Source organism: Peribacillus sp. P4_B1 (assembly GCF_056402395.1).
The window spans coordinates 56,922-114,592 of sequence record NZ_JBFUHM010000010.1 but is presented as its reverse complement, the minus strand read 5'-3'; the positions used below and the strand labels follow the sequence as shown (position 1 = coordinate 114,592).

Here is a 57,671-nt window from a genome sequence, read left to right as displayed (position 1 = left end):
TCTAAAGTCACTTCATTCATACCCTCATCTGATATTTGAAGGATTTTAGCATCTGGATAGGCCATGATGATCGGGGAATGGGTGGAAATGATGAATTGGGAACCTTGTTTAACAAGCTCGTTTATCCTGGCTAACATCGATATTTGTCTTAATGGCGACAAAGCAGCTTCAGGCTCATCGAGGATGTACAATCCATTGCCTTGAAATCGTTCTACAAAAGCAGAAAAAAACGATTCCCCATGAGATTGCTGGTGAAGCGATTTTCCACCGAAGGAATCGATGATTTTCGGTCCCGATGCCTCCCTGTCCAATTCCTCTATATTCGTAGCTAAATTATAAAAGGTTTCCGCCCTAAAGAAAAAATGATCCTTCGGTTTGTACACACCCTTTTTCAAACGGAGGTATTCGTCCAAATTGGAGTGTGAATCATAATTGGAAAAATTGAAATTCAACGTTCCGCCTTCCGGATTGAAGCCATACGCAATCGCAATGCCTTCAAGCAAGGTGGACTTCCCCATTCCATTTTCCCCGATAACATAGGTAACACTGGGATGAAAAGCCACTTCTTGAAGGTGCCTGATAACCGGCAGATCAAGAGGGAAATGGTCATACGAAGATATTCGGTCCCTATTCAGGTAGATGCCCCTTATGTACTGTGAATCATAATCTAGTTTCATTAGTAATCACCTTCTGTAAAATAGATTTTTAGCATTGAAGTTAGCCATCATTTAAATGACCGCCCACTTTGGATGCAATTCAATTAAGCTTCCTGTAATACGTTGGGTTGAATCTTTCACTCCCGATTCCTTTATCAAGGCAGGGTATTCCTTATCCACGTACCGTTGATATGAATATTCATTGTCCATAATGAGGCGACCATATATCTCCCGTTTTGCTTTTTACCGAATGTACCTGACAAAATGCCCGGTGAGTGCATCATCCCTTTGTTCCATACTTCTTTTTGCATCTGCTCAAAGTGGGCTTGTTTATTTTTTTCAACATAACAGTCAGTCACTCGAAGTAGTACCCCCTTGCCAAAAAAAGCGGTAATATCTGTAGTTCCTATATTGAATATTTTCTCGAATATATCGACAGAAATTTTTGTATAAGTACTTCTTTGGTCACTCTTCAAGAATAAATCATCATGTTGATGCCGCATGAAACGTTGATAGGTATGGAGGTCTTTCCATACGGAGAGAATCCCTGCTTCAAGTGGCTCATTTTTATTCCACCCTCCGATTTGGCCCATGAAACCAGCACAATGGAGCAACTCTCCCCATCCCTTTTGTGCTGTAGAAAATGCATGCTTGTTTTCCACATTCACTTGGCATTTAATCCACTTCATCAACATGATGATCCCCACGCTTCGCCCATTGTTTCGCTCTTTCATCCACCACTTTTATAAAATCATTTTTCCCGTTTACATACCCGTTGATATCATCTGGAAATTCCGCTGCCAAATGCTGTTTCAGCTGACTATACTTTTGTGCTTCATAAGGGTGTGCCAGCATATAATCCCGAAAGGCGAGGTGTCTGGAAATTTCCGCATGCCCTTTTTGAAACATGTGAATATGGTGTGTCCTCTCATCCCCGCCTTTAAGAAAAAACCTTCGTCCAGCGATGCCATTCTCACCCCTAGCATCATAACCTATCCGTTCCATCTCTTTATTAAAATCAGCGACACATTCCACATCTTTAACTACTGCCAAAATATCTATTACTGGCTTGGCATGGATCGCAGGTATGGCCGTGCTGCCAATATGGTATAAATTCATCATTTCATGCCCGAAAATATCCTGTAATCTTTTGCATTCATTTTGAAATAGCTTGGACCATACTTTCTTATGTGAAACGACTTCGACCTTTCTCATGAAAGCCTCCTTTTTTCATACACGTTCCCTTTAGTTAATGTTTCTTCCATTTGATGCTGCTTGTAAATTAGGCTTTCATCTGTGAATGGAGCCTGTTCGAAGGCATATGCCAGTTTTATCAATAACCCTTCACTAAAAGCGGTGCTGGCGATTGTCACACGAAAAGGGCCGCCTCTTTTCATGAAACCAGCAGGTACCGCAATGGACGGATACCCCGCTTTGGCGCAAATGGTGGAACCTATGTAGGAAGGAAAAAGAATCGCATCAAGGTCATCCTTCTTCAAGGCAAAATCAGTGCCCTGTTCCAATATAAATCTTTCAGTTTAGCATTCAAGTATTCTGGGTTTCTTAACGTATTAGGGAGACCTTCCCTATTCTCCCATTTATTTTGCCCATATTTTAATGCTCGTTCCCTTATGCCTTACATTCGTAGCCGAGCATAGCTTTCGTTGGTATTCTAGCTATTAGTGATTCCAATTTCCAACGCTTTCTGGACGGCTTCTTCTTTGTTACGGACTCCTAGCTTTAAATAGGCCGAGGAGGCGTAGTTTCTGACCGTTCCGTCCGACAAATACAGCTTGGAAGCTATCGTCTTGTATCGGAGCCCTTTGGCAACAAGCTGCAATATTTCTATTTCCCTGGTCGTCAGGTCATAGTCGTCTGCGGCATTCGGTTGCGGTGATTTGATGCTATCATCGAATTTCTCGAATATTTTATGGGACATCCCCTGATCGATTAGGGTGCCTCCCCGGTGAATGAGCCGAATCGTATTGGCCAGCTCGAGCGTTTCGGTCGATTTCAGCAGGAAGCCGTCCGCACCGTTGCGCAGCAAGTCCAACGCTTGCCTCGAGTCCTGGAACGTCGTAAGAGCCAATACGCGGATATTCGGCCATTGCTGCTTGATCATTTTGGTTGCCTCGGCTCCGCCCATGCCCGGCATATCCAAATCCATAAGCACTACATGGGGCTGAAGGCGCCCGCACAGGTCGACGGCTTGTTCGCCATCCTCGGCCAAGCCGTCGACGTTCAGATCCTAGTACCTGTCGAGCAACGTCCGCAGACTTTCCCGAATAAACGGCTGGTCGTCGACGATCAACAGGCGAATAAGCCCGTCTGCCATTTCCGCTTGTCGCGGCAAAGTACAGGCGACAAGCGTCCCGTCCCCGGAATTCGTATAGACGGACACTTGACCTTGCAAATTCATCGCCCGCTCCTTCATCGCGTTCATGCCGAAGCCCTCCCGCCACTCTTTTGTCCCTCTTCCGTTGTCGTGCACCTCCAGCCTCGTATATTGCTGCTCGAATTGCAGAGAAACGGTGATTTCCGTCGCCTGCCCGTGACGAACAGCATTCGTAAGCGACTCCTGCAAGCAGCGAATGAACGCCATCTTCGCTTGAAGGGACAATTGGTACTCCTCTCCGAACAACCGAAAGCTTACATCGACCTGGGCATGCTTCTGAAATTCATCTCCAAGCTTTTGCAGGGACTGGACCAAGGAAAGCGACTGCTGAGGAGACTCCATTTGATGCAAGTATCCCCTCACTTCCTCGATGCTTTTGCGGCCCATCTCAAGCAAGGAATCAAGCCTCTGTATACCCGTTTCGTTAGCAAGCTCGGGGCGCAACGTTTCCATTCCCATGATGATGGAAGTATAAGCATGGCCGACTGTATCGTGGAGCTCCCTAGACAGCCTGCTTCGTTCTTCTGCCAGCGTAATGCGCTCGATTTGGGACATATATTGTTCAAGCACCGCATTTTGTTTACGGATCGTTTCATTTTGCCGATGATTGACGATCAATAAGTGAAAAGCGAATCCCAACACATAAGCAAGTCCGTAGTAGGTGATCATGACCCAATAGCTGTTGCTTGGCGAAACCGCATGGAAAATTCCGGGCATCACCAAGACCGTTGCCGGAGCCGTCCAATGATAGGAAGGATGATTGCTGTTTGCAGCGATAAGAAACGCCGATACAATAAATGTAGAATAAGCATCCGGAAACAATGAGGTTAAAAATATGCATAGTCCGCCATATAGCAGTATTTCCGTGAACAAATAATATTTGTAGTTGAGCAGCAAGCAGACCCAAGGAATGGAGAAGACGGCAATCTCCCAAAAAATAACGATCCAAAGCGGCAGCGTTAGACCTTCCTGAAAACTTATCGTCGTCAGGATGAATGAAACGCTAGTAATAAGGCGGAGCGCCAACATAATCCAATCAAACCAAAACCACTGTTTAACCATATCCAACAAGTCGTCCACCCCCTAAGTAGCCTTCTGTTTTGTAACCTATATTATAGACCTAACCTTCGATAAATGACATATTTTTCTAGTTAACACTGCAGCCCTTACACAAAGTCCGGAAACAGGATCCTTTATTGGTTTAGCTTTCTAATCATCATTCGTGTATAACCTCCCAATTTCTTCGCCAAAACATCTGCAAGCTTGAAGCTTATTGCAGTAAGCACCACTCCGACAGCCATTATAAGGAGTGATTTCGCAAAAGTATCTACCTCCATAAAAATGACATGCATATTGACGTATCGATACAATAGTGGTGCAACCAGGAATGCAAGAGGTGCTAAATAGAGAACGGCTGCGCTGACGAGACTGAAAAGCCCGATCACGAACTTCTGCATTAACCAAATGACGGCAGACCAGTTGCGGCGATCCGTAAGCTCTAATTTGGCTTGAGCCCAGACCGTTGCATCCGTTGTTACTATTCTGTCGTAAGGGGCCGTCGTAATATCGGTATAGATTTTCGTCTGTGTGCGCTCGAATTGGATGAACGTTGTAGTAGTTCGCAATACGCGTAAAACTAGTGGAATGCCGACCACCGTAAATGAAAGACTTAAACTGAACGACAGTGCTACCATGTAAAAACAAAAGTAAAACAAGCCTGTAACGAAAGTTAACAATAAAAAATAACCATTTTGGATGAAACCTGATTTCATAAGGTCCATCACTCCTCTCTGTGTAATATCCGCATCGTATAGCTTCTTCTGTCAACCGCACAAGTGCAAAAATGTCATATGACATTTCCGAAGGGTTCCTATGCGTTCGTGAAGTTTATTATGACGCCGATAATCGAAGTTGGAGTATTGGCTGTTCTCTGCTTATTGGCATGTATTTGGCGAAAAATATTTAGAGTACCAAGCCCGCGAACGCCACAGCTGCTCAATTGTTTCAGGTGTCCAAGCTATACTCCCAAACCGGCAGCAGTCTAAACACCTGACGATTATTCCTGTTCCGAAAAACGAAATAAGCTTACGAAATAATCCAATATAGGATGATCTCCAAATATGACAAAAAAAACAAGCTAACATTTTTTTAAAAATGACGTTAGCTTGCGATGCAGCATATGAAATCACTCTGAGATTTGGAAGGGAGAGTCCGGTCTGATTAGCGCTATTATTATCTTTATTGCTGACTCATTGTGTCCCGAACAACCAAGCTCGTAAAGCATGGAGTTGGCTTGAAACGACATATGGCTTTACTTTATGCGCTGTAACCAGTGTGCGCGGTCGTATTTCTCAATGGAAGAGCGGTGAGTTAAGTGGAGTATCTTTCAGAAGGATTTTAAAGTTTGAAATAAAGTTAAATTAAACATTGATTCAATCATAAAAGAATCCCACGCATTCTGAAAAAAGATTAATCAGAATGCGTGGGATTAACTATATTCGTATTTCTTGGTTTCACATTAAACTCAGGACATTCCAATGTGTAGCGATCTTGGTTACCTTTGCGGGCTAATCCATCATCTTCATGAGACTTTGCTTTTCTTTTTTTTCATGAATCCACGAATGATCATTCCGGCAATAATGAGAACCGCCACCACTGCGATTGGCTGGATATATGGCTTGGCCATCTCGTTAATCTGTCCCCAATTGCTTCCTAGCTTCATCCCGAGGAATACAAAAAGTATAGACCACGGAAGTACAGCTAGTAGCGTATAATTCGTGAATTTCATTAAGGACATCTTGGAAATCCCTGCTGGAATCGAAATAGCATGTCTGACAACCGGTATGAACCTAGCCGTAAAAATCACGCTTGGCCCATAGTTAGTAAACCAAGATTCCGCTAGTTCGATATGTTTTTTGTGAATGAATATATACTTTCCATATCGTTCTAAAAATGGTCTTCCGCCATAATATCCGATTAAATAAACAAATATTTGGGCGATAGTTCCTCCAATCGTTCCAGCAATAACCGCCCCAACAAAACTTATGCTGCCTTGGGAAACTAAAAAGCCACCATAGGATAATACAATCTCACTTGGAATAATTTCAATCATAAGACCAAGGGTAATTCCTAGGTACCCATAATCCATGAGTGTAAGTAAAATAGTTTGGATAAAGTCGTTCATAATTCAACTTCTCTCTTTCATTTTCGCTTTTCTCAAAACGGATCACAAATGTTGTTATTAACTCCACTTGTTAATGGGCCACTGGCGACACGGATAATAGAATGACCCTTAGCTATAAATAACTTTTGACTGATTTGTGAGATAGGATGGCTTATTGACTTGTTTAAGGTTAAGAATCGATTTCATAATGCCCACCATTTCCTCAGGGTTTTCCCATTCCATTTCCTTTTGATAGGTTTCGATGGATTTATCCCATTGATCCATTTTTTTATGGTCCTTTAATATATTAAGCATTTGTTTTTCAAATGATAATTTGCGATTGATTTCAAATACAAGATTATTGTCTTTTAAATACTGTAGATTAATTTCCTCCTGTCCCGGAAGCATCGAATGGACAAAAATCGGAAGCCTTTTTCGAAGTGCTTCACTAATGGTGACACCACCTGGTTTCGAAACGATTACATCCACTTCTTCATAAAGTTCGTTCATTTCCGATCTTGATGAAATATACGGTATTGGTTTAATATGAGCTAAATCCCATGTTTTGATCTCATCAAATAGCTTTTTGTTGTTGCCACAAAGTACAAAATAATCAAAGTTGGTTGATTTCTTTAACTCACCAGCTAAATTCAATATCCCGCCCAGGCCACTATTTCCTCCCGAGATTAAAACTTTGGGCCGATCGGTGTTTTTTAAACCACTGGCCTTCTTAGTGATTTCCTCATGCACAGGAATACCAGTCACCATTATACTATGTTTCGGTATTTGATTCTTGCTTAATAGCTTTTCTTTCATTTCTTGACTTGGAATAAAGTGAAAATCAATCCCTTTGCTTCCCCAGACATTATTAATAAAGAAATCCGTATACACGTTGATAATTGGGACACTGCATTTCCCTTTTAATTTTAACTGGCTTAAGAGTTGGGAAGGAAATCCGTGTGTACACACAATTAAGTCAGGATTTTCCTCATCTATCAATTGTTCCATTTTCTTCAAGAATATATGTTGACACCATTTAAATGGACGTTCCTTTTTCGAGTTAGCGTAAAAAAGGTTTTTGTAGGCGAGATTATAGGTTTCAGGTGCATAACGAATCCATTTCAAATATCCCGTCGTTATCATTTTTTCTAAAGAATTATTCGTATAACTTAGCAGATCCACTTTTTTCAAAATGACTCCGTTTGTATGTTTTTTTAACAAATCCATTAAGGCCTCTGCAACTTGATGATGTCCCGACTGCATGCGGAAGAGAGGTAAAAACAAAACCTTCTTCATATATGTCATCCCCTATAAAAATCATTCTTTTAATCGATGGATACGTACTGAGAAAAAAGTATATTTGTATGTTCAAGATCTTTTTTCCCCTTACAATATATCACTGTTTTTGTTAAAACCTTTCTTTTTAATCAATTTTTAATGATATGTTCATGGTATCATAAGCCCTAATCCCTAAACTTAATAGCCCGATTAGGAACCAATTATAGTACATTGGTTAATCCAATCGGGACGGTAATTTATTCTTTTTTTTCCTCTTCATATAATTGATAAAAGTATATATCAGTAAAAAGACTAAGAAAACGACACCTAAAAGTGGAACATATTCCGGATTTATATGAAAGGCATTACCTATATAATACCCTGCGACTATAAGAGGGACAGTCCAGAGAAACGTGCCTAGCATGGAAAAGAGAATAAATTTGAACAGGGGAATGTTATTGATTCCTGCGAAATACGGACTGATTTGTCTTATTCCAGGTAAATAAAATCCAAACACAATCGTTTTTTTAGTATTATTCATATACTTTTTCTGTACTTTCTCCCAGCGATCATTGGTAATGCCCACGTATTTCCCATATTTTTTTATAAATGGATACCCCACGTATTTCCCACATACATACGCGATAAGCATCCCTATAAAGGCTCCGAGAAATGCACTGAGCACGGCTAAACCAAATGAGAGCTTATTTTGCCCAATCAGGACTCCGATTAGAAATAGAAGAGATTCTTCTGGAGCGGGAATCCCCACAATGCCCATTAATAAAAAAAGAAATATGATAAGATATCCATATAAGTCAATAAAATGCAGGATACTATCTATGTTCATAAAGTCCCCTCGAATCAGTTATAAGTCTTTTAATGTAATAAATTGTGTTCCCTTTTTTATGGTTTCCTCTAGGTAAATTTCCAATACTTCAATCATATATCTTGGTGCTTCTTTATCCGCCCCTAAGGTTTCCCCACAGTCATGGAGCAGGAGAATCGAATTTTCTGTTGAGGTTGTCCGCAATTGATTAAGCAGGTCATTCCTGCATGTTTCCACTTTCCAATCTCCGAAAATGTCTGACCACATGATCACTTTATATTTCTTGCTGGCTATTTTCGTAAAAATATTAAAATGGCCCCATGGAGGCCTATAAAAAGTGACTTTTTCATGCGTACATTCCATTATCGCCTTTTCCGTCATACTCAACTGTTTCGATAACTGAAAGGGCGAGAGGATCCAGCTTGAAATATGATCAAAATGATGGATTCCAATTGTATGTCCCTCTTCATGCATTCGTTTAATGATATCAGGGTTATTTTTCACTTTACTGCCCACAACAAAAAACGAACCCTTTATCTCGTACTTTTTTAAAAGATCAAGTAATTGTATAGTATATTCAGGGTTAGGGCCATCATCAAAAGTAAGGGCAATCCCATTATTCCTCTTGTTTTTTTTGGTAATTCCCAGTCTGCATACACGAATAATTACAGTAGGGAAAATCGAATAAATAAGAAATAACAATACTATGATACTCAGACTAATTATCCCTATATGTGTCACTCACAGAACACCTCATTCTTGTATTTAGCAGCAAATTACCTTTTCGGTAAGGATAATACCACCTCTGTTCCTATTCCGTCGATACTGGCCACTTTAATTTCCCCATTATGTTGATTCATTATATTTTTGGCTATCGATAAACCTAGCCCTGTTCCGCCTGTCTCCCGGCTTCTAGCCTTATCCACCCGGTAAAAGCGTTCGAAGATATTTTCCATTTCATGCTCAGGAATGCCAATCCCATAATCTGTTACCCGAATGACCGTAGAGTATAACTGATCCTCTACATACACATCAATTTTGTCTGTACTATATTTGATTGCGTTATCTAAAAGGATAATAATCACCTGTTTTATCTTCAATTCATCTGCTGTAATCGTAATGGTATCTTCTTGATAATGAAAATTTATTTCTCGCCCATAGACCTCTTTGAATTGTTTAAAAACGTTCTCGCATAAAGTTATTATATTCACTGATTTAATATCTAAAGAATTTTCCATTTCCGTATCGGCTAATTCCAGCAGCCTTTCCGTCATTTTCTGTATTCGGGTTGCCTCTGAATGAATTACATTTATAACATCCAATGCCTTTTCTTCGCTTTTTATCCGGCGGCGGCGCAAGAGATCGGCATAACTCTTTATTATCGTTAGCGGAGTCTTTATTTCATGTGAAGCATCTGAAATGAATTGCCTCTGTTTATCCAAATTCACATCCAACCTGTTCATCATCCGATTGAAAGTAACAGCCATTTTTTGCAGTTCATCTTTTGTATCCTGTTGGATGATGATTTTTTTCGGAATACCGCTTTGTTCAATATCCTCCATCGTATTAATCATATTGGAAATTGGTCTCATAATTACACTCGATAACCACCTGCCGCCTAGCAGCGATAGCCCCGCCCCTAATAGGGTACAAAATGTGAGTATGGAAAGTAATACATCCTTCCCTAATTCCAGACCTAGTAATCTATCTCCAATTTCTAAAGTTCCAACAACTTTACCTTTGGATTGGATAGGAACCCTAACGATTAATATTTGTTCTTCTTTATGCTCTTGTATAATTGTACTTCTATGCGCTTCTTGGTTAGTAGAAAATTCCCCTTTAAATTTCGTAAGCAAATAATGGTCGCTGGACACTTCGCTTCTGATTTTAGAATCAGGTTGAATGATCCTTATAAATGAATGATTCGTCAAATATGTGGTTAATTTTTTGTTTAATTCATGGGGCGTATCATCCATATGTATTTCAGCAATGACATTTTGCGCTTTATGAAGTAATATATCCTCTTCCATATTTACAGTAATCTTCATAAACGAAAAAAATACAACAGCATTGACCGCAACCAACACACAGAGTATCCAAGCCGTAGTAATCAGGTTAATTTTTGTTGTAATTTTCATTACTTATTTCTCCCTTACAGTATAACCAATTCCTCTTACCGTCTGAATGATTGTCGGGTCAGAAAAACCTTCTTCCGTTTTCTTTCTTAAATGGCGGATATACACATCGATTACATTGGTCTCCCCTTCATACTCATAACCCCATACATTCATCAGGATATTTTCCCGCGTCACGATTTTGTTTTTATTGGATAGTAAATAAATGAGTAAATCAAATTCCTTTGGGGTTAACGCTATGGAAGAATCCCCCCTCTTAACCTCTCTAGTATCGAGATTAATGAATAAATCTTTTATTGATAAGATCGTTTCCTCTTCTCTCAAAGCATTGGCAGTTATTGAATTATGACGTATAGCTGAACGTATTCTTGCCAATAACTCATCGATTTCAAAGGGCTTCGTTATATAGTCATTGGCCCCTTGATCCAGTCCTGCTACCTTATCCATTGTAATATTGCGAGCTGTTAAGAGGATGATTGGCAGTAATGAGTTCTCATTTCGGATCCTTCTTAAAACTTCAATGCCATTCAGCTCAGGTAACATAACATCTAAAAGTACTAAATCTAATTTTTCTTGTAATGCAGCTTCCAACCCCGCCTTGCCGGTATGGGCAAGAAGCACTTCATACCCCTCATATTCGAGTTCTATCTTTAATATCGTCGCTATCTGGATTTCATCTTCTACAACCAGAATACGCTGTTTCATTTAAAACCCTCCTACTTGAGTAGTATATGGCAAGGAGTTCACACCCTCATGTATTGTTTATCGATTTTAGCCAGGAATATTACTTGCATCTTAAACACGAAAAAATTGTCCTCCGCTAAATAATTCAATCCCCTTTATATTTGCTCCAAAGTCCTGTATTTTAATCGTTTCCAATTATTCTTGAAACGCTCTTCCTTCAATTTAGCATTATTTTGCTTTTTATTTCGCTTTTTAATTAATTTTTAATTCTTTTTTCAAGTTGCATTAAGGTTGAATTGATATATAGTCTCTAAGGAACAGCAGAACTTGCTAAGGAGGTTCAAACAAGAAAAAATCAGGAGGATTCAATAATGAATGTTGCAAAAGGTCCATCCATCGGGTGTCAGATGTTGAACAAATTTCCTGAGGTCATCATTGGAGACGGCTGCAGACTTCCTGATCGAAAATCTGAACTTGGGCTTGACCAACTCTGCTTTAATAATGAGTGTCCTTTTGATCATAACTCTTTTCTTCCAATTCAAAGCGTGTAAGTATATGCCAAGGGTTTACTTGATTAGCGTTTTAGGCACGCTAATTACCGACAATCTGTGGACAATCTGTGGACAATCTCGGGGTCGGTCTGGTGACGGCAACTATCATCTTCACAATCGCAATGCTTGCGACGTTTGCGGCTTGGTATGCAAGTGAGAAGACGCTGTCCATTCACACTATCTACACATCTGAACGAGAAGCGTTCTACTGGTTGGCCATCTTGTTCACTTTCGCCTTGGGTACAGCAGCTGGTGACCTCATTGCAGAAGGTCTCGATATCGGCTAATGGAGGTCTGCACTGTGTTTTTCACCAAAGCACATTTGTGTGACATGTCCATTTTTGTCAAAGTGTACCGAAAGTAAAGACCATCAAAAAGTAGTGACACGTCATATTTGGCAAGATTATATGGAAGAAGCGGACGTACCTCAACAAAACCAGGTTCAAGATGCTAAACAACAGAACAAAGAGCTTTCTTTCAGTGCACCAAAGTATCATATGACGGGCGGTTGGACAAATGATGAATTTTAATAATGATCAATGGCAGCAGCGACATTAAAGGTGCTGACAAGTATATACTGCAAAAAATCCCGAAAAAGGGAAAAGAGAAAGTCATAAAGCATTTACAGTTAACCGAATCCACCGGAAATAAGGTAACTGCTATAATCTATAGTGAAGATTCAAATAAGACTTCATTTCTAACGTTAGAAATGAACAAAGAAAAAACTATAACTATGCAGAATGAAAAACCCGTAACTTACAAAAAAACAGATCTTATTCCAAGCGAATTTAATCCTGAATATGTATGGGGCACTTAAAACCAAAGATAAATACACCCCCGAGAACATAGTGAGGATGCCAAAAAATATAATAAAAATTAAACTCTAAGGCACCTATATTAGGGCTTTTTCTAACCTCTGAAATCAGTTAAAAAATGGCTGTTTTCACATACTATGTTGCTATTTACCAGGTAGTGAGTTGTGGTTGATTTCTCGCTTTCCGCGGGGCGGGCGGTGAGCCTCCTCGGCGTAAACGCCTGTGGGGTCTCACCTGTCCCGCTGCTCCCGCAGGAGTCTCGCACTTCCGCTCCAATCAACCTTAAATAGTTTCGTTTTAAAAACAACAATCTTTACGAAAAGAGCCTAAAAAATAAACAAAGGGGATAGATCGCCTATCACCCTATTACACCATTGTTGTATCATTATTTAAACGCTGATCGATTAACAAAACTGCGGAATTAGTCCAAATCTTCAAATCCATATTTTTTAAAAACCTTGTCAGAATCTACACTTTGAAGATAGTCGTAAAATAGCTGCGCTTCCTTTCGGTGTGAACTATTATTGATTATCCCTACCGGATAAATGATCGGATCGTGTAAATCTTCCTTGGCTGTTGCAACGATATCAACTTTTGATGAGTTCATGGCATCCGTTTTATAAACGAGTCCCGCGTCCACGTTTCCTGTTTCCACGTATGTAAGCACTTGCCGGACATCCTTGGCATATATCAATCTATCTTCAACCTCTTTCCAGAGATTCATGTTTTCCAATGTTTGTTTCGCATACTGCCCTGCCGGTACAGACTCTGGCGTACCGATCGAAATTTTAGTAGCCTTTTTGAGGTCTTTCAATGATTCCATTTCCTTATCGGAATCCTTTGGCACCACCAGCACCAGTTTATTGCCGACTAAATCGATCCCGTTTTTCTCTTCAATAAGATCTTCATCTACCAATTTATCAAATTTATCTTCAGCAGCTGAGAAAAACAGGTCCACAGGTGCGCCTTGGGAAATTTGCTGTTGAAGAGCCCCCGAGGCTCCAAAGTTATAATTAACTTTCACATTTACATTCTCTTTTTCAAATGAATCTTTTATATCATTTAAAGCATCTTGCAAACTTACAGCTGCGGAAACCGTCAATTCCACTTGCCCCGCCTTCATTTCTGTGTTTTCCGCTTCATCATTTGAACACCCTGTCCCCACTGTCACAAGCAGCATAATCGAAAAAATCATAAAGTATATTTTTTTCAAAATCGCTCATCCTTCCTAATCAGTTATAACTATTTATATCTAATTATAACTAGTTAATCTAATATTTCCTATTTACCTATGAATACACTTTTCAAAGGGCACTAAGATACAATTAGGACGGAGGGATGCACATGTCGCAGGAGCTATCCTATACAATCGAAGAAGTGGCACAGCTTTTAAAAGTATCTAAATTGACAATATATGATCTTGTTAAAAAAAGGGGAACTGCCTGTATTCCGAGTGGGCAGGCAAATGAGAATGGATGCAAAGGACTTAGAGAAATATATCACTGACAGTAAGTCCCTAACATCCCCGGGTCCTGTCGCCGAACCCCATCGGAACGAAGAGAAGGGCACACCACCCCTTGTCATCAGCGGCCAGGACATGGTTTTGGATATACTGGGACAGTACATCGAGAAGGATTCCGGCCATAAAACATTACGATCGAACACAGGGAGTTTAAGCGGGCTTATATCCATGTACAATGGCGATTCCGACATCGTGAGTATGCACATGTTTGATGGAGATACGGGTGAGTATAATCTTCCATATATAAAAAAGATCTTGGTTGGCTATCCTTATATTTTATTTAATCTCGTTTCAAGGAATGCAGGTTTATATGTTAAAAAAGGGAATCCTTTCAATCTCACCACCTGGAATGATTTAAACAAGGATCACTTGACCATCATCAATAGGGAAAGAGGATCTGGTGCAAGAATCCTTCTTGATGAGCAGCTAAAGATCCATAAGATTCCGCCTAAAAGCCTTAAGGGGTATGAAAATGAGGAAACCAACCATTTAAGTGTCGCATCAGCTGTTTCATCAGGTATTGCGGATGTCGGCGTTGGAATTGAAAAAGCGGCAAAAATAGTCGGAGTCGACTTCATTCCATTGATAACGGAACGTTATGACCTTGTTCTATTAAAAACTCCGAAAAACGAGCAGATCATAAAAATCGTCAAAAGAATTTTATCCTCGAATCCGTTTCAAGCGGAAATCGATGCTTTAGGTGATTATGATATTTCCAGGACAGGCTCGATCATTCACGAGACATTTTAAAAAGGAAGGCTACTTTAACAGCAGCCTTCCCTTTTTACTTTTCTTTTTTTCATATTTCCTAAAGAGCACATTCTTCGATTTCAAACCCCAGGTCTTCGATGATTCCCCAATCCGCCGTTGGTTCTTGACCAGCTGTCGTTAAATAATCTCCGACGAAGATGGAATTGGCTGCATAAAGTGCCATGGGCTGCATGGAACGGAGATTGACCTCACGACCGCCGGCCAGACGGATTTCTTTGCTCGGGTTGACGAATCTCATCATCGAAATCAGTTTCAGGCATTTAGTGGGGGTCAACTCGGAAGTTCCCTCAAGAGGCGTTCCGTCAATTGCATTGAGAAAATTACAAGGAATGGAATCCGCATCAAGGCTGCGTAAGGATAGAGCAATTTCCACTGCTTCCGCAGCAGATTCCCCCATACCGAAAATGGCACCTGAACATGGGGACATTCCCGCATCTTTCACAGTTTCGACTGTATCCACCCGGTCCTCATATGTATGTGTTGATGTAATATTGCTGTAGTTTTCCTGTGATGTATTCAAGTTGTGGTTATAGCGATGAACGCCCGCTTCTGCTAGTTTGCCGGCATGTTCCTCATTCAGGAAACCTAAACAGCAGCAGATTTTAAGATCCGTCGTTTCACGGATTTCTTTTACCGCTTCAATGACATGATCAATTTCCCTGTTGGTCGGACGACGGCCAGAAGCAACGATGCAATATGTACCCGCTTTACGACGGATTGATTCTTGCGCTCCCTCGACAATCTTTTCTTTAGTCAGCCATGCATATTTATCAATCGGGGCTTCCGACACGATCGACTGCGAGCAATAGCCACAATCTTCGGGACATAATCCTGATTTCGTATTGATGATCATATTCAATTTGACCTTTTTTCCATAATGATGCTTGCGTATGAGATATGCTGCATTCAAAATTTCCAAAACTTCGCCATCTGGGGCTTGTACGATTGCTAATGCCTCTTCAGCCGTAACTTTATATCCTTTAATCACGCTCTCCGCTAACATCTTCCAATCCCTTACTAATGTTTCCAAATCCAATCCCTCTTTTCTTTTAATGTTGTCTATTTCTTTCCATGAATCTGCCGCGATTAATTACGAAGAACTCGTGAAGTTCCAATCGATACGAATGCTGGTGCCTAGATCCCGTGCTTATGTACTTCCTTGGAAAGGAGCTTGGCCCGGGCAAGAATCGATGCTTCCCTCCCGACACCTGCAGATAAAGTGAAAGCTAACGCTCCGACTCTAAAGAGATCGTCTACAAAGACCTGCTTCCTGCGATTTATCCCACCTTCTGCTGCTACCGCTTTTTTAGGGTATCCCCATTTCGATATCCATCTTTCCCTTCAAACCAAAATATTCGGAAGTTCCCCGCCAGTCACATTTGCATCACAGACCATAATGCTTTGCATTTGGAATGGCAGAAAAATGACTGGTAACGGATCATTAAGTGAAATAAATAGGCATTAACCAACCTCCAATTCACTTAATATGTTAACTAAAATAGTTTATAGTTAACATATGGATGAATAATACCATACAAACAAAATATTATTCAATGGCTATTTTTCAATATTTTCCTAGTTTGTCCTTGAAAAACTGAGAAGGCATGCACTTTATATGTTAACCTAAATATTAATTAGTTGACATATAAAATAGAAATCAGGCAAACTAATAGTGGGCAATTTGCCTGCCATTTCTAAAAAAGGTGGTGAAAACCTTGAAAGCAAGAACGATTTCTTATGTAGCCCTTTTTACTGCGTTAACCGCAATTGGCGCCTTTATTAAAATACCTATCCCTTATATACCATTCACACTGCAAATTCTGGCAGTCTATTTGGCAGGCGCATTGCTGGGGCCCCGGCTTGGGATGCTCAGTCAGTTATGCTACGTCTTGATCGGACTTATCGGGTTGCCAGTGTTTGCTGAAGGCGGGGGATTCGGCTATATATTCAAACCCACTTTCGGCTATTTGCTCGGATATATTCTGGGAGCCTATGTAAACGGGTGGCTGATCAACCGGTTTTCCCTCTCCACGATTCGTTCCATATTCCTTGCTAACGCTGCCTCTTTGCTGACCGTTTACTTCTTCGGCTGCATATGGCTGTATGGTGCAATGAAGTGGATTGTGGAAACGCCGCTTTCAATCAACCAAACGATTCTTTACGGCTTCTTATTACCAGTACCCGGTGATTTACTGCTGTGCATTCTATGTGCTGTCATCATTCAACAAGTACGTCCGCGAATTGCAAGATACATAAACGTAAAGGAGCTGAATCATCCATGGGCCAAGCCTACTTCATAACCGGAACTGGCACGGATATTGGAAAGACCATCGTCACGAGTGCACTTTATCTTTCTCTTCAAACGTTTGGAAAAACCGTCACGATCTTCAAGCCATTTCAAACAGGAATCAATGAGGAAACGAATACATACCCGGATATTTCTTGGTTTGAGCAGGAACTCGGTGTAAAGGAATCAGGGTTTTACACACTGGAGCCCGAAACCTCTCCACATTTGGCGATTAAATTAACCGGGAGTCAAATCGATGTGAAGAAAGTCGTGGAAAGGGTTCATGAACTTGAGGAAATGTATGACATCGTATTAGTTGAAGGAGCAGGCGGATTGGCTGTACCGCTCATTGAACGGGCGGAAGGTTTCTATATGACGACGGATTTCATAAGAGATTGCGGCATGCCTGTCGTATTCGTATCCACAAGCGGCTTAGGGGCGATTCATAATGTCGTGACGACCCATTCTTATGCCCAAATCCATGATATATGCGTTAAAACCATTTTGTATAATCATTACCGGCCAGAGGATCGGATTCATCAAGACAATATCGAAACCATTGAAAAGCTGACAGGGCTGAAGGGGCTCGCCTGCATTCCAACACTGGCCGATGTTAGAAAAGATTTGAGGATCTGCATCCTTGATTTACTTGGTGACCAAAATTATACCCAACAATTGAAAGAGGTGTTCAAAGCATGAACAGTCAGGATTTAGAACAATGGGATAAGGAATATGTATGGCACCCGTTCACGCAAATGAAAACGTATCGGGAAAGTAAACCGCTGATCATCGAGCGCGGCGAAGGCAGCTATCTGATTGATGTGGATGGCAAACGCTATTTGGACGGCTATGCTTCATTATGGGTGAATGTGCACGGACATAACGAGCCGGAATTAAACGGAGCCCTTATTGAACAAGTGAATAAAGTCGCGCACTCCACTCTGCTGGGATCTGCAAATGTACCATCGATCTTACTGGCAAAGAAACTGGCAGAGATCACTCCTGGTCATTTATCGAAAGTCTTCTACTCTGACACGGGATCTGCCGCTGTGGAAATCGCCCTTAAAGTCGCTTATCAATATTGGCAGAATATCGATCCCGTCAAGCATCAGAATAAAAACAAATTCATCTCCCTTGACGAAGCATACCATGGCGATACTGTCGGTGCCGTGAGTGTGGGCGGAATGGATCTATTCCATAGAATCTTTAAGCCCCTCTTATTTCAACGGATTTCCGCCCCTACACCATATGCCTATCACATGACTGAATATGGAGATCAAGAAGCAGTGAAAAACCATTGCTTGAAGGAACTGGAGAAGTTGCTGCAGGAACAATCAGAGGAAATTGCCGGATTGATCATCGAACCGCTTGTGCAGGGGGCGGCAGGTATCATAACCCATCCCCGGGGCTTTTTGAAAGAAGTTGAACAATTATGCAAGAAGTACGATATCCTCCTAATTTGTGACGAGGTGGCTGTAGGGTTCGGTCGCACCGGTACGATGTTTGCCTGCGAGCAGGAAGATGTCGTCCCTGATATCATGTGTATGGGCAAAGGGATCACTGGGGGATATATGCCACTCGCAGCCACCATCATGAACGAGCAGATCTTTCAATCCTTTTTGGGAGAACGGGAAGAACATAAAACCTTCTATCACGGCCACACCTATACAGGAAATCAGCTAGCCTGTGCACTGGCCCTGAAGAATATCGAGCTAATGGAAAGCCGGAATCTCATTAAAGACATCCAGAAAAAATCAAAATACCTATCCGAAAGACTGCAAGCGCTATACGAACTTCCGATCGTCGGCGATATTCGCCAGCGCGGCTTCATGATTGGAGTGGAAATCGTTAAAGACCGTGAAACAAAAGAAACGTTCACCCTCCAAGAGAACGTCGTTTCCGGGATCATCCATACAGCACGGGAAAATGGCCTGATCATCAGGGAACTTGGTCCAGTCATCACGATGATGCCGATCCTTTCCATGTCAGAAAAGGAACTCGATTTCATGGTCGAAACGGTCTACCGTGCCATCCAGGAAGTCTCCATTCATAAAGGATTGATCCAAGCAGCAAACTGATTCAAAAAGATGGTGAATTAAAAAGGGCACCTCAATGGGATGCCCTTTTTTCGCTTGAATTTTAGATGAACTCACCTATTCAAACAAAGGGATTTCCGGCGGCATCCCGGCTTCAGGCAAGAAATAAATGAAAATGGTGAAACAAATGATAAGCACCGAAAAGATGATGGCAATAACCGAAATGCCCAAGAGAAATTTTTTACCCGCTAAATATAAGCTGATTATCAGACTTGCAAACCCAATGATCAAATAAATGCAGGCTCCAACATATGAATTCAACTTTGGGAGAATCCCCGTGATGAAAAGCAGAACGAAAGTCATTTGCAGGGATATGCATATTCCAAGTAAACGTTTCATTCTTACCTCCTGTCTTTGAAAAGTTGAGTGAGATATTTAAATATAAAACTCACCCCTAACAGCCTCTTCATGAACCATTGATAGCTAAGTGGTTCCTACATGGAAAATTCACATAGAATATAGTTCTAAAATTTTTTGTATGGGTAACTTATTCGCATGACTCAAATCAACAAAAAAAGGTAGTTGCCACTTTTGAGTCGTTATTGCCTGTTTACTAGTTGGATTATCCCAAATAGGATAAATCCTTATTGCCATTTTCCCTTTTACATTTTGCGTTTTAAGGACATTTTGTTTTGCGAGAATTTCTTTCGGGAAAATAAATTGCCCAAAATGGTCATTACTCATTGAGGTATTGATGACCAATAAATCAGGAGAATTTTCATATGCAAAGGGTTGATTTTTATCATTTTCGTCTTTTTCCCAAAACGCAACAAACTGTCCCACTTTATTGGGTGTTATTTTTGCGACTCTAAATCGAACCGATTTTGCATTTAAGTGAAATGTTCCAGCTCCGTATTCGGAATTTTGATATTCTTCTTGAATTGATTTTATAGACAGATGATTAGGTTCATAAACTATTTTGTTTACATGAGTTAAAGCTCTATAAAATTTATTCATTTCGCTACTCCTATTTACTTTGGAATGAAGCTTCATTGTTTTTTTAAGCATAAACTATGAGGCTGCTAAAACATCATATCAATTTTTTGGTAAAAATGGTATGTAATCAATCTGGCACGGTCGATACTATTACAATGCGAAAAAGCAAGATGCCAAAATCATTGTAATAAAAAGGCTGTTTTCACATACTTTGTTGCTATTTACCAGGTAGTGAGTTGTGGTTGATTTCCCCTCCAGATGCTCGCTTTCCTTGGTGCGGGCGGTGAGCCTCCTCGGCGTAAACGCCTCACCTGTCCCGCTGCTCCCACAGGAGTCTCACACTTCCGCTCCAATCAACCTTAAATAGTTTCGTTTTAAAAACAACAATCTTTACTGAAAAGAGCCAATAAAAAAGATGACCCCGTTTAATTCGAGGTCATCTTCATTATATAGTCCATTCCTTTTTTCCTTACTGCTGGCTAAGTGTTAGCGAATGCCTTTCATGTAACCTTGAATCTTTGGTGATAAGGCCATCAGGGCCAGTCCAAGGATTATTGAAGCAACGCCGATCACTCCAAAATAAGCCATTTCGGTTTGAGGAGTGTAGAATCTGACGATTTGTGCGTTTAGTGCTTGTGCTGCTGCACTTGCCAGGAACCACAGGCTCATCGTTTGTGCCGAGAATGCAGCTGGAGCCAATTTTGTAGTTGCTGAAAGTCCAACAGGGGATAAACAAAGTTCTCCAAGCACTACAAGGAAATAGCTAAGTACAAGCCATAGCGGATTGACTAAAGAGTCTGATCCACCGAAATAAACAGGAAGCAGGATCACCAGGAATGATAACCCGGCGAACAGTAGACCTATTGAGAATTTTTGTGGTATGGTCGGCTGGCGCTTTCCTAGTTTAATCCATAACCATGCGAATACTGGTGCAAGGGTAATGATGAACAAAGGGTTCAATGATTGGAACCATGCCGGGTTTAATTCCATTCCAGCAAAATTCAACTGTGTCCGTTTGTCTGCATAACTTGCTAATATAGTTGCACCTTGCTCTTGAATTGCCCAGAACATGACAGCTGCTATGAACAAAGGAATATAGGCCATCAATCGTGAACGTTCAACAGAAGTTGTTTTAGGGCTGCGATACATGAAAATGAAATAAAGGGTCGGAATAAGGATCCCTAGAATACCTACAAGATTAATAAAGGTTTTAATCGTTAAGATACCTTTAGTGGCAGTGATGCCGATGATGGCAGCTAAAATCAATGCAGCTATTCCCAATTTAGTGAATACGGTTTTCTTTTCATTTTGTGATAATGGGTTAGCAGGAAGAGTTCCAGCTAGGCCCAGGTTCTTTTTCTTTGTTGCAACAAAGACGATGAGCCCAATTAACATACCAATTGCCGCCAGCCCAAAACCAAGGTGGAAGCTGTAATTCATTCCGACTGTACCGACAAGAAACGGTGAAAGGAATGCACCCATGTTGATACCCATATAGAATATACTGAAACCGGAATCCCGGCGATCGTCATTTTCCGCGTATATTTCCCCTACAATGCTGGAAACATTCGGTTTTAATAGACCAGTACCCAGAACAATGAGTACCATGGAAACAAAGAACATGGAGAGACTGCCTGGTACAGCAAGGACAATATGCCCGAGCATGATCAAAATACCACCGTAAAATACGGCTTTTGAAGTCCCGAAAATCCTATCGGCAAGCCATCCGCCAATTATACCGGACATATATACTAAAGATCCGTAGATGGATACTAGGGCAAGGGCTGTGTGTTCATCAAGACCTAGTCCCCCTTTAGAAACTTCGTAATACATATAGTAAACAAGAATGGCCTTCATGCCATAATAGGAGAAACGCTCCCAGAACTCAGTAAAGAAAAGGGTGAATAGTCCTTTTGGGTTTCCAAAAAAACCTTTTTGGGGTACACTATCCACAATTTTCTGTTTATTTATCGTTGCCATACCTAGCCCTCCTTTTATTATTGTATGATAACTTTTATTTTCTCTGTTGTAAACAAATATTTATTATATTTAAATAATTGATTTCAAAATAAATAATAATAGCTATTAAACAAAGCAATTCACACTAAAATCCTCCTAAAAAAAACACCCAATCAATTTAGTCTAAAAGGAAGCTTCCATGAATGATATATTGCCCTAACTTTACCCATGTATTACGTTTGAAAACACTTTGGTTACCAGAGGGAAATTGCGAACCTTGAAATAACCCCACCAAAACCGTTATATACACCGTATAATAGAAATAACAAAAAAATGAGGAGGTACAAATATGATAGGGTTAGTAACCGTGGTGATGATTTTTTCCATCCCTATAATCGCCATACTGACAAGCCATTTCGAAAAACAGGCAAAAAACAAACACAAGATGCTACAAGTTGAACTGGAACTTGAAAAACTTAAACATGAAAACTTCCTTATGGAGACGGAAAAAATGAGGCTGGAACTGGATCAGATGAAATTTGATGAAAAAAAAGACGAGCCAAGGTTACTGTAGTCAAGTAACATTGGTTCGTCTTTTTAATGGTTTTTGTGAGTTCCCGTTTTATAAACCCCTCGCCCTTCATAAGTATAATTAACGGACATTACAAATAAGTTCATTTAATGGATATATTGATCACCCACAAGTAATTCTGAAATAACCTTGGTCGGGATGATGAACTCGACGGCCCCCATATACCCTGGCGCAGCTTCATAGCTGTTAAAGGCGATGACTAGCTTGCCATCTTTGTTTATATAAAAGTTTTGGTTTTCATCAATGCCTTTAAATGCAGTAAGATCATCATCTTCGACCCAATATATCTTTTCCGGATCTTCAGCCATCTGCCGCTTCATCTGTTCCTTGATGTTCTTACTGATCACCTGAAGATAACGATCATCTTTAAATAGGCTATTTAACGTTAAAAGCACTTCGTTTTTCTTGTCGACTGTATCGAATTGACTTTCTGTAGAACTGGAAGCAGAAATCGTGTCCGTATAGCGCTGTACGGATAATATCGTTTCATTATCTGTCAATATCTCATATCCGCTTTCCACCGACATATTGCCCTTTTCCCCTTCCTTCAGTTTTGACATGGAGTCCGTGAATTCCTTGTATAGCTGTTTGCTTTCCGATAAGTATTTATCATTCAGGCTATTTTCAAGCTGTTTATTCTCCAGTCCGGAAATTGCAGGTGTTTTGATCACGGCCGAGGAATTATTCACATCCTCTTTCCACTCGACGAAGGTGATCACTTTAATGACCTTATCGACTATCGGAATATCACTCATGGCCTTTGCCACTGCCGGACTGATGTTTACGGAAGCTGTCACTATCAGAAGCGCTGCAGCCGCAGACASCAGGATATTCCTTCCAACCCTTGACTTCTTCCTTGGCTTTTCATTCAAAGCTGCTTGAACGACATCTTTCAATTCTTTAGGGATCGGTGTTTTAAGATACTCTTCCCGCAGATCCTTTAATTTTTTTTCCATCTTTTCGTTTCCTCCCGTTCAGTCATGTTGATCCGCAATAGTTGCAGCGCTTTATATAATCTCGTTTTAATCGTGCTTACATTCTCTTCCAGAACCTCCGCTATCTCTTCCAACTTCAGGTCCTCAAAGAAACGAAGAACGACTACTGTTTTATACTTGACCGAAAGTCCTTCCAGGGCATTTTGTAAATCCAGGTCGGGGTAGTGATCTTCCTCTCCGCTGCGTAAGTATTCTATTGTTTCGTCATCGGCGACTGTCAGCTTCTTTTTCTTTCGCAAAACATCAAGTGACGTTCGGACTATGATCTTATATAACCAGCTATCTATAGAAGCAGCGTCTTTTATTTTGTTGCTGGAGGCAAGTGCTTTTCTTATCGATTCCTGCACGATATCAAGCGCATCCTCTTGATTTTTGACATAGTAAAAAGCAAGTCTGTACAAATTGTCTTGCCGTTCGGTTATCCGGCCCGTTATTAATTGATTCATATCTAGATTTTTCATTGCATGATAGAGCTCCTTACATTTAAATTACGTATCCTAGGTACAAAGGATAGACGTTCGTGCAGCCATAAAAGTTTGAAAATGAACAAGGAAATATTTATAAATAAAAAAATGAAAATTTTTACAAACTTTTAAGGCTTTTGGCGCGTCTATATAGTAGAATGATTATCGAGGTGGAGTGCAACATGAGGAAACTAAATTATAAAAAAGTCTTTATTTTTCTATTTTGTCTAATAGCTGCAGTGGGAACGATGGGGTTAGCCATCAAAAGCCTTGCTTTTGATAAGAAGCGAACCGTTTCCGCCTATACAAACGATAAAAATTACCCGGAAGCTGATATTCAAACGTATTTGAAAGATAATACGAAAGGCGGTTATTCGGCCAGCAGACCCGTTTTGCATATAGAAAATATCGACAAGCAACTAGAAGCTTACATAAAAAAAGAAATTAAAGATTATGAAAAAAGATGGAAAGCATCCGACGGAAAAGCATCCGAGCTGAACCTCACATACACGATCCTTCATTTCAGCAAGCAGACCATTACCATTTCCTTCGATAAATATGAACAAGTGGAAGGAAAGAAGCAGTCCGAATCCCGGATCTTCACTTATGATATTCCATCTCAGCAAAAGCTCTCTATAGAAGACATCTTTGCCACGGATTCTGATTATTTATCCGTTTTATCCGATATTGTTTTTGAAGAGTTAACCGAGAAGGAAGAAGAAGGCATTTCACAGAGTCTTATTAAGAAGGAAAACAAACTGAAGGCGGCCAACTTCGATTCTTTTTCAGTCTTGAAAAATACGCTTGTATTCTACGTTAAGACTGATGATTCAGCTAAGACTCATACAATAGCCATCAAGAAGGAACTTTTTAATGATAGCTTGCTAGATTCATATAAAAGTAAAGAATTGAATGAGGATCGTGTAAAGGAATGGCAGCCGAAACATATCGTCGCTAAACTGCCCGTGCAAAATGAATGGATTGACCCATCAAAAAAGGTCATTGCCTTGACGTTCGATGACGGGCCACATCCAATTTATACCATGTCCATTCTTGAAGACCTGAACAAGTATGATGCACACGCGACCTTCTTTGTGCTTGGAAGCCGCGTACAGCACTATCCGGAAGTTCTGCAAAAAATGCTTGAACAAGGAAATGAGATCGGCAACCATTCATGGGATCATCCGCAGCTGACTCGCTTAAGCAAGAACAAAATCAAGAGTCAAATCGAACAGACCCAAGACGCTGTAGAAAAAGCTACAGGTTCTGAGCCAAGTCTCGTCCGTCCCCCATATGGAGCGATTAACGATAATGTGCGTGAATACATGGAGGATATGGAAGTCACACTCTGGGATGTCGATCCCGAAGATTGGAAAGACCGCAATGAAAAGAAAATCGTGAGCAATGTGATGAGTAAAGCCAAAGACGGCGGAGTCATATTAATGCATGATATCTATCAAACTAGCGCCGAAGCTGCAGGAAAAATCATCAAACAACTGCATGACAAAGGATATCAGCTGGTCACTATTTCGGAAATGGAAAGGGTAAAGAAAGACCGTGAACTTTCCGGAATCGTCATAAGTGAATAATCAAAAGGAAAGAGCCTGTTTCATCAAAACAGGCTCTTTTGCATTAGATAAAATAAGCAGGCCTTTGATCATATAGCAAAGGTCTGCCCGTTTTTTCATTCACCAAGATCTACATTATGATAAACTTGTTGCACATCTTCCAAATCTTCCAATGCATCAATCATCTTTTCGAATTGTACCTGTGCATCTTCTGGAAGGGTTAGGTCATTTTGTGCAAGCATCGTTAGCTCTGCCACTGTAAAATCGGTGATTCCCGCATCCTTGAATGCTTGTTGCACAGCATGGAATTGTTCAGGTTCAGCATAAACGATGACCGCTTCTTCTTCTTCAATGATGTCACGTACGTCAACATCCGCTTCCATTAACAGTTCAAGCACATCATCAGCCGTTTTACCTTCAATCCCGATGACAGCCGTTGCATCGAACATATAAGCAACAGAACCGCTGACACCCATATTCCCGCCATTTTTCCCGAATGCGGCACGTACATCAGATGCCGTCCGGTTCACATTGTTTGTCAATGCATCCACGATGACCATTGATCCATTTGGACCGAATCCTTCATAACGAAGTTCGTCATAGCTTTCTTCCGAACCGCCTTTAGCCTTTTCAATCGCACGGTCAATGATCGCTCTGGGAACATTGTACGTTTTCGCACGCTCAAGTACGACCCTTAACGCCTGGTTGGATTCCGGATCTGGTTCACCTTGTTTCGCCACTACATATATTTCCCGTCCGAACTTAGCATAAATCCGACTTGTATTTGCATCTTTTGACGCTTTTTTTTCTTTAATGTTATTCCACTTACGACCCATTATATTCCACTCTCTTTCATCATTGAATATACCGATTAGATTATTAAGATACTGCCCTACGAGAAAACCCTTTACGGGAATTCCTTTGAAGATAGGCTATACGTTTACTAGATTATATTATACATCAATTGTATAAGTTTGAAAAAGTCCTGTACATCCCTCACTCACATTAACTCGGCGGGTTGGCGCTATATATTATAAAATGCTATGGTGAACATCAAGAGTGGTATAGTATGAATGGATCGGAAAGGAGAGATGATTCATGAAGGAAAACCAAATCATCATCGGGATACCCGGAAAGTGGAAGGACCGGGCAGAATTGATTCAAACGGTCGCTTCCCAAAGCGAAGGGTACCTGTTAGCAGGGAATATTTTTCATAACAAGGAAAAGAACATAACTTTTCAGGCAGAAATCCAGGATTATGAACCCACTTTAAAAGAGACCTTTTCTTACGCCAGTAAAGATGCCTTTTCAGAGAGATTATTAGCGGAAATCAATGAACATACCTTTACCGTTTATATAATAGCCGATACCGGAAATGTTACGGACTTGATCGATGCTGGGGCAGCAATCCTTAGGGCAGGCGGAATGGCAGTGAAAATAGAAACAGCTGGCATTGCCCATTCAAAGGAAGATTGGCAAAAGCTTCATCAAAGCCCCGATATTCTCTCGGTATATGCCCATTTTGCCACGATCATCGGAGAGGAAGATTATTATTGTTCATTCGGAATGAAAGCCTTTGGGCTTCCAGATGCCGTGACACTTAACACAATGAGTCCGAAAGAGGCGGCATCTTTACTTAACACATTTAATTATTACAATCTAGGTGAACGGCCTCTCTTTACAACTGGCGAAACCTTTAGCATACAACAAGATGCCCCCGACTTTATATTGACGGGCCTTCAGGACTTTAGATATGAAGAAGACCATCCCTTCTACAACCCGTTTGGATTGTGGAATTTAGGGACAAGTAAATAGAGGAACGATTCGCGCCTCCCAGACTTTAGACAAATTCGAACTGCCCCGTAAATGATAGACACAAAACTAACATTTACGGGGTGTTTTTTATTTTAAAAACGTTCCGATCGATTTCAGAAATCCGCTCCCTTTCCGCCGACTGTCTGCCAAGCCTCCTCGGCAGGTGTGTCGCAATTTTCTTCCACCAATAACGGATTCATAAAACAATAAAAAAACATATAAAGCGAGTGCCTGGAGAGGAAATCAACGTCCTAGTCTTAATGATCGTCAGGAAAGAGACCATCCGAACTTCCTTTTTTAGACACTAGGAGTTCAACCGAATTTTTCACGCTTTTCTTCTTCATGTTCTTTCTTCACGAGTGTCATGCCGCTCGCTTGGTATTTAAGGATCTTTTGAATGACCGTGCCAAGATGTGCACCCGCTTCAACTGGTGGGATCCCGCCTTTATGGATGTTGGAAATGACCATCCTCTCTGCTTCAATTATGCCCAAACAAGGTTTATAGCAAATATAAGCGCTTAATGATTCAGCACTGACAAGACCGGGCCGTTCGCCGATCAACAGGACAATGACCTCAGGCCTAAGGATTTCTCCAATATCATCCATCACGGCAACCCGGCCCTTTTCAATATAGAACGGTGTACCTGCATCCAATTTTGCCGCTGCCAAAGATTGTCTGAAAGATAAATAGACGTCCTCCACATTCTCTTCGATCGCCTTGGCACTTAAGCCATCGGAAATGATGATTTGAACCGTTGGGGCCTTTATACATTTTGCTTCGATCATTCGCTTTGCTTCGTCCGACAGCTTCCTGCCATAATCCGGACGCCGTAAATAGACCTCCTTATCATCGGCCTTCGTTTTCACCTTGAATAAATCCATGCGTTTCAATAGAGTTTCACTGACTTCACCATATACAGCATCAACGGCCGCCGCATGGTCAAAACGGAATTTCAGCCAGGAATCCGTTTTAGGACGTGTCCCCGATCTGCCTATCCCTATCCGGGCAGGGGTTTTCGCTATCAAGGCATCCAATTCTTCTTTATTATTCGGATCTTTCATTCCCATATCATCCACTCCTAATGGTTAAAAATAGTTGGATCACCGGCACGCTTCGTTAACTTGCCGTTTTCCAGAATCCCCATCTTCTCCAGCCAAGCTTCATATAATGGGGCTGGCCGCTTATCCATCGTTTGTCTCAATGTCGCTATATCGTGATAACTCAAAGACTGATAATTTAACATGCAGTCATCCCCCATCGGAGTTGCGATGATGAAATTCACACCGGCCGCCGTTAAAAGTACACCCAGGTCCTCGATATCATTCTGATCCGCCTTCATATGATTCGTATAGCAAATATCCACTCCCATCGGCAGACCATGCATTTTTCCCATGAAATGATCTTCCAACCCGGCGCGGATGACCTGCTTGCTGTTATATAGATATTCAGGTCCGATGAATCCGACGACCGTATTGACAATGTACGGATCAAAATAGCGGGCAAATCCATAGTTTCTGGCTTCAAGCGTCACCTGATCGATTCCGAAATGCGCTTCCGCCGATAACTCCGAGCCTTGCCCCGTTTCAAAATAAAGATGCTGCGGACCTGTGCCGGTCCCATGAGCCTTTGCCACCTCGTTGGCTTCTTCGAGCAATTGAACGTCAATTCCAAAAGAACGATTGGCCGCTTCCGTTCCGGCTATGCTTTGAAAGATCATATCAGCAGGTGCACCCTGCTGTACGGCCTTCATTTGAGTGGTCACATGCGCAAGTACACAATTTTGGGTCGGGATATTCCACTTCTGGATTACGTCCTGTGTCGCATGAAGCAGCCGCTTTACGCTTTCGACTGAATCATCAACAGGGTTGATTCCAATGAGGGCATCCCCGATTCCATAGGAGAGACCTTCTTTCAAAGATGCGAGCATGCCATCCACATTGTCAGTCGGGTGGTTAGGCTGAAGGCGCGAAGCAAGCGTTCCCTTGTATCCAATCGTACTATTATTCTTTGTGAGCACTTCGATTTTATTGGCAGCATGGATAAGGTCAAGGTTCGACATGATCTTGGCTGCCGCAGCAATCATTTCACTATTCAGCCCCCTGCTTATTCGCTTTAAATCGTCACCTGTCGTTTCGTCACTCAAAATATATTCACGAAGCTCGGCAACGCTCCAATTCTTCACAGATTGATAGATGGCTCCATTGATGAGACCATCTATGATCCGTGACACTTCATCCTCTTCCGGGGAGAGTAAGGGATAATTCCTAATGTCCGCCAAAGTCAATTCGCTAAGCACAGCTTTCGCCGCAATCCGTTCTTGGACAGAATCCGCGGCAATTCCCGCAAGCCTATCTCCTGATTTCTCTTCATTCGCCTTGGCCAAGACTTCTTTCAACGATTTGAATTGATGGATTTCCCCAAAGTATTGAGCAGATAATTTCATCGTATAATCCTCCGTTTCTTAGTTGTGGAAGGTCAGTGTTTTTACGACAACCGGAACGACCCCTGTCCGCAGCAGCCTTCCTATATCTAAATAATCCCCATGTTCCACTTGTGTCTGATCAATGCAGATGACCGGCAAATCTGGTCGGTTCGCTAGAAATGTTTGACCAAGCACCTTCCCATAATCACTGTCCATCACAATTATCAGAGGTTGCTGCTGATTCGGCTTTTGCATCAAAGCCTCGGTAAATTCGGCTGCGAGCTGCTGTATGTCCCGAAAAGATAGATAAGGTAAATTCGTTAAATAAAAGGCAAAATTCAGTCCTTCCTTTAGTGGATCGTATATCGTTATCGCATCCTGAACCGATTGTGCCATTGTCCTGGTTCCATCATCCAGCACGCCTTGAAAGTCGATGCGGTAGACTGGGATATTACGGACTGGTAGATGAGAATCATTCACCTCGATGGTAGCACCGCTGATTTCAGTTGTATGCGTGCCTGCTCCTAGAACAGTCGCCCGAACCGTTTCAACGGGCTGTTCCCACTCCCATGCAGCCAATACTTCATTTTCCTTTATAGAGGTTGCAAGCATCATGCCGATATCCTGAAAGCTTTTGTCTTCCCGTTCTTCATGATAGATGCAATCACTGACACCTCCCGAGAACATCAACACATCTATTCGTCCTGTCCAAGATGGCTCCTTCCCCACTAATAGAAGTTCATCTTCTTTTGTGAATGAACCAGCCAAAAACCTCGAAAGCACCTTAGACATTTCATTTGCGATGATTACCCCATCAACATTCAAAGGTGAATGCCCTTTTGATTTCAGCCATTTTCCTATTGAGGGAGCAACCTTCACCTTCGCTCCCTCCCATTCCACCAAACGGCCTCCTATATGCAGTGTGCAAGTTCCGCAAAGCATACCAGAACGGTATACGGCAATATTCGCCGTTCCCCCGCCAATATCTATATTCGCTATAGTCTTTCCTGTCTCGATCGAATGTTGATAGGCACCAGATCCCTTTGCGGCAATGATTCCCTCCAAATCCGGCCCAGCTGCCGCTACAAGGAATTCCCCTGCCGCTTTGGATAACCGGTATACCATTTCTTCTGCATTTTGTTTGGTTGCCGTTTCACCTGTGATGATGACGGCCCCTGTTTGTATGTTTTCCATCGTGATCCCGGCTTGATGGTATTCACTTTCCACCATACTTTGAACAGCAGGTATATCAATTACCGTATCGGATAAAAGCGGGGTCTTGAAAATGGGACTTCGATACAGAATTTTCTTATCGGTAATTTCTATTTTTGGCACCTGTCCGCCGCCCGCAACATTCCTAAGCGAAAGCTCGCTGATAACAAGTTTCGTCGTACTAGTGCCAATATCGATTCCTGCACTGATGATTCGTTCCGTCTGTTCATTCATTAAATTCACACCTCAGTTTTACACCACTTGGATTTCATCGCTATCTTCTTCCTGGTTATTCGTTTTATATTCATTTATGCCGATGACTCCCGCTGCACGATCTTTTTCCTCCAATTCCAAAGCTTTCGGAACGGACAGCCAGTAAGCAAGACCGATTCCAATAGCGCCGGCAGATAGCTTGCCTACTATGACGGGTAAAATTAAGGATGGCTGAAAGTTGGCTGTGAAAGATAAATGATCGCCTAATAGGAAAGCTGCACACACAGCGAAGGAAATGTTTATGACCTTATCCTTCGGAGGCATATCTTTAACAAGTTTGAACATCGCCAATATATTGGCTACCGTGGCTAAAATCCCTGCACTCCCCGCTTTGCTCAATCCGATTTTCCCGCCCATCACTTCAAGCGGCCTGCCTGCATATTTTTGAATCAAGTAAATCATTGGAAAAGCGCCTGCAAGCATAATCCCGATATACCCTGCCGTTTCCAGGGCACGGAACTGGTCCGCCTTATCAGCCATGATGGGATGGAACCCCCAAGCACCAAATACATTGGAAAACAGTCCGGTGAAAATCTCCACGATTGAAAACACGAGTACAAGTTTAATCGCGGCATCCAATATTTTCCCAAACCACATGAACCCTTTAATCATCAAATCCGGCAGGAAATAAAGACCTAACGCAAGCAGCACCACAAAAATAAGAAGTGGAGAAAGATTCAAGGCAATTTTCAAATAGCTCAACGCGAATTCGTGTGTAGAATTCGCATTCGTGGAAATCACTTCGCGAATTTTCGAATTCGTTGCCACCACTAGCACGCTTGAGATAAAGGCGCCAATGGGAATCGTCAGGATCCCTGACATGACACCAAGTGCCATGTATTTATGATCACGCTTCTCTAGCATGGCAAGCCCCATTGGAATCGAGAATACAATCGTTGCTCCAGACATGAATCCGACAATCATCGCCATGATCCAGCCTTCATATGATTCCTGCAGCTCGGCCGCCAATTGATAGCCGCCCATATCCGTTGCCAAAATCGTTGTTGCAGCGAGTGCGGGATCTGCACCGATCGCTGCGAAGATCGGACCGCATACTGTATTGATGAACCATGATAAATAGGGGATAGAGGCCATGATTCCAGCTGCAGGGATAAATATATGGCCAACCGTATGCAAACCTTCCATGAACTGTTTGCCCAAGCCTTGCTCACTGTCTTTAATCGATGCCATTGCACCGACAACGGCACACACCATAATGATATAAATAACGAATTTACCTACCATCTCCATACATATTCCCCCTGAATTACGATTTGATTTGGCCTATCGACTTTAAAAAAGGGTATAAAAAAAGACGCCTCTTATAGCCCAAACTTTGGTTATTTCAGTAGAATTGCCTACCTACAACCAATTTGGTCCATCAAAGCGCCATTGCTTCATCTATTTACTTGTTTTTGATCCTTTGTAACGATTAGGCGTGCCACTGTCTCCATGGAAAGCTGCTTATCCATGCTTAGCTTTCTCAGTTTTTTGTAAGCGGTTTCTTCCGATACATTCTTCATTTTCATGATAATTCCTTTTGCCTTTTCAATGACTTTACGATTTGTGAGCGTTTCATCCAATTGGGCATTTCGTTCCTGATACTTTTTTGCATTGGCTGCTTGCAGTAAAGCTATCTCCACTGCGGGAATCAAATCCGCCTCCGTTATTGGCTTTACAAGATATCCTACGATATTTGCCCGTTTCGCCTCGTCGATATATTCACGCTGGCTGAATGCAGTTAAAAGCAGGACCGGTATCTGAAAGGTATTGGAAATCACCTCGCTAGCCTTAAGCCCATTCATTTTAGGCATTTTTATGTCCATCAAAACGAGATCCGGCTGCAGGGCATGTGCCAATTCAATCGCCTTCTCGCCGTCACGTGCATGTCCAACCACATCGAAGCCTGCATCCTTGAGCATAATCGTTATATCAAGGAGAACGATCGATTCATCTTCCACGACCAAAATCCTCTTGACCACGTCTCCCACCTACCTCTTGTATGGAAATCTTACAGAAGCCAGGGTACCACCTTTAATCTGGCGAATAGAAAACTCCCCTTCCAAATCATTTTCCACTGTCATACGGATGATATCCAGCCCCAATGAAGGTTTCACTGCCGGCGAATATCCGATGCCATCATCCTTAACTTGAATCTCCAATTCAGGACCATCCTTGTGAAAGCATACAGTAATCTTCCCGTCCGTCCCTTCCATGAAAGCATGCTTCACACAATTATGAATGAGCTCATTCACCACCAGCGCGACGGAAATGCCGATGTCGGAATCAATGGAATGAAGCTCCCCCGAATATTCAATGCTTATGACATTACGGGCATGATCCTCCGTACAAACAATCATATCTCCTATTTTCTTAATGAGCTCCAATAAATCCACGTGGTCGACATGGCTGCTTGCCAAAATGATTTCATAAACCGACGATATGCTTAACACCCGGTTCAAACTGACCAATAAATGGGGCTTGCTTTCTTCAGGGGCCCCTATCCTCATTTGCAGCCGAAGTAAACTGGCAACAGTCTGCAAATTATTCTTCACCCTATGATGAATTTCACGAATGGCTACTGACTTGCTAATCAGCTCTCTCTCTTTATCCCGCAGTTCAGTCAGATCCCGGATGATGATGAACGTTTCATTGGCATTCTTGTTGCCTAAATGGAACTTCCTTATTTGGAAAATCTTTTTACCAATGTTCAGTTCCATCATTAAAATCTCTTCCTTTGAAGCAAGAACATCGGCAAAGCCTGGAAAATAATTTAAAATGGAGTCCCCTAACACACAGTCGGTCAAACATATTTCCGTTACTAAATTAATGGCGGCGGGATTCGTATAGACAAGTCGGTTCTGGCTATTAATCAGGAAAATGGACTCTTCGATAAATTCGGGAACTAAGGAATTTTGTTGATCTTGCCTTCCAAACTGATTAAACGTTTCAGGTTCTTCTTGAATCACCTTCTCCATGATCAAAACGGCTATGACCCGATTGCATTCCCCCTTGACCGGAACGACACTTTGCTCCACCATCGCTCCCTCTTGAGTCAATGCGCGATTCACGAACATGTCCTTTCCGGTCCGCAATACATAAAATACTGCCGGCTCAAAAGCCTCATAGGCAAATTTCCCGACAACCGGATGATCATAAACCGATTTTACGGAATGTGCGCTTGCCTCTGCCACGACGATGGCATGCTTCCCTTCAAGCACCGGACAATCAATAAAGACATTCGCTTTATTCAAATTGGCTATCAACGATAAATTCGCAGACAAGTTTTCAAGAGTTTGAATATCCTTGTCCAGTAAGTGAGTATGCATCTCACATAATTCTCGGACAGCAGTTGTCCGTTCCATAGGCAAAACCCCAATAAACGTTTATTCATGGATATTATTATTGATTATTATAGTTACCGTCCCTATTTTTGTCAATATTCAAAATATTCAAATGTCATGTATTCTAACATTAGATAACGATATTTAAATAGTATTCAATTTCATAGCCACCATTGCATTAGCAGGAGTCGCCTGGCAAAAATGGATCCGCTTTTACCTGCGCTTGTTTTTTATCCGGTTCCTCTTATCTGGCGCTTTCTTATCATCGCTCAAACAATTCAATGGAATGGTTAAATTCAAATGAAAGAAATACTAGAGCAACTTTCATCATTACGTTGCTTTAATTGAATAAATTAAACGCCAGTTACCCTACTCGTCTGACCCGTAACCCATTGGGTTTGTTTACTCACTAAAAATGAAACCACATTGGCAATGTCATTCGTTTCAACTAAACATCCGGAGGCATTCATTTTTTTCATCCCTTCAATTTACGGCCCTACATAAACAACTCTGTGTTAACCGGTCCTGGAGCAATTGCATTGATCGAAGCCTTGTTGATAAGCGAAGAATGTCCCCTTCCATACTCATGAATTTCACCTCTTTTGGTTATAGTAAAGAAGAAAATAACGGAGGAGGTCCATTCCATGAAAAGTTCAAAGGAATTTGTTGAGAGCATTCAAGAGCAGCAAAAAAAGGAAGAAGGCAATTTTCGCCGCCAAGGTAACGGCAACCCCGCGCAGAAATTACCGAATAAAAAACATTAATGAAGCCCATCACCAAAAAATCCCCGCCTTATATTAAGGCAGGGATTTTTTTCATTCCGGTGTACTTTTTTTCTTCTTCATCACTTCGATTTCTTTTGAAAATGTGTCTTCTATCTCCTTTTTATTTCCATATAAAAAGAGGTTATCCCCTAATTTAATTTTATACTCATATAACTCTTTCCTGATTTTCACTTCTCCGCTTTCAATAAATAAAATATTGATGTCCGCACCATGTGGTATGACATCAAACACTTTGACATCAATGAATTCGGAGTCCTCATAAATATCAATCTCCATGACCACGTCTTCATCTTCTAAAAATAGGACCTCTTCTATGGGATGTTCCCATAATTCATAATGATTGTACATCTCACTGCGCATCTTATTCGATATTCTATTATTCAGGAACGGAGTTTTCACAAAAATGGCTAAAACCACCAATATTCCAATAATGATGCTTAACTCCATCAAACGAAGGTCATCTGTAAGCAATGTACTAATCGATGAAATGATGACAGCAAGTGAGAAGGCACCAAATAAAATTAAAAACATGCTTATTTTCCTTCGAACGGGATGATCAATAATGGATTTTGACTCGTCAGTTGTAAAACCGGTACCTGTAAGCATGGAGATAACCTGAAATCTTGCTACAGTGCTTTTTAATCCAGTCAATTTCAGCAAGGTAACCGATATTTCAATAACAAGAACAATAATTATAAAATAAAGTAGCATAAACACTAAATTCATCAAAATGATCACTTCCTCATCTATGGTTTACCCCAATCCCGTCAAAGAAATCATTCACTTACTGCGAAGAACCGGCATGACAAACAAAAAAAACACAGTAAGATCCAAATCTGAATCCTACTGCGTTTATTAATTTATCAATCAGGATCTATCATAACTTCCAATTTCATTATTAGTATGTTTCATATCAAATGGTCTTCAGCAGTAGTTTTTTTAACAGCGGTGTAAATTGTTCGGGTAATTCAGCTACACTCGGAATCATTAACCGTTCTTTGCCATAGATATTTTTCATCGTCATTTCTTCACTTTCATCTATGCTGCCATCCGCTAAAAACAGGCCTATGACTTCTATTCCTTTTTTCCTTGCTTCTGATACGGCCAGATGTGTATCGACTATTCCATTTTGATCATAATCGGCAGCTGCCGGCTCACCATCTGAAAATACGAGCAAGAAACGGTTTTTTTCACGTCTCTTTTCCAATTCCATTGTGGCCACCCTTATACTGTATCCGTCCCGGTTGTCTTCCTCCGGTTCAAGCTGCATGATTTTCGCTCCTGAATTCAGATAAAAAGAATCGGAATGGGACTGGATTACATGGAAGTAATTCGGCTGATATCCTTCTCTCACTTCATTTGCATCTTCCCAAAAACCTACGATCGAGTGGGGGATCCTTAATTTTTTCAGCACTTCATGAAACAGGACGACCCCCCGTTTCGTTTCATCCATCTTGTTATGCATTGAAGCCGAGCAATCGATAAGCAATGTGAATACGGCATCCATTTCATTTGAATCCTGGTTCTTTTTATAAAAGACCCTTGGATTTTCTTCAAGTACAAGCGGCAGTAATTTTTTCGATAAACGACCAAAAACCAAATCTTTTCTTGGTGCATTCTTTTTATTTTCCAATGTCTTTTCAATTGTACTGGAGAGTTTTCTCTTAAACGGTTCGATATCGGCAACAAACTCACGATAGCGCTTCTCCTCAGTAAGTGTTGGTATTTTGGCTTCTTTAATTACCTGAACGACGTCTTTATTTTCTTCACCAAATGGATGTTCACCACTTTTGCCAATATTCGTTTGTTTCTTCTCTAGCGTTTCCTGCTGATTGTATTCCTTTTGTTGACTTTCCCCTGATGAGCCCTGAATCGAAGCCAGTGCTTGGTCGGCATCTTCCGCTTCACGCGCACCTCCGCCCATCAGACTTGTTTTCGTTCCTTGCTCCAATTCAAATTGAAGAAAGGTCGAATTATTCTCGCCGTTCTTATTCTCTCGATGCCAAGTCGAGAACTTTTCATCAATGAACTCACTTTTTTCTTCGTCTACATCTTCTGTATCATCGTTCAACAGATCATCATTTCTAGTCAGTTCATCAAATAAGGTATTTGCTGTATACTTCTCCACATTTGCAATTGGGAAGATGAAATATTCATTCATCGTATCCTTGTACTCATCGTTCACACGAAATACGATTTGCTCACAAATCCTCGTGATATCACTGGTGTTAGTGGCTTCAAAGACGGAATGGATGAACGGTTTGATTTTCTCCAGTTCTTCCAGCTGCCGTACATTGGCCCTGGGGAAAATCGGGTCCGGCCTGTCGGATTGAAGCAGTAAATATATGAGGCAGTATAATTCATCCAGTGCAAAACTTCTTGTGACATTCGTTGCTAATTGGCTTTCGAAATATTGTTTAAGGTAAGCCCTCCTTACCGAAAACCATTTTTTCGTGCCTGGCCTTTCTTTCTTCACCAATTCTTCCAACCGCAAGTCTTCCAATATAGCGAATAATTGGGCTGCAAACTTCGGAAGCGAACTTTCCCCGATGATGTCCTGGTACTCCTTCATGCTCTGGATTGTTGTATGATGCAGCGTACCTATCGCCCTAAGGAGCACGTCTGTTTTCAGCCCGGCTTCCTTCACTTCCTTATTTCCGTTTTCCCAAAAATGGCTGGCTGTTACCTTATACTCGATCAGATCAATGAAAGAGCCATAATTGTATTCGAATTCCAGCTCAGGAATGCCGGATAAAACAGTCGAGAGATCCTGCAGCTGTAAAAAAAGGGCCGTATCAATTATTGAATCATTGAATCGGATATACTTCATGAGGCATTCTCCTAGTTAGAATAATGTGTCAGCCAAGTTCTTCACAAACTCACGCTCGCGTTCCTCGTCCAACTTATCCACAACGGAACGGAGAATTGCCCGTTTCGGCGGGATCAATACACTCAGATCGCAAGCATCGAGCAAAGCCCTGATCGATGCCGCATCTTCAGCCACTTTCCCTTGATTCACGGCATTTATCAAATCACTCGACAGTTTAACGAACAATTCAATGCTTCTTGGATCCTTCAGCTTTGTATTGGTTTCTATCAATTGCTTTAACTGCTCCCCTTCGATATAAGGAACTTCAATGACGACAAACCTATTTTTTAGCGCCTCATTCAGTGGTACTGTACCGACATATCCTTCGTTGATTGCAGCAATTACATTAAAGCCATCTTCTGCAGTGATGACTTCATTCGTGAACGGATTCGTTATCGTCCTTCTGTAATCAAGCACCCCATTGATAAGCGGCAGTGTTTCCGGCTTCGCCATGTTGATTTCATCTATATATAGGAAATAACCGTGAGTCATCGAATTGATCACAGGCCCAGGTACGAATTCTATCACCTGTTTTTCATCTTTATAAGCCAATGTCTTGAAGCCCAATAAGCTTTCGGCATCCAAGTCGACTGAGCAGTTGACACTGAACATTGGCTGGTTGAATAGATTCGATAATGTCTCGGCAAACTTTGTCTTTCCAGCCCCTGTCGGACCCTTCAAAAGGATATTCTTCCCCATGCTCAAGGCCGTAATGGCATCTATCATCAACTCCATCTCGGGAGGTAGATATCCGCCGCTCCTTATCAATTCCTCAAATTGAGCAGGATTCTTTTTGCTTGCTTGTAATATATTTGCGATTTCTATTGGTAATCGATTAATCATTTTGTTCCTACACCCCTTTCTGAACATTTTAAGGCTCTTTCCCATTAAAAACAAACACTAAGGAAAAGAGCTGTCATCAAGACAGCTCCAGTTTGTAGAAAAAAACGTTCAGCTGAATGGAAAGGGTGTGCGCGACTTCTGCGGGAAAAGCGCGTCAAATGGACACCACGGGTGCAAAGGCGCCGAGGGCGGACCTCCCGCGGAAAGCGAGTGCCCTACGTTCCAATCAACAGACCCTCAAAAAAACGGTAGGCAAACTCAATTATTATCGAGTTTGCCTACCGTCTGAATAGCTGTCATCAAGACAGCATCTTTCATGATTTCAAGTTCATTCTCATATAGTTAATGAAGACCTTAATAGGCTTCCTCAGGGTCCCTTTTCATCAGGCTTATCATATAGCCCAATAAACCGCCGATTATGGCAGGAATCACCCACCCTACCCCTACACTATATAGTGGAAGGTATTGAATGAAAAGATCCGAAACAGTTTCCATTTTAATGCCTGATGCCATTAATCCATCCATTATGCTGATGATGGCCGTTAATAACAAGCTTACTAAGTAAACCTCCGATTTCCCTTTGAAAAAGGAATGGAAGAACGTTAGCACAATCAAAACGATCGCCACGGGGTAAAGCACCGTTAACACAGGCACAGTAATGGAAATGAGCTTGGTCAAACCTACATTGGCAACAGCCGCACTAAAAACGGAGAAGATGACGACAAATGATTTATACGAAATAACAGGCAGTATTTTATTGAAGTACGTAGAACAAGCCGTTATCAACCCAATGCTTGTAGTTAGGCATGCTGCGATAACAATCAATCCCAACAACACTGCACCGGCCGGTCCGAAAAAATGATGTGAGGCTTGAGCCAAAACGTCTCCGCCATTATCCAGGTGACCCAGTTTTTCCACACTTGTCGCCCCGACATAAGTCAAGGCCGTATAAACGATCACCAACAAAGAAGCGGCTATTAAGCCGGCTTTCATGCAGAAGCCTAATACTTCTTTTCTTGAAGTGATTCCCTTATCTTTGATTACATTAATGATAATGATCCCAAAAGCAAATCCAGCCAGTGTATCCATTGTCAAATATCCTTCTTTAAATCCTTTAAAGAAAGAATTATCTGAATAATCAGCCGATGGTGGCTGAATTTCACCCATTGGGTTAATAATTGCGACCACAATGAGGATCCCGATGAAAATCAATAATAACGGTGTTAATATTTTTCCGACAACATCCAGCATTTTTGATGGATTGATCGATAATAAACAGGCAATTCCAAAGTATATGATCGTGAATACCAGCAATGGTAAAAAACCGACGTCATTGGAAAGGAAAGGTTTAATCCCTATTTCGTAAGATACACTCCCCGTTCTCGGAAGAGCGAAAAGCGGTCCCAATGATAAATAAAGAACGACCGTGAAAATGATGCCGAACATCGGGTGTGCCCTGCTTGCAAGCGATTGGACATCATTTTTGCCTGAAAAACCAAATGCCAATATTGTAATGAATGGCAATCCAACCCCAGTAATGATGAATCCTAAACTAGCCGACCATAAATTGGTCCCAGCGGATTGACCGAGCATGGCAGGGAAAATTAAGTTTCCTGCACCAAAAAATAAAGCGAAAAGCATTAATCCTGTAACAATAACAAAAGAAAGTGGTGCTTTCTGTGACATAATGAGGCCTCCATTGTTTTAATTCTCTTAAACGAAGAAAAGAGTTGTCCATCAATTTCCGATAAAGGTTAAATGAACTTCTGTCTATTCTACTTATCTGTTAACATGTACTAACATGAAACTATGAAATATACATAACTCCCCTAACTATAAAATCCGATGGAACGTTTGTCAAAACTATTTCATTAATTATTCGGAAAAATCTTTCTTTTCTTACTTCTTTCTATGAAAATGAGTGAGGCATTTAAATTCAGCAGAAAATTTGAGTAAAAAGTACTGCAATTTATTTTGCGAATAAAACGTTTTAATATTCTGACATTTATTAATTCTACATAAATATCTATATAAATACAAGAAAAAAGGAGAAGGAAATATGATTACTGAAAAAGAAAAGATGGTGAACGGGGAACCTTATATGGCTGCTGATCCGGAATTAATAAGGGAGAGGGAAAATGCGAGAAAGTTAACCCGGTTATACAATCAGACAATCGAAAACGAAGGGGATGAACGAACCTCACTGCTGAAACAGCTTTTCGGTTCCATTGGAACAAATATATATATTGAACCTACTTTTCGCTGTGACTATGGATATAACATTACTGTCGGGGAAAACTTTTATGCCAATTTCGATTGTGTCATTTTGGATGTTTGTGAGGTGAAAATCGGCAGGGACTGCATGTTGGCTCCCGGAGTGCATATCTATACTGCCACACATCCGCTGGATCCCTTCGAACGCTGTTCTGGAGTGGAATATGGAAAGCCGGTTACGATAGGGGATCATGTATGGATTGGCGGAAGGGCCATCATCAATCCTGGCGTTACAATTGGGAGTCATTCCGTCGTCGCCTCAGGGGCCGTCGTAACAAAAGATGTTCCTGATGGCGTTGTAGTCGCTGGAAACCCAGCGAAGGTCATCAAGCAAATTGAAGGAATAGAATAGCAGAGCTCACTCGCCCCTGAGTGGCCCTGCCTCCATTTGTCCGTTAAATATTCCTCAATGCTTCCGCAATCACAGTATCCCCAGAGATTAAATCGAAAGAACGCTTGTAGGTATTTTCCTCGGTCAATGACGTAAAAATCGTTCTAGCCACATCTTCCCGTGAAATCGAACCCCTTTCCAATTCTTCAGCGGCAGTCACTTTGCCCGTTCCCGGTTCGTTCACTAGTCCGCCAGGCCGAATGATGGTAAATATTAAATCGCTATGTAACAATGCCCTATCCGAATAGTGCTTGGCCACATAATATGGTTTGATGGCTTCATTCCAGTTTTCGCGATTATTGGCCTGAAAAGCACTCACCATGATGAATCGGTCGATTCCCAAATTTTCTGCCGCTTCAATCGTTTTAACAGCACCATCCAGATCAATCAAAAGCGTTTGATCAGCTCCGGTGCTTCCTCCGGATCCCGCTGTAAATACGATGGCATCACAGCCTTTTGCCGCATTCGCAATCTCATCCACTGAGCCCGTTAAGCTGACGACTGCAGATTCGATTCCATTTTTCTCAAAATGTTGCATTTGTTCTTCTTTACGAATCATTGCCCTTACACTATGATCCGGGCTATCTTTTAATAAATCTACCAGGTGTTTACCGATCTGCCCATTTGCCCCAACTACGAATACTTTCATAAAGTCAGCTCCCATAATGGTTAGTTTGGTTACAGTTCAAATTATTTCATGTACACAGCTCATTTTCAAACAATCAGCCCGTCATACATTGGAAAAAGTTTGGCAACCACCCATATATATTTTATAATAATGACAATACGTGTTCTTTAGGGACATAAAGGGGAGGTGTAAAGATGGCAATAAGAATATTAATGCCACCTTCTGCAGCGTCTCATGCAAAGCCTAGTATTGGAGGCGATACTTTGCATGGGGTTAAATTAAGCTAAACTTAATCGCCCGACTTATCATTTCTAATATTTGGCTTTGCACCTTATTTCATTCTTAAAAAAGAATAAGGGGCTGGCAGAAATGAAATATGTAAAAGCGACGGCCGTTTTGCCTGAAAAGCTGATCGTTGAAATTCAAAAGTATGTGCAAGGCGAAACCATATATATCCCTAAACCTGAAAAGGCCCATCACAAATGGGGAACCCGTTCGGGATCAAGGGAACTGATCGATGACCGAAATGCCACTATAAAATATGCATTCAAAGACGGTCATAGCATCCGCCAATTAGCCGAGGAACATTTTCTCTCCGCGGAAACCATCAAGAAAATCGTTTATTCCAAATAGGATTGCATGTGTAGCACTGATAATGATATCAGTGCTATTTGTATGCCGAGTATGTTTCTTAGTCGTTTTCCCCCTTTTAAAGCAGATATGATTTCTGTAAAGTAAAGAGAAACGGTATCATGTGACAAGTATCGCGCATCAGAAACAGGAGTGAAGAAAATGGAACCTTTTATCAGAAGCGAGCAGTATAACTTCATTAAATCACAAACACAGATTCTCATAAATGGACACGCGACCGCCAACGATAAGGATGTGATCCACACCCTGAAAACAGTCGCAAAAGAACGAGTATTAAGCTTATTCAATGACTTGAGCGAAGAGCAAAAACAACTGCTGGATCCAGTGGATACCATTAAAGATCCCGCACAAGCCGAAGTCTTTCTCTTACAGGTAAAGCCATTTGTGATCCCATTTAAAGAAGTAACCGAAAAAACGATAAAAAAGTTATTTCCTAAGGCAAAAAAATTAAAAGCCCCTTTGTTGGAAAACATGGATTTGAGAGAGATTTCATACTTGGGATGGGATGATGTCGGTTCCGGAAAAAAATTCATCATTGCACACCATCATAATAAACTCACAGGATTGCACGGAACTATTAAACCAACCAACAAAAAAGGAATCTGTGCCATTTGCAGTCGCTTTGAAGAAATAGGGATGTTCATGTCCGAAACAAAAGGAACCGTCCAAGGGACATTCATAAAAAAAGGGAATTATATTTGCCTGGATAGTATGAAATGCAACCAGAACATAACCACTTTAGATAAAATGAATGATTTCATCGAGCGCTTGAAATAGTACGAAAAAGCAATCCTTTAATGGTGAAGGATTGCTTTTTCGTTATTGTTAAGCACCGAAGCCGTCATTTAAAGAATTCTCATTTTGTCCTGCTTATGGAATTCAAGTATAATTGAAGAGATATATGAAAGAAGGAATGATATATTGAAAAGCAAAATGAATCAGTTGTTTGAAGACAAAAAAAACGTTCATGTGCTGTATTCCTATAATGAAATGGAAAATTACATTAAACAAGTTTTGAATTTTATCCAAGACGGCATCGCAGCGGGAGATTATGTCATTCTTATTGAAAATGACCGTATTTACCCCATCATTCATAAAGAACTGAGCACTCGGTTAACGAAAGATCAAATGGAGTTCATTCACTTTGTGAACAACTTCGATTTCTATTGTTCAAGCGGCAGTTATCATCCTCCTGCAATCGAAGAATACTTTAATAAAACGGTACAGCCCTATGTGGAAAATAAAATCTCTTTCCGATCATGGGCACATGTTGAATGGGCAACCATGGAAGAACCACTTCATATCATAGAGGATTTTGAGAGAACAGTGGATGAAGCTGTAAATCTGCTGTCGTTTCCATTAATTTGTGCGTACAAAGGTGAGAGGATGCCAGACTACCTGAAAACCATATTGTTGGAAACACATCCTTATGTTCTAAAAGACGATGATATCATCATCTGTGAACAATACTTGCCATCTAGTTTGAAATAATAAACAACACGCTTATGAATTCTCCTAAGCGTGTTGTTTTCCGTTGCATTATTGAATGATCATCATAAATCCCTCGTGTATTTATACGGCAGTAATTCACCGATTTTCACCTTGACCGTTTCCCCATTAACATTCAGTATGACAAAGCACTCTTTTGCATAATCCGAGATTAATTCCCGACACATCCCACACGGGCTAACCACTTTTAAAGCTCTGTCTTCATCATCGGAATAGGGATGCTTAACCGCCACGATTGTATTGAAACCCTTTTCGCCGTCCGATATCGCCTTGCCAATCGCAATGGCTTCTGCACATACGGTAACCCGGCCAATATATGCTTCAATATGTACGGCAGCAACGGTTTTTCCTGAATTCGTTTTTAATGCAGCGCCAACATGATGCCTATTTTCCTCGTAAAGATCCCTAATTTTTGCACTTGCAGCTTCTATTAAATCACGATCCGACTCGTTCAATGGATACGTTTTGATGATTGGACCTCCTTCACTTCTAATATTTCATTCAGGGATTTTTTTTAACGCCTCTAAAGCCAATAAGCGAAAATAAGAAGCAGCTGGAAAAAGTGCTTTTTCATCTACTATAAACTTAGGATGATGCAGGTCATATGGACCGCCCGACCCTATCATTACGAAAGCACCTGGTATTTTTTCTTGGTAAAAAGCGAAGTCTTCCCCTATGGAGCTAGCTTCCAAGGTTTTTGTCTTGTAACCTGCTGTGTCTCCAACCTGAAGCGCCAAATCTGCCCATTCAGGTGTATTATCAACTGATGGCGGGCCAGGATGCCATGATAGTTCAACATTTGCATCGAAAGTTTCACTTATACCGTGCAGGACTTGTTTCATACGTTTCTGGATGAACTCTCGTTGAGTTTTACTGAAGGTGCGGACGGTTCCTTCCAAATAGGCACTATCCGGGATAACATTCCACGTTGAACCGCTATGAATTTGAGTGATGCTCAAAACCGCGGACTCTTTTGGTGCCACATTGCGGCTGATGATGGTTTGCAACGTTGAGATAATATGTCCTGTTATGATAATCGGATCATTTCCCTCTTCCGGTTTGGCCGCGTGTGAGCCAGTTGCTTTAACATGCACTTCAAAGCGATCGACTCCCGCTGTCAGTGCGCCATGTTTTGTCCCTAACTCCCCAACTTGCAATGTCGGATCATTATGAAGGCCAAAAATCACATCCACATCATCCAGCACACCGGTTTCCATTAAAGCACTTGCTCCATGTCCCGTTTCCTCCGCAGGTTGAAAAATCAAGCGAATCGTTCCGGAAAGATCTCTTTCTTCTTTTTTTAATAAAAAAGCAGTCCCCAAAATGACGGAAGTGTGAAAATCATGACCACATGCATGCATCACGCCGATGTGCCTTGAAGGAAAATCCACCTCAGATTGCTCTAAAATTGGTAAAGCATCAATATCGGAGCGAAGTGCTATCGCAGGTCCCGGCTTACTCCCTTTTATCTCAGCTACGACACCAGTTTTCAATGGGAAATCAAGTATCTTAATATCTTGTGATTGAAGCGCTTCTTTAATTTTTTTAGTCGTTTCAAATTCTTGGTTTGATAATTCAGGTGTCATATGAAGATCGCGTCTGAATTCCAATAAATAATTTTCCAATTCTACATCGCTTATGGTCAACGGTTGTCCATCTCCTTTAAAATCCGAATAGTAAAGAACGAAAGCTATTAGCCAAGGAATATCAAGTGAAGCAGCTATCAAATAAGCTATTTGATAAACGTGTAAAGAATGAGTTCTAATATAGGTCGAGTCGAAAGCATCATAACAATGATTTCCCGGAAATGCTAAGTGTGTATATTCCGAATATTTAATATTGACAATTTATTATATAAGATGCTACCATTTGATTTAATTTCTATATTATATTAACGTATCAATCCGAAAAAGGATTCAATTTCTAAAGTAGAAAACAAGTAAGGAAATATATAGTCGGAAGAAACCCTCTTCTAAACTGAAGCGGGTTTTATTTCAGCATTAATTCATAGTAAACCAGTAAGGATATTTATATTATAAATCCCCTGCGTTTAAAAGTGAAGACATAAAGGAGCAATTGACACATGAAAAAGAAAACAGTAAAGCTTGGTGTATTTTTGGCCGGAACAGGACATCACGTTGCTTCCTGGAGACATCCTAACGCCAATCCGAAAGGTAATATGAGCATCGATTATTTTAAAGGGTTGGCCCAGACTGCCGAAAAAGGTTTATTTGATTTATTATTTTTGGCAGATAGTTTGTCAGTTGCAAAGGACTCGCATCCTAATATTCTGACTCGATTCGAGCCATTGACCTTGTTATCTTATCTAGCCTCGGCGACTTCCAATATTGGTTTGGTTTCAACGGCCTCCACCACTTACGAAGAACCCTTTAATGTTGCTAGGAAATTTGCTTCTTTAGACCATATTACCTCCGGCCGCGCTGGATGGAACGTAGTCACGACGTCCCTTGCCTCTACTGCAGTAAACTTCAATAAATCAGAACATTTAGAACATGGCCTCCGTTATAAAAGAGCGACTGAATTTGTTGAAGTTACCAAGAAATTGTGGGACTCATGGGAAGACGATACATTGGTCATCGATAAAGAAACAGGCCAATTCATTGATGTAAGCAAGTTTCATGAAATCAATCATCAAGGTGAGTTTTTCAATGTAAAAGGACCATTAAATATTTCCCGCTCCCCTCAGGGGCATCCGGTCATTGTACAAGCAGGCTCTTCTGGCGCTGGGCAATTGCTTGCAGCAAAGCACGCAGAGATTGTCTTTACTGCCCAAGAGAACAAGGAGGACGCGGTTTCATTTTACCATGAGTTAAAAGGTCAATTGGCCGCTTTTAATCGGAAGAAAAGCAGCTTGAGCATCATGCCAGGTTTGTTCCCGATTGTGGGACAGACCGAGAAGGAAGCCCAAGAAAAGTACGAGGCATTGCAGGAGCTGATCATTCCCGAAATAGGATTGGCTGTTATGGGAAGGTATTTTGGAAATGTGGATTTTTCGAACATTCCTTTGGATACACCGTTTGCTGATATTTCGCTACCAGAACATGTAGATGGCATCCAAAGTAAATATGATTTGATCGTTAAACGGGCGATCAATGAAAATTTGACGTTACGTCAGACATATCAGTGGGTTGCCGGATCACGTGGACATCATATCGCAATAGGAACACCAACGCAGATTGCGGATAAAATTGAAGATTGGGTGAATGGAGATGCGGCTGACGGCTTTAATATCATGCCAGCCCTCTTGCCTGATTCTTTAACGGATTTTGTAGAACTTGTTGTCCCTGAACTGCAATCGAAAGGAATTTTCCGTACTAAATATGAAAGTAACACATTACGAGGGAATCTTGGCCTGGATAAACCGGCCAACCAATATTCCCATAAGCTTTAAACACCTTACACCTGGCTGATCTCAAAGACAGAATAACCGAACCGAAGAGGAATTAACTAGATAGAGTATAGGAGGCGCAAGATGAGTCAAGTATTTCGTGAAGTACGTGTAGAAGATGTGGATAAATTCCTCCAATTAACATTGGATGCTTACGCGAGTATAAGAGAGTTGGATATTCACTTCTCTGCGGCAACCGCCACGAGAGAGGAAGTGATTAAGCATATATCAGAAAATAAGGTTTATGTTCTGGAGGAAAATGGCACATTTATTTCGACCGTTTCGATTCGGTTACCTTGGGGTCCTAATCCTGGCCCGCTCGTATTGCCACACATAGGCTGGTTCGCTACAAACCCTGCATATAAGCGTCAAGGCATAGGAAAAAAAGTTCTATCATGGCTCGAAGAAGAAATTTTGAAAAAGCAACTGAGAGCCCCCGCGGTTACGCTCGGAACCGCGGATAATCATCCATGGCTAAAGGAAATGTACGAAAAAAGTGGATTTGTAGAGATCGGGCAAAAAGATTTAGGCAAAGGTCATCTCACAATATATTTGAGGAAAATCTTGCAGCCGGGACAATATCAAGCTTGGACTGAAAAACATAATCCAACCATTTAATAATAGGAGGAAAATAACAATGAAAAAAATTCTTTCCCTTGGACTCTCTTTACTTTTCATATTAGTACTTGCGGCATGTGGCAATTCAAAACAAGAGAATGCTGCCAATGATTCCGAACAAAAAACAATTAAAGTGGGGTCCACTGGCCAAAGCTATCCAAATGGTTATCAAGAGGATGGTAAATTAATAGGTTTTGACGTAGAACTTACAGAACTCATCGCCAAGAATTTAGGATACAAGGTAGAGTGGGTCACTTCTGATTTCAGTGGGATAATGGGGCAATTGGGATCAGGTAAATTGGACACCGTTGCGAATGCCGTTGCTATAACACCAGAACGCCAAGAGCAATTTAATTTTACAGAGCCGTATAGTTATTATGGTGCACAAATTGTATCAAGCACAAAAAACGATAATATTAAAAGTTTGGCTGATCTTAAAGGCAAAACCGTTTCCGGTGTGCTGGGGTCTAATAACGTCACAAACCTAGAAAAATATGATAAAAATGGCGATATCAAAATACGAACCTATGAAACCCGGGATGGCGCGATGCAAGATGCCATTAACAACCGTGTAGATGGATATATCAATTCCCGCCCAATCCTGGTTGCAGAAATAAAGAAAAATGACCTTCCGTTAAAACTGGTTGGTGATCCAGTGGCCTATGAAAATGTAGGGTATCCATTTACCAAAACAGAAAAAGGCAAAAAATTAAATGATGAATTCACGACAGAAATCAAAAAACTTAAAGAAGATGGTACATTAGCGAAGCTGTCCAATAAATATTTTGGTGAAGATATCACCACGAATTCCGGCGAATAAGCATAGCGGAGGTTTTAAAGCATTATGAATTTTGATTTACAATATATGTTGGAAATTTCCCTGCAAATCGCAAAATTTATTCCAATCACTCTGGTTTTAGCCATCATTTCGATGGCTTTAGCCATTATTATCGGACTTGTAGTGGCCTTAATAAGAAATAGCAATATTTTTGGAATCACCCAATTGGCAGGCTTATATATCTCTTTATTCCGAGGAATGCCAACATTGGTACAATTATTCATCATTTATTACGGTTTACCACAGTTATTCCCGTCGTTGTCAACGATGGAAGCAATGACGGCAGCAATCATTGGATTCAGTTTGAAAGAATCCTCTTATTTAGCAGAAATTTTCCGAGCTGGATTGAATTCCGTGGACAAAGGGCAGATGGAAGCGGGCCTTGCAACTGGCATGAAAAGAGTGCAGATTTACTCGCGAATCATATTACCACAGGCCGCTTTAAATGCATTGCCAGCAACAGGGAATACATTTATATCTTTGATTAAAGAAACGTCCCTTGCCTTTACATTAGGAATTACGGAACTATTTGCAGAGGGAAAAATTATTGCATCCGCTAACATGCGCTTTTTCGAGACGTATTTGGTGGTTGGCCTGATTTACTGGCTATTGGTTGTTCTTTATTCTTGGATACAAAAATACCTGGAAATTTGGCTCAGCAAACCACTTAGAAGGTGATCATATGATAAAAGTAAGAAACTTATCTAAATATTTTGATGATAAACAAGTATTGAACGATATTAACTTGGATATAAGAACCGGGGAAGTTGTCGCCATTATTGGCCCTTCAGGTTCTGGAAAATCAACGTTATTACGCTGTCTGAACCTGTTGGAAAAGCCCAACAGCGGCACCATCGAAATCAAGGATGTAAAATTGGATACCCAAAAATATAAAGAGAAAGACGCGTACCAATTAAGACAGCAAACAGCGATGGTATTCCAACACTATAACCTTTTTAAAAATAAAACGGCCTTAAAAAACGTGATTGAAGCTTTGCTTGTCAGCAAAAAGGTAAAAAAAGAGGAAGCCATTCAAATCGGCGTGGATTTATTGAAACGGGTAGGCTTGGAAAAACAAGCCAAACAATACCCCGCTACCTTATCCGGCGGACAACAGCAGCGTGTCAGCATCGCTAGAGCATTAGCTGTAAAACCACATGCCATTTTATTCGATGAACCTACCTCCGCTCTAGATCCCGAATTGGTTAATGAGGTTTTACAAGTAATCTGGGAGTTAGCGAAAGAGGATACCACAATGGTCATCGTGACGCATGAAATGCAATTTGCGAAGGAAGTTGCTGACCATGTCATATTCATGGCAGACGGACATATTATCGAACAAGGCACCCCAGAACAAGTGATTGAGCATTCTCTTAATCCGCGAACTCAGCGTTTTTTACGGCAAATGGGAGATGAAACGGACGGATCTGCCAGGCAAAAAAGGAAGTGAAGTGCATGAACACGGAAAGGTTATCCGAAATGATTTATCATTCCAATCCGTTGGTAAATGAAGGAGTATTACAGGCTGCAATCGAAGGACTTCTTGATTATCTTGCTGTTTCCTATCAAACGAAATCCGAAAAGGAAATTACGATTTTAAAGCAAATCATTTTGGAAGAAGGCGGAAATGGGACGAGTTACTTGATTGGAAGTCACATACATGCAACAAGATCCCAGGCCGCACTCTTCAATGGCTTTCAAGCTCATTTACTAGATTATGATGATGTACATTCAGATGTACGAGGTCATCCAAGCGCAGTCATTTTGTCTGCTTTGTTGGCAGTTGGAGAACCTGAAATGACAGGGAAACGTTTTTTAGCAGCCTATGTGGTTGGTGTGGAAATCATGGCTCGGTTCGGGGAAGCAATGAACCCCTATCACTATACAAAAGGTTGGCATAATACAGCTACACTTGGCGTAATAGCTGCAGCTGGTGCGGTTGCGTATTTACGGGAATACTCACCACGCTTAATAGCTGAAACCATGAGTCTTGCCGCTACCCAATCGGCGGGTTTACGACTCCAATTTGGCACTGTAGTAAAGCCGCTCCATGTAGGGATTGCTGCTAAAAACGCTGTGGATTCCGCAGATTGGATTCGGATGGGATTACATAGCAACCCCGACTTTTTGAATGATAAGAATGGATTCTTTGAGGTATATGCAGAAAATGGAGTTCCCGATTTGACGGAAAATTGGGGAACGACATGGCGGATCGTAACACCAGGATTATGGTTTAAACAGTACCCTTTTTGTTCTGCTGCGACACATGGCGCTGATGCAGCTGTCTTTTTACATAAGACGTACGATTTATCGGAAGAAGATATTGAATCGGTGAGTGTTTGCTTTCCTCCAAATGGTGATTCCGCTTTGATTCACCATAACCCTTCGACCGGTGAAGAAGGAAGATTTTCGATTGAGTATATTGTATGGCTCGCGCTTACTGGCAAACCCCTGACCTTTGCTTCTTTTGAATCGAAACCTATTCCCCATTCATGGAGAAAATCCTTTCAAAAAGTAAATAGGGAGGCGGATGCAACGATCAAGCCTTCCAAAGCAGCACTCCCAGTGGGACGATTTACAATTGTGACCGTGACCACGACGAGTGGAGATCTACTATCGAAACGAATCGATACACCTAAAGGAAGCCCTGGGAATCCATTTACAAAATCCCAGCTAAAAGAAAAATTGCATAAAGCCATAGGAGATGAAGTAGAGACAGAGAAAATAATAGCAGCTGTCCATGCACTGAAACACACATCACTTGGCGTTCTTCAAGAAGCTGACTATAGAAGCTGACTGAAAGTAAATTAGGCGAACAGTATTTATACTGCTCGCCTAATTTGTATACCATCAATACGGTATCACGTGAGGTGAGTTTCGGGCGTTTACTCATGAATTTTGACGGTTTACTCGCGAGTTTCGAACGTTTTACTCGCGAGTTTCGGCCTTTTACTCGTGAGTTTCGGACGTTTACTCGTGAATTTCGGCGTTTTCTCGTGAGTTGGGCGATTACTCGTGAATTTCGGCGTTTTACTCGCGAGTTTCGGCCTTTTACTCGCGAGTTGGGCGATTACTCGTGAGTTTCAGCGTTTTACTCGTGAATTTCGGCGTTTTACTCGTGAATTTTGACCATTTACTCGTGAGTTTCGGCCATTTACTCGTGAATTCCACTTTTCCCACAATAAAAAAAAGAAGCACCATATGGCACTTCTTTTTTCTACTAAGGTAATACCGAAGAACCCATTAAGTAGCGGTCCACTTCACGTGCTACTTCGCGGCCTTCATTGATCGCCCAAACGATGAGGCTTTGCCCTCTTCTTGCATCTCCGGCGGCGAAAACGCCTTCGACATTCGTTCTGTATTCGCCATAGACGGCATCAATTTTTTGATTGACTGTTTCAACGCCAAATTGAGTTAAAAGCGGCATTTCCGTTCCTTCAAATCCGATTGCGATGAAAACGAATTGTGCAGGCCATACTTTTTCAGTTCCTGGGATTTCCCTGAAAATGTATATTCCGTCATCGCCTTTGATTTTTTCCATGGAGATTGTGTGCAGTTCTTTAACATTGCCATTTTCATCGGCGACGATTTTCTTTGTTTGGATTGAATATTGACGCGGATCTGCACCAAATTTCGCTTCCGCTTCTTCATATGCATATTCAAGGGAAAATACATTCGGGTAGGCAGGCCACATATTATCTGATGTACGGGCCGTCGGAAGGATTGGATGCTTCCCGAATTGTACGACGCTCTTACATTCCTGGCGAAGGGCCGTCGCGACACAGTCAGCTCCTGTATCCCCGCCGCCTATGACGATGACGTCCTTCCCCATAGTGTCTAAAAACTTGCCGTCTTCAAAATTGGAGTCCAACAGGCTTTTAGTCGATGTCGTCAAGTAATCCATTGCAAGGTGAATGCCTGATGCCCCGCGACCTTCAATTTCCAGGTCACGCTGCTTTTGGGCACCTGTGCATAGGATGACTGCATCGTATTGATTTTGCAGTTCTTCGGCTGAAATATCTTTTCCCACTTCTGTATTGGTAATGAAATCGATGCCTTCCTGGGTCAATAATTTGATTCGGCGTGCAACGACATCCTTTTCAAGTTTCATGTTCGGGATGCCGTATGTCAACAGCCCGCCTGCACGGTCTGAGCGCTCATAAACCGCGACCGAATGACCTGCTTGATTCAACTGATCAGCACTCGCCAATCCTGCCGGGCCCGAACCGATGATGGCAATTTTCTTGCCGGTCCTGCTCTCAGGGATGCGAGGCGTGATCCAGCCATTTTCAAATCCTTTATCAATGATGGTCCGTTCAATGTTCTTGATGGTAACGGCAGGATCGCTTATCGCTACCGTACAAGACCCTTCACATGGGGCAGGGCAAACGCGCCCTGTGAATTCAGGGAAATTATTCGTTTTCGACAAACGGTCCAATGCATCTTTCCATCTGCCGCGGTAAACCAAATCATTCCACTCCGGGATCAGATTATGAATCGGACAGCCCGTGGTGACCCGGTTCAACTCCATGCCCATATGGCAGAAAGGGGTGGCGCAGTCCATACACCGCGCTCCCTGTGTACTTAACTTTTCATCAGAGAAAGGAGCTGTATATTCTCTCCAGTCGCTTAAACGAGTGAGAGGATTCCGGTCTTTTGGCTTTTCACGCTGGTAATCCATAAATCCTGTTGCTTTTCCCATCTTTCTCTCCCCTTCCTCACTGCATCACAGCTTGTTTAGTGATTTTTTTATCTTGAACGGCATTTGCCTGAAATGCACTCATGACCGCATCCTCATCCGATAACCCTGCATGCTTCTGCTCATTGATGCTTTTGATCATCCGTTTGTAATCTTTCGGAATGACTTTTACGAATTTCTTAGCGAAATCCTCCCAGTTCTCCAATACATAAGATGCCTTGGCACTTTCTGTATAATGAAGATGGCTGTAAAGCATTTCTTTTACCTCGTTGGCATCATCCAGATCATCAAGCGTCTCGAATTCTATCATTTCGCCATTGCATAATGCCTTGAATTCTTCTGCATCATCAGCAAGTACATAAGCGATGCCGCCTGACATGCCTGCCGCAAAGTTTTTGCCGACGTCGCCCAGAATGACCACGCGTCCGCCTGTCATATACTCACAGCCATGGTCCCCAATTCCTTCAACGACGACATTGACTCCACTGTTCCGTACGGCAAATCGTTCTCCGGCACGGCCATTAATGTAGGCCTCGCCGCTTGTTCCGCCGTATAATGCGATATTTCCGGCAATTACATTGTCCCCGGCCTCAATCTGATTGCCTGCAGGTGCCGTGACAATGATCTTTCCGCCAGATAAGCCTTTCCCAACGTAGTCATTGACATCACCTGTCAAATACATCGACATCCCTTTTGGAATGAACGCACCGAAGCTCTGGCCCGCCGATCCCGTAAAACGAAGTGTGATGGTATCTTCTGGCAAGCCGAATTCCCCGTAGCGTTTGGATACTTCACTGCCGACGATCGTTCCGACCACACGGTTCACATTGGTAATCGGGAAGCTGACATCCACCTGGGTTTGGTCATTTAAAGCAGGCTCCACAACAGGTAAAATCTCACGGATATCCAAGGATTCTTCGATTTTATGGTTTTGAGGAAGTTGATACGTACGTATTCCCTCCGGTTGGAAAAGAAGTGTCGTCAAGTCCAGATGCTTCGCTTTCCAATGGTTTTGTGCCCGCTCGCTCACTTGTAAAACATCAGTGCGGCCGACCATTTCTTCCACTGTTCTAAATCCAAGCTCAGCCATCGTTTCCCGCACTTCCTCAGCGATGAAGCGCATGAAATTCACGACATGATCCGGATCTCCAGTGAATTTGCTGCGAAGTTCAGGGTTTTGAGTAGCTACCCCCACTGGACATGTATCCAAATGGCAAGCACGCATCATGACACAGCCAAGGACCACAAGCGGTGCCGTAGCAAAGCCGAATTCTTCCGCTCCAAGGATGGCTGCCATGACCACATCGCGTCCCGTCATTAGCTTTCCATCCGTTTCAAGGACGACACGGCTGCGCAGGCCATTCAGCATCAATGTTTGGTGTGCTTCGGCAAGGCCCAGCTCCCAAGGAAGACCTGTATGTTTGATACTCGTTTTTGGTGAAGCTCCCGTACCGCCATCATACCCGCTGATAACGATGACATCCGCGGCTCCTTTAGCCACACCGGCTGCAATCGTGCCTACGCCTGCTTTTGATACAAGCTTGACGCTGATCCTGGCATCACGATTCGCATTTTTCAAATCATGGATCAGCTGTGCCAGATCTTCAATCGAATAGATATCATGATGCGGAGGCGGTGAAATCAGGCCGACACCTGGTGTGGAACCACGGACCTCTGCGACCCAAGGATATACTTTGTTACCAGGCAGCTGGCCGCCTTCACCTGGCTTTGCACCTTGCGCCATTTTAATTTGAAGTTCATCGGCATTTACAAGGTAATGGCTTTTCACTCCAAAACGACCGGACGCAATTTGTTTAATCCCGCTGCGGCGATTATCACCGTTTTCATCCAGTTGGTAACGGCTAGGGTGTTCCCCGCCTTCACCGCTATTGCTTTTTCCGCCTAAACGGTTCATTGCAATCGCAAGTGTTTCATGTGCTTCCTGACTCAATGAACCGAATGACATCGCGCCCGTTTTGAATCGGCTGACGATGGATTCCACTGATTCCACTTCATCTATTGAAATGCTTTGGCGTTTTTGATCGAACGAGAATAAATTCCGTAAAAAACCAAGTCTCTCTTCATTCGCCAAGTTTGAATATTGCTTAAATAAATGATAATCGCCTTTCCGGCAGGCCCATTGCAGTGTATGGATCGTTTTAGGATTGAAAGCATGATATTCCCCTGTTTTTCTCCATTGAAAATCACTGCCGCTTTCAAGAGTTTGATCATACGAATCAGCTGCAGCCTTCCTATGGCGAATCAACGCTTCTTCCGCTATCGTTTCCAAATCGATCCCACTAAGCTGCGATGCCGTACCGCTGAAATAACGTTCGATTACATCAGCACCGATTCCGACCGCTTCGAAAATTTGTGCGCCGCGATAACTTTGAATCGTGGAAATACCCATTTTCGACATCACCTTTACGATGCCTTCTGTCAACGATCGTACATACTTCCTTACCGTTTCTTCGTAGCTGATGGCTAAACTGCCTTCCAATACAGCCTGCTTATATGTTTCATAAGCAAGGTACGGGTAAATCGCATCCACTCCATACCCGATCAGGGATGCGTAATGATGGACTTCCCTTACTTCCCCCGATTCAACGATAATGCTCACTTTCGTACGGTTCCCATGACGGATCAGCTCTTGATGAAGGGCGCTCGCAGCCAGCAGGGAAGGAATCGCAGCCTTTTCTTTGCTCATATCCTTGTCAGATAATATCAAAAGGCTGACACCATCAGCGATCGCTTGTTCCGCTTCACGGCAGATGCGATCGAGTCCACTCTCTAAATCTTCTGAAAATAAAGTGTGAATGACCTTGCTCCTGAATTCCGGAAAGTCATTTTCTTTCAACTGCTGCATTTGACCTGGCGTCAATACAGGTGAATCCAATTGAATGCGGAGGCTGTTCGTTTCATCCGGTTTCAGCAAATCCCCTTCCGCACCTAGAAATGTCATCGTTGACGTGACGATCTGTTCACGAAGCGAATCGATTGGCGGGTTGGTAACTTGGGCAAAGGATTGCTTGAAATAGTTGAAGAGCGATTGCGGGCGATCGGATAAGACCGCTAACGGAATGTCATTCCCCATGCTGCCCAGTGGATCTTTGCCTTCGTTAATGACCGGCAGTAGATATTTTTGGACATCTTCATACGTGTATCCAAACGCTTTTTGCCTGAATAACAAATCACTCAATGGCTCCCCTTCAAGCACAGGTTCTTCGTCACGTAATTGAACAAGCTGTTCGTCCAGCCATTGCTGGTATGGATTTTCCTGAGCCATTTCCGACTTGATCTCTTCATCGGAAACAATACGGCCTTCCTCTAAATCTATTAAAAGCATTCTGCCTGGGCTTAAACGATCTTTATATAATACATTCTCCGGCTCCACATC

General features: G+C 41.8%; 56 protein-coding genes and 4 pseudogenes (2 of these 60 cut by a window edge). 24 read left to right on the top strand and 36 right to left on the bottom strand.

The features are described 5' to 3' along the window. The 12 genes and pseudogenes from AC1DVK_RS08285 to AC1DVK_RS08230 form a co-directional block, all read right to left on the bottom strand. A protein-coding gene (locus AC1DVK_RS08285; protein WP_477626226.1) for an AAA family ATPase crosses the window boundary here: on the bottom strand, positions 1-677 show its 5' portion. 76 nt of this gene lie to the left of the window's left edge; the window shows 677 of its 753 coding nt (coding positions 1-677); its start codon is at positions 675-677; its stop codon lies off the left edge, out of view. A 134-nt stretch (positions 678-811) separates the two neighbouring features. Then, entirely contained in the window at positions 812-1,345 is a 534-nt protein-coding gene (locus tag AC1DVK_RS08280; protein ID WP_477626225.1) for a YdbC family protein, read from the bottom strand. After that, positions 1,332-1,871, bottom strand: a complete 540-nt coding sequence (locus AC1DVK_RS08275; protein WP_477626224.1) for a GrpB family protein — start codon at positions 1,869-1,871, stop codon at positions 1,332-1,334. The genes AC1DVK_RS08280 and AC1DVK_RS08275 overlap by 14 nt, the downstream gene beginning before the upstream one ends. After that, positions 1,868-2,289: pseudogene (locus AC1DVK_RS08270) on the bottom strand (hypothetical protein); the annotation flags it as partial. The gene AC1DVK_RS08275 and the pseudogene AC1DVK_RS08270, both read right to left, overlap by 4 nt. Positions 2,290-2,328: 39 nt before the next feature. After that, a pseudogene (locus AC1DVK_RS08265) lies at positions 2,329-4,122 on the bottom strand (response regulator). A 122-nt stretch (positions 4,123-4,244) separates the two neighbouring features. Beyond that, positions 4,245-4,823 carry a sensor domain-containing protein gene (locus AC1DVK_RS08260; RefSeq protein ID WP_477626223.1) on the bottom strand — a complete coding sequence of 193 codons (579 nt, stop codon included), beginning with the start codon at positions 4,821-4,823 and terminating at the stop codon, positions 4,245-4,247. An 809-nt stretch (positions 4,824-5,632) separates the two neighbouring features. Continuing rightward, positions 5,633-6,235: an undecaprenyl phosphate transporter UptA gene (gene uptA / locus AC1DVK_RS08255; protein WP_289336945.1), complete on the bottom strand. Its 603-nt coding sequence runs from the start codon at positions 6,233-6,235 to the stop codon at positions 5,633-5,635. A 108-nt stretch (positions 6,236-6,343) separates the two neighbouring features. Further along, positions 6,344-7,510, bottom strand: coding sequence for an MGDG synthase family glycosyltransferase (locus AC1DVK_RS08250; protein WP_477626222.1), 1,167 nt, complete (start codon positions 7,508-7,510; stop codon positions 6,344-6,346). A gap of 217 nt (positions 7,511-7,727) precedes the next feature. Beyond that, on the bottom strand, positions 7,728-8,339 hold the full coding sequence (locus tag AC1DVK_RS08245) for a DedA family protein (protein ID WP_477626221.1): 612 nt from the start codon (positions 8,337-8,339) through the stop codon (positions 7,728-7,730). A gap of 18 nt (positions 8,340-8,357) precedes the next feature. Further along, positions 8,358-9,059, bottom strand: coding sequence for a polysaccharide deacetylase family protein (locus AC1DVK_RS08240; RefSeq protein ID WP_410863720.1), 702 nt, complete (start codon positions 9,057-9,059; stop codon positions 8,358-8,360). Positions 9,060-9,094: 35 nt separating this feature from the next. Further along, positions 9,095-10,456 (bottom strand): ATP-binding protein, encoded by a 1,362-nt coding sequence (locus AC1DVK_RS08235; protein ID WP_477626220.1) that lies wholly within the window; start codon positions 10,454-10,456, stop codon positions 9,095-9,097. Positions 10,457-10,459: 3 nt separating this feature from the next. Continuing rightward, positions 10,460-11,158, bottom strand: a complete 699-nt coding sequence (locus AC1DVK_RS08230) for a response regulator transcription factor (protein ID WP_410863722.1) — start codon at positions 11,156-11,158, stop codon at positions 10,460-10,462. 350 nt (positions 11,159-11,508) lie between these two features. Here AC1DVK_RS08230 and AC1DVK_RS08225 point away from each other — a divergent pair, with 350 nt between their 5' ends. The 5 genes from AC1DVK_RS08225 to AC1DVK_RS08205 are packed head-to-tail and all read left to right on the top strand — an operon-like array spanning position 11,509 to position 12,505. After that, entirely contained in the window at positions 11,509-11,688 is a 180-nt protein-coding gene (locus tag AC1DVK_RS08225) for a hypothetical protein (protein WP_477626241.1), read from the top strand. Further along, on the top strand, positions 11,612-11,845 hold the full coding sequence (locus AC1DVK_RS08220; RefSeq protein ID WP_477626239.1) for a hypothetical protein: 234 nt from the start codon (positions 11,612-11,614) through the stop codon (positions 11,843-11,845). Before AC1DVK_RS08225 ends, AC1DVK_RS08220 begins: the two co-directional genes overlap by 77 nt. Continuing rightward, positions 11,781-11,975 (top strand): hypothetical protein, encoded by a 195-nt coding sequence (locus AC1DVK_RS08215; RefSeq protein ID WP_477626219.1) that lies wholly within the window; start codon positions 11,781-11,783, stop codon positions 11,973-11,975. Before AC1DVK_RS08220 ends, AC1DVK_RS08215 begins: the two co-directional genes overlap by 65 nt. 54 nt (positions 11,976-12,029) lie before the next feature. Further along, positions 12,030-12,218, top strand: a complete 189-nt coding sequence (locus AC1DVK_RS08210) for a hypothetical protein (RefSeq protein WP_410863725.1) — start codon at positions 12,030-12,032, stop codon at positions 12,216-12,218. Between the two features lie 2 nt (positions 12,219-12,220). Continuing rightward, positions 12,221-12,505, top strand: coding sequence for a hypothetical protein (locus tag AC1DVK_RS08205; protein ID WP_477626218.1), 285 nt, complete (start codon positions 12,221-12,223; stop codon positions 12,503-12,505). A 92-nt stretch (positions 12,506-12,597) separates the two neighbouring features. Here the strand turns inward: AC1DVK_RS08205 and AC1DVK_RS08200 are convergent, their stop codons facing one another. Beyond that, positions 12,598-12,810: a hypothetical protein gene (locus tag AC1DVK_RS08200; protein ID WP_477626217.1), complete on the bottom strand. Its 213-nt coding sequence runs from the start codon at positions 12,808-12,810 to the stop codon at positions 12,598-12,600. A gap of 114 nt (positions 12,811-12,924) precedes the next feature. Beyond that, positions 12,925-13,716 carry a molybdate ABC transporter substrate-binding protein gene (gene modA / locus AC1DVK_RS08195; RefSeq protein ID WP_477626216.1) on the bottom strand — a complete coding sequence of 264 codons (792 nt, stop codon included), beginning with the start codon at positions 13,714-13,716 and terminating at the stop codon, positions 12,925-12,927. Between the two features lie 131 nt (positions 13,717-13,847). Here modA and AC1DVK_RS08190 point away from each other — a divergent pair. Beyond that, positions 13,848-14,775, top strand: a pseudogene (locus AC1DVK_RS08190) (substrate-binding domain-containing protein). A 58-nt stretch (positions 14,776-14,833) separates the two neighbouring features. On the opposite strand, the gene bioB reads toward AC1DVK_RS08190, so the two are convergent. Next, positions 14,834-15,799 carry a biotin synthase BioB gene (gene bioB, locus AC1DVK_RS08185; RefSeq protein ID WP_217899806.1) on the bottom strand — a complete coding sequence of 322 codons (966 nt, stop codon included), beginning with the start codon at positions 15,797-15,799 and terminating at the stop codon, positions 14,834-14,836. A 712-nt stretch (positions 15,800-16,511) separates the two neighbouring features. On the opposite strand from bioB, the gene AC1DVK_RS08180 reads away from it, so the two are divergent. The 3 genes from AC1DVK_RS08180 to bioA are packed head-to-tail and all read left to right on the top strand — an operon-like array spanning position 16,512 to position 19,161. After that, entirely contained in the window at positions 16,512-17,096 is a 585-nt protein-coding gene (locus AC1DVK_RS08180; protein ID WP_430152060.1) for a biotin transporter BioY, read from the top strand. Continuing rightward, positions 17,075-17,782: a dethiobiotin synthase gene (gene bioD / locus AC1DVK_RS08175; RefSeq protein WP_477626215.1), complete on the top strand. Its 708-nt coding sequence runs from the start codon at positions 17,075-17,077 to the stop codon at positions 17,780-17,782. The genes AC1DVK_RS08180 and bioD overlap by 22 nt, the downstream gene beginning before the upstream one ends. Next, positions 17,779-19,161, top strand: a complete 1,383-nt coding sequence (gene bioA, locus AC1DVK_RS08170; protein ID WP_410863731.1) for an adenosylmethionine--8-amino-7-oxononanoate transaminase — start codon at positions 17,779-17,781, stop codon at positions 19,159-19,161. Before bioD ends, bioA begins: the two co-directional genes overlap by 4 nt. Positions 19,162-19,236: 75 nt before the next feature. Here the strand turns inward: bioA and AC1DVK_RS08165 are convergent, their stop codons facing one another. The 3 genes from AC1DVK_RS08165 to AC1DVK_RS08155 all read right to left on the bottom strand — a co-directional run bounded on the left by AC1DVK_RS08165 (position 19,237) and on the right by AC1DVK_RS08155 (position 22,095). Next, positions 19,237-19,518 (bottom strand): alpha/beta hydrolase, encoded by a 282-nt coding sequence (locus AC1DVK_RS08165; RefSeq protein ID WP_477626214.1) that lies wholly within the window; start codon positions 19,516-19,518, stop codon positions 19,237-19,239. A 108-nt stretch (positions 19,519-19,626) separates the two neighbouring features. Continuing rightward, positions 19,627-20,136, bottom strand: coding sequence for a MepB family protein (locus AC1DVK_RS08160; protein WP_125161253.1), 510 nt, complete (start codon positions 20,134-20,136; stop codon positions 19,627-19,629). A gap of 465 nt (positions 20,137-20,601) precedes the next feature. After that, positions 20,602-22,095, bottom strand: a complete 1,494-nt coding sequence (locus tag AC1DVK_RS08155) for a peptide MFS transporter (protein ID WP_477626213.1) — start codon at positions 22,093-22,095, stop codon at positions 20,602-20,604. A 328-nt stretch (positions 22,096-22,423) separates the two neighbouring features. Between AC1DVK_RS08155 and AC1DVK_RS08150 the strand changes: the two genes are divergently transcribed. Then, positions 22,424-22,648, top strand: coding sequence for a hypothetical protein (locus AC1DVK_RS08150; RefSeq protein WP_089362706.1), 225 nt, complete (start codon positions 22,424-22,426; stop codon positions 22,646-22,648). 104 nt (positions 22,649-22,752) lie between these two features. On the opposite strand, the gene rsiV is transcribed toward AC1DVK_RS08150, so the two are convergent. Beyond that, a complete protein-coding gene (gene rsiV, locus AC1DVK_RS08145) occupies positions 22,753-23,622 on the bottom strand; it encodes an anti-sigma-V factor RsiV (RefSeq protein ID WP_477626212.1) in 870 nt (289 codons plus the stop codon). Then, positions 23,607-24,122, bottom strand: a complete 516-nt coding sequence (locus tag AC1DVK_RS08140; protein ID WP_410862800.1) for a sigma-70 family RNA polymerase sigma factor — start codon at positions 24,120-24,122, stop codon at positions 23,607-23,609. The genes rsiV and AC1DVK_RS08140 overlap by 16 nt, the downstream gene beginning before the upstream one ends. 185 nt (positions 24,123-24,307) lie before the next feature. Here AC1DVK_RS08140 and AC1DVK_RS08135 point away from each other — a divergent pair, with 185 nt between their 5' ends. Then, positions 24,308-25,714 carry a polysaccharide deacetylase family protein gene (locus tag AC1DVK_RS08135; RefSeq protein WP_410862801.1) on the top strand — a complete coding sequence of 469 codons (1,407 nt, stop codon included), beginning with the start codon at positions 24,308-24,310 and terminating at the stop codon, positions 25,712-25,714. A 95-nt stretch (positions 25,715-25,809) separates the two neighbouring features. Here the strand turns inward: AC1DVK_RS08135 and AC1DVK_RS08130 are convergent, their stop codons facing one another. Beyond that, positions 25,810-26,529, bottom strand: a complete 720-nt coding sequence (locus tag AC1DVK_RS08130) for a YebC/PmpR family DNA-binding transcriptional regulator (protein ID WP_089362702.1) — start codon at positions 26,527-26,529, stop codon at positions 25,810-25,812. A 262-nt stretch (positions 26,530-26,791) separates the two neighbouring features. Here AC1DVK_RS08130 and AC1DVK_RS08125 point away from each other — a divergent pair, with 262 nt between their 5' ends. Further along, positions 26,792-27,508 carry a DUF4261 domain-containing protein gene (locus AC1DVK_RS08125; protein WP_477626211.1) on the top strand — a complete coding sequence of 239 codons (717 nt, stop codon included), beginning with the start codon at positions 26,792-26,794 and terminating at the stop codon, positions 27,506-27,508. A gap of 312 nt (positions 27,509-27,820) precedes the next feature. On the opposite strand, the pseudogene eutC reads toward AC1DVK_RS08125, so the two are convergent. From eutC to AC1DVK_RS08095, 6 genes and pseudogenes are all read right to left on the bottom strand, one after another. Next, positions 27,821-28,573: pseudogene (eutC, locus tag AC1DVK_RS08120) on the bottom strand (ethanolamine ammonia-lyase subunit EutC); the annotation flags it as partial. A gap of 14 nt (positions 28,574-28,587) precedes the next feature. Continuing rightward, complete coding sequence (locus AC1DVK_RS08115; RefSeq protein WP_477626210.1) at positions 28,588-29,952, bottom strand: ethanolamine ammonia-lyase subunit EutB; 1,365 nt, start codon at positions 29,950-29,952, stop codon at positions 28,588-28,590. Positions 29,953-29,970: 18 nt separating this feature from the next. Continuing rightward, on the bottom strand, positions 29,971-31,377 hold the full coding sequence (locus tag AC1DVK_RS08110) for an ethanolamine ammonia-lyase reactivating factor EutA (protein ID WP_477626209.1): 1,407 nt from the start codon (positions 31,375-31,377) through the stop codon (positions 29,971-29,973). Between the two features lie 18 nt (positions 31,378-31,395). Continuing rightward, positions 31,396-32,667 (bottom strand): ethanolamine utilization protein EutH, encoded by a 1,272-nt coding sequence (gene eutH, locus AC1DVK_RS08105; protein WP_477626208.1) that lies wholly within the window; start codon positions 32,665-32,667, stop codon positions 31,396-31,398. 146 nt (positions 32,668-32,813) lie between these two features. Beyond that, the gene (locus AC1DVK_RS08100) at positions 32,814-33,398 is read right to left on the bottom strand and encodes an ANTAR domain-containing response regulator (protein WP_377386397.1); all 585 of its coding nucleotides are present in this window, start codon (positions 33,396-33,398) and stop codon (positions 32,814-32,816) included. A gap of 9 nt (positions 33,399-33,407) precedes the next feature. After that, positions 33,408-34,781, bottom strand: a complete 1,374-nt coding sequence (locus tag AC1DVK_RS08095) for a sensor histidine kinase (protein ID WP_410862810.1) — start codon at positions 34,779-34,781, stop codon at positions 33,408-33,410. A 623-nt stretch (positions 34,782-35,404) separates the two neighbouring features. On the opposite strand from AC1DVK_RS08095, the gene AC1DVK_RS08090 reads away from it, so the two are divergent. After that, on the top strand, positions 35,405-35,524 hold the full coding sequence (locus tag AC1DVK_RS08090; protein ID WP_061465287.1) for a DUF4023 family protein: 120 nt from the start codon (positions 35,405-35,407) through the stop codon (positions 35,522-35,524). Between the two features lie 51 nt (positions 35,525-35,575). Here the strand turns inward: AC1DVK_RS08090 and AC1DVK_RS08085 are convergent, their stop codons facing one another. From AC1DVK_RS08085 to brnQ, 4 genes are all read right to left on the bottom strand, one after another. Further along, the gene (locus tag AC1DVK_RS08085; RefSeq protein ID WP_061466258.1) at positions 35,576-36,271 is read right to left on the bottom strand and encodes a hypothetical protein; all 696 of its coding nucleotides are present in this window, start codon (positions 36,269-36,271) and stop codon (positions 35,576-35,578) included. Between the two features lie 187 nt (positions 36,272-36,458). Further along, positions 36,459-38,375 (bottom strand): vWA domain-containing protein, encoded by a 1,917-nt coding sequence (locus tag AC1DVK_RS08080; protein WP_477626207.1) that lies wholly within the window; start codon positions 38,373-38,375, stop codon positions 36,459-36,461. A 15-nt stretch (positions 38,376-38,390) separates the two neighbouring features. Further along, complete coding sequence (locus tag AC1DVK_RS08075) at positions 38,391-39,257, bottom strand: ATP-binding protein (protein ID WP_410862814.1); 867 nt, start codon at positions 39,255-39,257, stop codon at positions 38,391-38,393. Positions 39,258-39,611: 354 nt separating this feature from the next. Continuing rightward, complete coding sequence (gene brnQ, locus AC1DVK_RS08070) at positions 39,612-40,943, bottom strand: branched-chain amino acid transport system II carrier protein (RefSeq protein ID WP_477626206.1); 1,332 nt, start codon at positions 40,941-40,943, stop codon at positions 39,612-39,614. A gap of 373 nt (positions 40,944-41,316) precedes the next feature. Between brnQ and AC1DVK_RS08065 the strand changes: the two genes are divergently transcribed. Continuing rightward, positions 41,317-41,883, top strand: a complete 567-nt coding sequence (locus tag AC1DVK_RS08065) for a sugar O-acetyltransferase (RefSeq protein WP_089362690.1) — start codon at positions 41,317-41,319, stop codon at positions 41,881-41,883. A 43-nt stretch (positions 41,884-41,926) separates the two neighbouring features. On the opposite strand, the gene AC1DVK_RS08060 is transcribed toward AC1DVK_RS08065, so the two are convergent. Then, positions 41,927-42,571 (bottom strand): SDR family oxidoreductase, encoded by a 645-nt coding sequence (locus AC1DVK_RS08060; protein ID WP_410862818.1) that lies wholly within the window; start codon positions 42,569-42,571, stop codon positions 41,927-41,929. A 348-nt stretch (positions 42,572-42,919) separates the two neighbouring features. Here AC1DVK_RS08060 and AC1DVK_RS08055 point away from each other — a divergent pair, with 348 nt between their 5' ends. The 3 genes from AC1DVK_RS08055 (at position 42,920) to AC1DVK_RS08045 (ending at position 44,692) form a co-directional block, all read left to right on the top strand. Further along, the gene (locus tag AC1DVK_RS08055) at positions 42,920-43,183 is read left to right on the top strand and encodes a CD3324 family protein (protein ID WP_410862819.1); all 264 of its coding nucleotides are present in this window, start codon (positions 42,920-42,922) and stop codon (positions 43,181-43,183) included. Between the two features lie 159 nt (positions 43,184-43,342). Then, entirely contained in the window at positions 43,343-43,978 is a 636-nt protein-coding gene (locus AC1DVK_RS08050; RefSeq protein WP_377406033.1) for a FusB/FusC family EF-G-binding protein, read from the top strand. A gap of 156 nt (positions 43,979-44,134) precedes the next feature. Next, positions 44,135-44,692, top strand: a complete 558-nt coding sequence (locus AC1DVK_RS08045; protein WP_477626238.1) for an MEDS domain-containing protein — start codon at positions 44,135-44,137, stop codon at positions 44,690-44,692. A 62-nt stretch (positions 44,693-44,754) separates the two neighbouring features. Here AC1DVK_RS08045 and AC1DVK_RS08040 read toward each other — a convergent pair whose 3' ends face one another. Then, the gene (locus AC1DVK_RS08040) at positions 44,755-45,183 is read right to left on the bottom strand and encodes a cytidine deaminase (RefSeq protein ID WP_477626237.1); all 429 of its coding nucleotides are present in this window, start codon (positions 45,181-45,183) and stop codon (positions 44,755-44,757) included. 24 nt (positions 45,184-45,207) lie between these two features. Continuing rightward, entirely contained in the window at positions 45,208-46,356 is a 1,149-nt protein-coding gene (locus AC1DVK_RS08035) for an amidohydrolase (protein ID WP_477626236.1), read from the bottom strand. 437 nt (positions 46,357-46,793) lie between these two features. Between AC1DVK_RS08035 and AC1DVK_RS08030 the strand changes: the two genes are divergently transcribed. The 7 genes from AC1DVK_RS08030 to AC1DVK_RS08000 all read left to right on the top strand — a co-directional run bounded on the left by AC1DVK_RS08030 (position 46,794) and on the right by AC1DVK_RS08000 (position 52,655). Then, positions 46,794-48,122 carry an LLM class flavin-dependent oxidoreductase gene (locus AC1DVK_RS08030; protein ID WP_477626205.1) on the top strand — a complete coding sequence of 443 codons (1,329 nt, stop codon included), beginning with the start codon at positions 46,794-46,796 and terminating at the stop codon, positions 48,120-48,122. 81 nt (positions 48,123-48,203) lie between these two features. Continuing rightward, positions 48,204-48,737 carry a GNAT family N-acetyltransferase gene (locus AC1DVK_RS08025; RefSeq protein ID WP_477626204.1) on the top strand — a complete coding sequence of 178 codons (534 nt, stop codon included), beginning with the start codon at positions 48,204-48,206 and terminating at the stop codon, positions 48,735-48,737. 19 nt (positions 48,738-48,756) lie between these two features. After that, a complete protein-coding gene (locus tag AC1DVK_RS08020; protein ID WP_477626203.1) occupies positions 48,757-49,557 on the top strand; it encodes an amino acid ABC transporter substrate-binding protein in 801 nt (266 codons plus the stop codon). Between the two features lie 24 nt (positions 49,558-49,581). Next, entirely contained in the window at positions 49,582-50,253 is a 672-nt protein-coding gene (locus tag AC1DVK_RS08015) for an amino acid ABC transporter permease (RefSeq protein ID WP_089362682.1), read from the top strand. A gap of 4 nt (positions 50,254-50,257) precedes the next feature. Beyond that, positions 50,258-51,025, top strand: a complete 768-nt coding sequence (locus tag AC1DVK_RS08010) for an amino acid ABC transporter ATP-binding protein (protein WP_089362681.1) — start codon at positions 50,258-50,260, stop codon at positions 51,023-51,025. A 5-nt stretch (positions 51,026-51,030) separates the two neighbouring features. Next, positions 51,031-52,371, top strand: coding sequence for an MmgE/PrpD family protein (locus AC1DVK_RS08005; protein WP_477626202.1), 1,341 nt, complete (start codon positions 51,031-51,033; stop codon positions 52,369-52,371). A 95-nt stretch (positions 52,372-52,466) separates the two neighbouring features. Further along, positions 52,467-52,655, top strand: a complete 189-nt coding sequence (locus AC1DVK_RS08000; protein ID WP_477626201.1) for a hypothetical protein — start codon at positions 52,467-52,469, stop codon at positions 52,653-52,655. Positions 52,656-52,795: 140 nt separating this feature from the next. Here AC1DVK_RS08000 and gltD read toward each other — a convergent pair whose 3' ends face one another. Both gltD and gltB read right to left on the bottom strand, forming a co-directional pair. Beyond that, positions 52,796-54,277 (bottom strand): glutamate synthase small subunit, encoded by a 1,482-nt coding sequence (gene gltD / locus AC1DVK_RS07995; protein WP_477626200.1) that lies wholly within the window; start codon positions 54,275-54,277, stop codon positions 52,796-52,798. Between the two features lie 16 nt (positions 54,278-54,293). Beyond that, positions 54,294-57,671, bottom strand: partial view of a glutamate synthase large subunit gene (gltB, locus tag AC1DVK_RS07990; RefSeq protein ID WP_477626199.1) — the 3' portion only. Its footprint extends 1,173 nt past the window's final position; 3,378 of the gene's 4,551 nt are visible here — the last part of the coding sequence; the start codon falls outside the window, past its right edge; it ends in the stop codon at positions 54,294-54,296.

Excerpts from the sequence above, each read along its gene's own strand:
- AC1DVK_RS08060 (WP_410862818.1), bottom strand. The coding sequence starts at position 42,571 with ATGAAAGTATTCGTAGTTGGGGCAAATGGGCAGATCGGTAAACACCTG.
- uptA (WP_289336945.1), bottom strand. The coding sequence starts at position 6,235 with ATGAACGACTTTATCCAAACTATTTTACTTACACTCATGGATTATGGG.
- AC1DVK_RS08130 (WP_089362702.1), bottom strand. The coding sequence starts at position 26,529 with ATGGGTCGTAAGTGGAATAACATTAAAGAAAAAAAAGCGTCAAAAGAT.
- AC1DVK_RS08225 (WP_477626241.1), top strand. The coding sequence starts at position 11,509 with ATGAATGTTGCAAAAGGTCCATCCATCGGGTGTCAGATGTTGAACAAA.
- bioD (WP_477626215.1), top strand. The coding sequence starts at position 17,075 with ATGGGCCAAGCCTACTTCATAACCGGAACTGGCACGGATATTGGAAAG.
- AC1DVK_RS08020 (WP_477626203.1), top strand. The coding sequence starts at position 48,757 with ATGAAAAAAATTCTTTCCCTTGGACTCTCTTTACTTTTCATATTAGTA.
- AC1DVK_RS08155 (WP_477626213.1), bottom strand. The coding sequence starts at position 22,095 with ATGGCAACGATAAATAAACAGAAAATTGTGGATAGTGTACCCCAAAAA.
- AC1DVK_RS08160 (WP_125161253.1), bottom strand. The coding sequence starts at position 20,136 with ATGAATAAATTTTATAGAGCTTTAACTCATGTAAACAAAATAGTTTAT.
- AC1DVK_RS08080 (WP_477626207.1), bottom strand. The coding sequence starts at position 38,375 with ATGAAGTATATCCGATTCAATGATTCAATAATTGATACGGCCCTTTTT.
- gltD (WP_477626200.1), bottom strand. The coding sequence starts at position 54,277 with ATGGGAAAAGCAACAGGATTTATGGATTACCAGCGTGAAAAGCCAAAA.
- eutH (WP_477626208.1), bottom strand. The coding sequence starts at position 32,667 with ATGGAGATGGTAGGTAAATTCGTTATTTATATCATTATGGTGTGTGCC.
- AC1DVK_RS08050 (WP_377406033.1), top strand. The coding sequence starts at position 43,343 with ATGGAACCTTTTATCAGAAGCGAGCAGTATAACTTCATTAAATCACAA.
- AC1DVK_RS08275 (WP_477626224.1), bottom strand. The coding sequence starts at position 1,871 with ATGAGAAAGGTCGAAGTCGTTTCACATAAGAAAGTATGGTCCAAGCTA.
- AC1DVK_RS08230 (WP_410863722.1), bottom strand. The coding sequence starts at position 11,158 with ATGAAACAGCGTATTCTGGTTGTAGAAGATGAAATCCAGATAGCGACG.
- AC1DVK_RS08260 (WP_477626223.1), bottom strand. The coding sequence starts at position 4,823 with ATGAAATCAGGTTTCATCCAAAATGGTTATTTTTTATTGTTAACTTTC.
- AC1DVK_RS08150 (WP_089362706.1), top strand. The coding sequence starts at position 22,424 with ATGATAGGGTTAGTAACCGTGGTGATGATTTTTTCCATCCCTATAATC.
- AC1DVK_RS08045 (WP_477626238.1), top strand. The coding sequence starts at position 44,135 with ATGAATCAGTTGTTTGAAGACAAAAAAAACGTTCATGTGCTGTATTCC.
- bioA (WP_410863731.1), top strand. The coding sequence starts at position 17,779 with ATGAACAGTCAGGATTTAGAACAATGGGATAAGGAATATGTATGGCAC.
- AC1DVK_RS08010 (WP_089362681.1), top strand. The coding sequence starts at position 50,258 with ATGATAAAAGTAAGAAACTTATCTAAATATTTTGATGATAAACAAGTA.
- AC1DVK_RS08115 (WP_477626210.1), bottom strand. The coding sequence starts at position 29,952 with ATGAAATTATCTGCTCAATACTTTGGGGAAATCCATCAATTCAAATCG.
- AC1DVK_RS08055 (WP_410862819.1), top strand. The coding sequence starts at position 42,920 with ATGAAATATGTAAAAGCGACGGCCGTTTTGCCTGAAAAGCTGATCGTT.
- AC1DVK_RS08280 (WP_477626225.1), bottom strand. The coding sequence starts at position 1,345 with ATGAAGTGGATTAAATGCCAAGTGAATGTGGAAAACAAGCATGCATTT.
- brnQ (WP_477626206.1), bottom strand. The coding sequence starts at position 40,943 with ATGTCACAGAAAGCACCACTTTCTTTTGTTATTGTTACAGGATTAATG.
- AC1DVK_RS08025 (WP_477626204.1), top strand. The coding sequence starts at position 48,204 with ATGAGTCAAGTATTTCGTGAAGTACGTGTAGAAGATGTGGATAAATTC.
- AC1DVK_RS08085 (WP_061466258.1), bottom strand. The coding sequence starts at position 36,271 with ATGAATTTAGTGTTTATGCTACTTTATTTTATAATTATTGTTCTTGTT.
- AC1DVK_RS08125 (WP_477626211.1), top strand. The coding sequence starts at position 26,792 with ATGAAGGAAAACCAAATCATCATCGGGATACCCGGAAAGTGGAAGGAC.
- AC1DVK_RS08075 (WP_410862814.1), bottom strand. The coding sequence starts at position 39,257 with ATGATTAATCGATTACCAATAGAAATCGCAAATATATTACAAGCAAGC.
- AC1DVK_RS08030 (WP_477626205.1), top strand. The coding sequence starts at position 46,794 with ATGAAAAAGAAAACAGTAAAGCTTGGTGTATTTTTGGCCGGAACAGGA.
- AC1DVK_RS08140 (WP_410862800.1), bottom strand. The coding sequence starts at position 24,122 with ATGAAAAATCTAGATATGAATCAATTAATAACGGGCCGGATAACCGAA.
- AC1DVK_RS08000 (WP_477626201.1), top strand. The coding sequence starts at position 52,467 with ATGAATTTTGACGGTTTACTCGCGAGTTTCGAACGTTTTACTCGCGAG.
- AC1DVK_RS08135 (WP_410862801.1), top strand. The coding sequence starts at position 24,308 with ATGAGGAAACTAAATTATAAAAAAGTCTTTATTTTTCTATTTTGTCTA.
- AC1DVK_RS08205 (WP_477626218.1), top strand. The coding sequence starts at position 12,221 with ATGATCAATGGCAGCAGCGACATTAAAGGTGCTGACAAGTATATACTG.
- AC1DVK_RS08110 (WP_477626209.1), bottom strand. The coding sequence starts at position 31,377 with ATGAATGAACAGACGGAACGAATCATCAGTGCAGGAATCGATATTGGC.
- AC1DVK_RS08250 (WP_477626222.1), bottom strand. The coding sequence starts at position 7,510 with ATGAAGAAGGTTTTGTTTTTACCTCTCTTCCGCATGCAGTCGGGACAT.
- AC1DVK_RS08015 (WP_089362682.1), top strand. The coding sequence starts at position 49,582 with ATGAATTTTGATTTACAATATATGTTGGAAATTTCCCTGCAAATCGCA.
- AC1DVK_RS08005 (WP_477626202.1), top strand. The coding sequence starts at position 51,031 with ATGAACACGGAAAGGTTATCCGAAATGATTTATCATTCCAATCCGTTG.
- AC1DVK_RS08245 (WP_477626221.1), bottom strand. The coding sequence starts at position 8,339 with ATGAACATAGATAGTATCCTGCATTTTATTGACTTATATGGATATCTT.
- AC1DVK_RS08065 (WP_089362690.1), top strand. The coding sequence starts at position 41,317 with ATGATTACTGAAAAAGAAAAGATGGTGAACGGGGAACCTTATATGGCT.
- AC1DVK_RS08090 (WP_061465287.1), top strand. The coding sequence starts at position 35,405 with ATGAAAAGTTCAAAGGAATTTGTTGAGAGCATTCAAGAGCAGCAAAAA.
- AC1DVK_RS08165 (WP_477626214.1), bottom strand. The coding sequence starts at position 19,518 with ATGAAACGTTTACTTGGAATATGCATATCCCTGCAAATGACTTTCGTT.
- AC1DVK_RS08095 (WP_410862810.1), bottom strand. The coding sequence starts at position 34,781 with ATGGAACGGACAACTGCTGTCCGAGAATTATGTGAGATGCATACTCAC.
- bioB (WP_217899806.1), bottom strand. The coding sequence starts at position 15,799 with ATGTTAGCGGAGAGCGTGATTAAAGGATATAAAGTTACGGCTGAAGAG.
- AC1DVK_RS08235 (WP_477626220.1), bottom strand. The coding sequence starts at position 10,456 with ATGAAAATTACAACAAAAATTAACCTGATTACTACGGCTTGGATACTC.